General features: G+C 64.5%; 55 protein-coding genes (1 of these 55 running past the window's edge). 25 read left to right on the top strand and 30 right to left on the bottom strand.

Annotation, left to right across the window (positions count from 1 at the left end):
• Positions 1–1,177, top strand: partial view of a nucleotide sugar dehydrogenase gene (locus tag PW789_RS08880; RefSeq protein ID WP_299375734.1) — the 3' portion only. Its footprint begins 191 nt before the window's first position; the window shows 1,177 of its 1,368 coding nt (coding positions 192–1,368); the start codon falls outside the window, past its left edge; its stop codon occupies positions 1,175–1,177.
• 77 nt (positions 1,178–1,254) lie between these two features.
• Here PW789_RS08880 and PW789_RS08875 read toward each other — a convergent pair whose 3' ends face one another.
• The 3 genes from PW789_RS08875 to PW789_RS08865 form a co-directional block, all read right to left on the bottom strand.
• Entirely contained in the window at positions 1,255–3,144 is a 1,890-nt protein-coding gene (locus PW789_RS08875; protein WP_299375731.1) for a choice-of-anchor D domain-containing protein, read from the bottom strand.
• A gap of 595 nt (positions 3,145–3,739) precedes the next feature.
• Positions 3,740–5,668: a sialidase family protein gene (locus PW789_RS08870; protein ID WP_299374579.1), complete on the bottom strand. Its 1,929-nt coding sequence runs from the start codon at positions 5,666–5,668 to the stop codon at positions 3,740–3,742.
• A gap of 191 nt (positions 5,669–5,859) precedes the next feature.
• Positions 5,860–7,068, bottom strand: coding sequence for an aminoacetone oxidase family FAD-binding enzyme (locus tag PW789_RS08865; protein ID WP_299374576.1), 1,209 nt, complete (start codon positions 7,066–7,068; stop codon positions 5,860–5,862).
• A gap of 212 nt (positions 7,069–7,280) precedes the next feature.
• On the opposite strand from PW789_RS08865, the gene PW789_RS08860 reads away from it, so the two are divergent.
• The 3 genes from PW789_RS08860 (at position 7,281) to PW789_RS08850 (ending at position 12,361) form a co-directional block, all read left to right on the top strand.
• Complete coding sequence (locus PW789_RS08860; RefSeq protein WP_299374573.1) at positions 7,281–8,606, top strand: class I SAM-dependent rRNA methyltransferase; 1,326 nt, start codon at positions 7,281–7,283, stop codon at positions 8,604–8,606.
• A 174-nt stretch (positions 8,607–8,780) separates the two neighbouring features.
• A complete protein-coding gene (locus tag PW789_RS08855) occupies positions 8,781–11,786 on the top strand; it encodes a lamin tail domain-containing protein (RefSeq protein ID WP_299374570.1) in 3,006 nt (1,001 codons plus the stop codon).
• 35 nt (positions 11,787–11,821) lie between these two features.
• Complete coding sequence (locus tag PW789_RS08850) at positions 11,822–12,361, top strand: PEP-CTERM sorting domain-containing protein (RefSeq protein WP_299374567.1); 540 nt, start codon at positions 11,822–11,824, stop codon at positions 12,359–12,361.
• Between the two features lie 136 nt (positions 12,362–12,497).
• Here PW789_RS08850 and PW789_RS08845 read toward each other — a convergent pair whose 3' ends face one another.
• From PW789_RS08845 to PW789_RS08835, 3 genes are all read right to left on the bottom strand, one after another.
• Positions 12,498–13,370, bottom strand: a complete 873-nt coding sequence (locus tag PW789_RS08845) for an SDR family NAD(P)-dependent oxidoreductase (RefSeq protein ID WP_299374564.1) — start codon at positions 13,368–13,370, stop codon at positions 12,498–12,500.
• A gap of 225 nt (positions 13,371–13,595) precedes the next feature.
• On the bottom strand, positions 13,596–14,162 hold the full coding sequence (locus tag PW789_RS08840) for a TetR/AcrR family transcriptional regulator (RefSeq protein WP_299374561.1): 567 nt from the start codon (positions 14,160–14,162) through the stop codon (positions 13,596–13,598).
• 14 nt (positions 14,163–14,176) lie between these two features.
• On the bottom strand, positions 14,177–14,902 hold the full coding sequence (locus tag PW789_RS08835; protein WP_299374558.1) for a methyltransferase: 726 nt from the start codon (positions 14,900–14,902) through the stop codon (positions 14,177–14,179).
• 196 nt (positions 14,903–15,098) lie between these two features.
• On the opposite strand from PW789_RS08835, the gene PW789_RS08830 reads away from it, so the two are divergent.
• From PW789_RS08830 to PW789_RS08820, 3 genes are all read left to right on the top strand, one after another.
• A complete protein-coding gene (locus PW789_RS08830; protein ID WP_299374555.1) occupies positions 15,099–16,034 on the top strand; it encodes a LysR family transcriptional regulator in 936 nt (311 codons plus the stop codon).
• 240 nt (positions 16,035–16,274) lie between these two features.
• The gene (locus PW789_RS08825; RefSeq protein WP_299374552.1) at positions 16,275–16,841 is read left to right on the top strand and encodes a R3H domain-containing nucleic acid-binding protein; all 567 of its coding nucleotides are present in this window, start codon (positions 16,275–16,277) and stop codon (positions 16,839–16,841) included.
• A 55-nt stretch (positions 16,842–16,896) separates the two neighbouring features.
• Positions 16,897–18,213 carry a redoxin family protein gene (locus tag PW789_RS08820; RefSeq protein WP_299374549.1) on the top strand — a complete coding sequence of 439 codons (1,317 nt, stop codon included), beginning with the start codon at positions 16,897–16,899 and terminating at the stop codon, positions 18,211–18,213.
• Positions 18,214–18,408: 195 nt separating this feature from the next.
• Here the strand turns inward: PW789_RS08820 and PW789_RS08815 are convergent, their stop codons facing one another.
• The 5 genes from PW789_RS08815 to thrS form a co-directional block, all read right to left on the bottom strand.
• Entirely contained in the window at positions 18,409–19,086 is a 678-nt protein-coding gene (locus PW789_RS08815; protein ID WP_299374546.1) for a PEP-CTERM sorting domain-containing protein, read from the bottom strand.
• 260 nt (positions 19,087–19,346) lie between these two features.
• Positions 19,347–19,493 carry a hypothetical protein gene (locus PW789_RS08810; protein ID WP_299374543.1) on the bottom strand — a complete coding sequence of 49 codons (147 nt, stop codon included), beginning with the start codon at positions 19,491–19,493 and terminating at the stop codon, positions 19,347–19,349.
• Between the two features lie 209 nt (positions 19,494–19,702).
• Positions 19,703–22,876: a TonB-dependent receptor gene (locus tag PW789_RS08805; RefSeq protein WP_299374540.1), complete on the bottom strand. Its 3,174-nt coding sequence runs from the start codon at positions 22,874–22,876 to the stop codon at positions 19,703–19,705.
• A gap of 213 nt (positions 22,877–23,089) precedes the next feature.
• Entirely contained in the window at positions 23,090–23,326 is a 237-nt protein-coding gene (locus tag PW789_RS08800) for a hypothetical protein (protein WP_299374537.1), read from the bottom strand.
• 196 nt (positions 23,327–23,522) lie between these two features.
• Positions 23,523–25,559 (bottom strand): threonine--tRNA ligase, encoded by a 2,037-nt coding sequence (gene thrS, locus PW789_RS08795; protein ID WP_299374534.1) that lies wholly within the window; start codon positions 25,557–25,559, stop codon positions 23,523–23,525.
• Between the two features lie 205 nt (positions 25,560–25,764).
• On the opposite strand from thrS, the gene PW789_RS08790 reads away from it, so the two are divergent.
• Positions 25,765–26,013, top strand: a complete 249-nt coding sequence (locus PW789_RS08790) for a hypothetical protein (protein WP_299374531.1) — start codon at positions 25,765–25,767, stop codon at positions 26,011–26,013.
• Positions 26,014–26,131: 118 nt separating this feature from the next.
• On the opposite strand, the gene bla is transcribed toward PW789_RS08790, so the two are convergent.
• Both bla and PW789_RS08780 read right to left on the bottom strand, forming a co-directional pair.
• Positions 26,132–27,022, bottom strand: coding sequence for a subclass B3 metallo-beta-lactamase (gene bla, locus PW789_RS08785; RefSeq protein ID WP_299374527.1), 891 nt, complete (start codon positions 27,020–27,022; stop codon positions 26,132–26,134).
• A gap of 145 nt (positions 27,023–27,167) precedes the next feature.
• Entirely contained in the window at positions 27,168–28,025 is an 858-nt protein-coding gene (locus PW789_RS08780) for an SDR family oxidoreductase (RefSeq protein WP_299374524.1), read from the bottom strand.
• A 99-nt stretch (positions 28,026–28,124) separates the two neighbouring features.
• Between PW789_RS08780 and PW789_RS08775 the strand changes: the two genes are divergently transcribed.
• Entirely contained in the window at positions 28,125–28,535 is a 411-nt protein-coding gene (locus PW789_RS08775) for a helix-turn-helix domain-containing protein (protein ID WP_299374521.1), read from the top strand.
• Positions 28,536–28,545: 10 nt separating this feature from the next.
• On the opposite strand, the gene PW789_RS08770 is transcribed toward PW789_RS08775, so the two are convergent.
• A complete protein-coding gene (locus tag PW789_RS08770) occupies positions 28,546–29,178 on the bottom strand; it encodes a TetR/AcrR family transcriptional regulator (RefSeq protein ID WP_299374518.1) in 633 nt (210 codons plus the stop codon).
• Between the two features lie 41 nt (positions 29,179–29,219).
• On the opposite strand from PW789_RS08770, the gene PW789_RS08765 reads away from it, so the two are divergent.
• Positions 29,220–30,113 (top strand): aldo/keto reductase family oxidoreductase, encoded by an 894-nt coding sequence (locus tag PW789_RS08765; protein ID WP_299374515.1) that lies wholly within the window; start codon positions 29,220–29,222, stop codon positions 30,111–30,113.
• A 45-nt stretch (positions 30,114–30,158) separates the two neighbouring features.
• On the opposite strand, the gene PW789_RS08760 is transcribed toward PW789_RS08765, so the two are convergent.
• Positions 30,159–31,685 carry a hypothetical protein gene (locus PW789_RS08760; RefSeq protein ID WP_299374512.1) on the bottom strand — a complete coding sequence of 509 codons (1,527 nt, stop codon included), beginning with the start codon at positions 31,683–31,685 and terminating at the stop codon, positions 30,159–30,161.
• A gap of 294 nt (positions 31,686–31,979) precedes the next feature.
• On the opposite strand from PW789_RS08760, the gene PW789_RS08755 reads away from it, so the two are divergent.
• Positions 31,980–32,270: a hypothetical protein gene (locus tag PW789_RS08755; RefSeq protein ID WP_299374507.1), complete on the top strand. Its 291-nt coding sequence runs from the start codon at positions 31,980–31,982 to the stop codon at positions 32,268–32,270.
• 136 nt (positions 32,271–32,406) lie between these two features.
• Here the strand turns inward: PW789_RS08755 and PW789_RS08750 are convergent, their stop codons facing one another.
• From PW789_RS08750 to PW789_RS08740, 3 genes are all read right to left on the bottom strand, one after another.
• Positions 32,407–33,219, bottom strand: a complete 813-nt coding sequence (locus PW789_RS08750; RefSeq protein ID WP_299374504.1) for an AAA family ATPase — start codon at positions 33,217–33,219, stop codon at positions 32,407–32,409.
• Positions 33,195–33,668, bottom strand: a complete 474-nt coding sequence (locus PW789_RS08745) for an AAA family ATPase (protein WP_299374501.1) — start codon at positions 33,666–33,668, stop codon at positions 33,195–33,197. Before PW789_RS08745 ends, PW789_RS08750 begins: the two co-directional genes overlap by 25 nt.
• Before the next feature lie 219 nt (positions 33,669–33,887).
• A complete protein-coding gene (locus tag PW789_RS08740) occupies positions 33,888–34,676 on the bottom strand; it encodes a hypothetical protein (RefSeq protein ID WP_299374498.1) in 789 nt (262 codons plus the stop codon).
• A 303-nt stretch (positions 34,677–34,979) separates the two neighbouring features.
• On the opposite strand from PW789_RS08740, the gene PW789_RS08735 reads away from it, so the two are divergent.
• Positions 34,980–36,002 carry a diacylglycerol kinase family protein gene (locus tag PW789_RS08735; protein ID WP_299374495.1) on the top strand — a complete coding sequence of 341 codons (1,023 nt, stop codon included), beginning with the start codon at positions 34,980–34,982 and terminating at the stop codon, positions 36,000–36,002.
• Positions 36,003–36,119: 117 nt separating this feature from the next.
• Here PW789_RS08735 and PW789_RS08730 read toward each other — a convergent pair whose 3' ends face one another.
• Complete coding sequence (locus PW789_RS08730) at positions 36,120–36,284, bottom strand: hypothetical protein (protein ID WP_299374492.1); 165 nt, start codon at positions 36,282–36,284, stop codon at positions 36,120–36,122.
• Between the two features lie 393 nt (positions 36,285–36,677).
• Between PW789_RS08730 and PW789_RS08725 the strand changes: the two genes are divergently transcribed.
• Positions 36,678–38,159 (top strand): folylpolyglutamate synthase/dihydrofolate synthase family protein, encoded by a 1,482-nt coding sequence (locus tag PW789_RS08725; RefSeq protein WP_299374489.1) that lies wholly within the window; start codon positions 36,678–36,680, stop codon positions 38,157–38,159.
• A complete protein-coding gene (locus tag PW789_RS08720) occupies positions 38,156–38,968 on the top strand; it encodes a 1-acyl-sn-glycerol-3-phosphate acyltransferase (RefSeq protein ID WP_299374486.1) in 813 nt (270 codons plus the stop codon). Before PW789_RS08725 ends, PW789_RS08720 begins: the two co-directional genes overlap by 4 nt.
• 36 nt (positions 38,969–39,004) lie before the next feature.
• Here the strand turns inward: PW789_RS08720 and PW789_RS08715 are convergent, their stop codons facing one another.
• Positions 39,005–39,580 (bottom strand): elongation factor P, encoded by a 576-nt coding sequence (locus PW789_RS08715; protein ID WP_299374483.1) that lies wholly within the window; start codon positions 39,578–39,580, stop codon positions 39,005–39,007.
• A 99-nt stretch (positions 39,581–39,679) separates the two neighbouring features.
• Between PW789_RS08715 and PW789_RS08710 the strand changes: the two genes are divergently transcribed.
• From PW789_RS08710 to PW789_RS08700, 3 genes are all read left to right on the top strand, one after another.
• Positions 39,680–39,982: a carboxymuconolactone decarboxylase family protein gene (locus tag PW789_RS08710; RefSeq protein ID WP_299374480.1), complete on the top strand. Its 303-nt coding sequence runs from the start codon at positions 39,680–39,682 to the stop codon at positions 39,980–39,982.
• A 160-nt stretch (positions 39,983–40,142) separates the two neighbouring features.
• A complete protein-coding gene (locus PW789_RS08705) occupies positions 40,143–40,739 on the top strand; it encodes a nitroreductase family protein (protein ID WP_299374477.1) in 597 nt (198 codons plus the stop codon).
• A 283-nt stretch (positions 40,740–41,022) separates the two neighbouring features.
• Positions 41,023–41,337, top strand: coding sequence for a Rieske (2Fe-2S) protein (locus PW789_RS08700; protein ID WP_299374474.1), 315 nt, complete (start codon positions 41,023–41,025; stop codon positions 41,335–41,337).
• Between the two features lie 7 nt (positions 41,338–41,344).
• Here PW789_RS08700 and PW789_RS08695 read toward each other — a convergent pair whose 3' ends face one another.
• Positions 41,345–42,718, bottom strand: a complete 1,374-nt coding sequence (locus PW789_RS08695; RefSeq protein WP_299374471.1) for a retropepsin-like aspartic protease — start codon at positions 42,716–42,718, stop codon at positions 41,345–41,347.
• Between the two features lie 218 nt (positions 42,719–42,936).
• Here PW789_RS08695 and PW789_RS08690 point away from each other — a divergent pair, with 218 nt between their 5' ends.
• Positions 42,937–44,130, top strand: a complete 1,194-nt coding sequence (locus tag PW789_RS08690) for a diguanylate cyclase (RefSeq protein ID WP_299374468.1) — start codon at positions 42,937–42,939, stop codon at positions 44,128–44,130.
• Between the two features lie 123 nt (positions 44,131–44,253).
• Here PW789_RS08690 and PW789_RS08685 read toward each other — a convergent pair whose 3' ends face one another.
• Complete coding sequence (locus PW789_RS08685; protein WP_299374465.1) at positions 44,254–45,171, bottom strand: AraC family transcriptional regulator; 918 nt, start codon at positions 45,169–45,171, stop codon at positions 44,254–44,256.
• Between the two features lie 249 nt (positions 45,172–45,420).
• On the opposite strand from PW789_RS08685, the gene PW789_RS08680 reads away from it, so the two are divergent.
• The gene (locus tag PW789_RS08680) at positions 45,421–46,314 is read left to right on the top strand and encodes an SDR family oxidoreductase (RefSeq protein WP_299374462.1); all 894 of its coding nucleotides are present in this window, start codon (positions 45,421–45,423) and stop codon (positions 46,312–46,314) included.
• A gap of 51 nt (positions 46,315–46,365) precedes the next feature.
• On the opposite strand, the gene PW789_RS08675 is transcribed toward PW789_RS08680, so the two are convergent.
• The 3 genes from PW789_RS08675 to PW789_RS08665 form a co-directional block, all read right to left on the bottom strand.
• Positions 46,366–46,764, bottom strand: coding sequence for a DUF1801 domain-containing protein (locus PW789_RS08675; protein ID WP_299374459.1), 399 nt, complete (start codon positions 46,762–46,764; stop codon positions 46,366–46,368).
• Between the two features lie 71 nt (positions 46,765–46,835).
• A complete protein-coding gene (locus PW789_RS08670) occupies positions 46,836–47,489 on the bottom strand; it encodes a TetR/AcrR family transcriptional regulator (RefSeq protein WP_299374456.1) in 654 nt (217 codons plus the stop codon).
• A gap of 95 nt (positions 47,490–47,584) precedes the next feature.
• Positions 47,585–48,571 carry a hypothetical protein gene (locus PW789_RS08665; protein WP_299374453.1) on the bottom strand — a complete coding sequence of 329 codons (987 nt, stop codon included), beginning with the start codon at positions 48,569–48,571 and terminating at the stop codon, positions 47,585–47,587.
• 171 nt (positions 48,572–48,742) lie between these two features.
• Here PW789_RS08665 and PW789_RS08660 point away from each other — a divergent pair, with 171 nt between their 5' ends.
• Positions 48,743–49,315, top strand: a complete 573-nt coding sequence (locus PW789_RS08660) for a hypothetical protein (protein ID WP_299374449.1) — start codon at positions 48,743–48,745, stop codon at positions 49,313–49,315.
• 119 nt (positions 49,316–49,434) lie between these two features.
• Here the strand turns inward: PW789_RS08660 and PW789_RS08655 are convergent, their stop codons facing one another.
• From PW789_RS08655 to PW789_RS08635, 5 genes are read right to left on the bottom strand one after another with little or no spacing between them, the layout of a single operon-like run.
• On the bottom strand, positions 49,435–50,187 hold the full coding sequence (locus PW789_RS08655; protein WP_299374446.1) for a dienelactone hydrolase family protein: 753 nt from the start codon (positions 50,185–50,187) through the stop codon (positions 49,435–49,437).
• Between the two features lie 43 nt (positions 50,188–50,230).
• The gene (locus PW789_RS08650) at positions 50,231–50,950 is read right to left on the bottom strand and encodes a hypothetical protein (RefSeq protein WP_299374443.1); all 720 of its coding nucleotides are present in this window, start codon (positions 50,948–50,950) and stop codon (positions 50,231–50,233) included.
• A 33-nt stretch (positions 50,951–50,983) separates the two neighbouring features.
• Entirely contained in the window at positions 50,984–51,499 is a 516-nt protein-coding gene (locus PW789_RS08645; protein WP_299374440.1) for an AAA family ATPase, read from the bottom strand.
• A gap of 40 nt (positions 51,500–51,539) precedes the next feature.
• Complete coding sequence (locus PW789_RS08640) at positions 51,540–51,878, bottom strand: ATP-binding cassette domain-containing protein (RefSeq protein WP_299374437.1); 339 nt, start codon at positions 51,876–51,878, stop codon at positions 51,540–51,542.
• Positions 51,875–52,285, bottom strand: a complete 411-nt coding sequence (locus PW789_RS08635; protein ID WP_299374434.1) for a GntR family transcriptional regulator — start codon at positions 52,283–52,285, stop codon at positions 51,875–51,877. The genes PW789_RS08640 and PW789_RS08635 overlap by 4 nt, the downstream gene beginning before the upstream one ends.
• 205 nt (positions 52,286–52,490) lie before the next feature.
• Here PW789_RS08635 and PW789_RS08630 point away from each other — a divergent pair, with 205 nt between their 5' ends.
• The 5 genes from PW789_RS08630 to PW789_RS08610 all read left to right on the top strand — a co-directional run bounded on the left by PW789_RS08630 (position 52,491) and on the right by PW789_RS08610 (position 56,012).
• Positions 52,491–52,928: a MarR family winged helix-turn-helix transcriptional regulator gene (locus tag PW789_RS08630; protein WP_299374431.1), complete on the top strand. Its 438-nt coding sequence runs from the start codon at positions 52,491–52,493 to the stop codon at positions 52,926–52,928.
• Positions 52,925–54,244, top strand: coding sequence for an MFS transporter (locus tag PW789_RS08625; protein ID WP_367182514.1), 1,320 nt, complete (start codon positions 52,925–52,927; stop codon positions 54,242–54,244). The genes PW789_RS08630 and PW789_RS08625 overlap by 4 nt, the downstream gene beginning before the upstream one ends.
• A gap of 21 nt (positions 54,245–54,265) precedes the next feature.
• Entirely contained in the window at positions 54,266–54,574 is a 309-nt protein-coding gene (locus tag PW789_RS08620; protein ID WP_299374428.1) for a hypothetical protein, read from the top strand.
• A 41-nt stretch (positions 54,575–54,615) separates the two neighbouring features.
• Positions 54,616–55,167, top strand: coding sequence for an isochorismatase family protein (locus PW789_RS08615; protein WP_299374425.1), 552 nt, complete (start codon positions 54,616–54,618; stop codon positions 55,165–55,167).
• Positions 55,168–55,424: 257 nt separating this feature from the next.
• A complete protein-coding gene (locus tag PW789_RS08610) occupies positions 55,425–56,012 on the top strand; it encodes an isochorismatase family protein (RefSeq protein ID WP_299374422.1) in 588 nt (195 codons plus the stop codon).
• Positions 56,013–56,054 lie beyond the last annotated feature (42 nt).

Genomic DNA, 56,054 nt, shown 5'->3' with positions numbered 1-56,054 from the left:
GCACATCCGCGCCGCGAAGAAGTCGGGCTTTCATGCCACCTCCAACTTCGCCGAGATCGCACAGATGGACGCCGTGCTGATCTGCGTGCCCACGCCGCTGAACCACGATCACACGCCGGACATGAGCTACGTCACCTCGACCATCGAGGCGATCGCTCCGCACCTGCGCGAGGGCCAGCTGGTTGTGCTTGAGAGCACCACCTACCCCGGCACTACTGAAGAGATCATCGTCGAGAGCATCAACCGCCACGGCGCCGCGCGCAGCGTGCAGGTGCTCCGCGCCGCCGCCGACGGCGAGACGCCCGGCGAGCGGAATGGCGAAGCGGGCAACTTGTCCGGCATCATGGTCGCCTTCTCACCGGAGCGCGAAGATCCCGGCAACATGATCACGCCGCGCCGCGAGATCCCCAAGGTCATCGGCGGCGTCGAAGCCCGTGCCACCGCAGCAGCCGCCGCGCTTTACGGCAGCATCTTCACCCGCACGGTGCCGGTCTCCACGCCAGCGGCAGCCGAGATGACCAAGCTGCTCGAGAACATCTACCGCTCGGTCAACATTGCGCTGGTCAACGAGATGAAGCAGCTGTGCCTGAAGATGGGCATCGACATCTGGGAGGTCATCGAGGCGGCCAGCACCAAGCCCTTCGGCTTCCAGGCCTTCTACCCCGGCCCCGGCGTCGGAGGCCACTGCATCCCGGTCGACCCGTTCTACCTCAACTGGAAGGCCAGCCAGTTCGGCATCCAGGCAAAGTTCATCGAGCTGGCCGGCGAGATCAACGAGTCCATGCCCGCCTTTGTCGTGCAGACCACCGCACGCGCCCTGCAGCGCCGTGACAAGACACTGCGCGGAGCCAAGGTGCTGGTACTCGGCGTCGCCTACAAGCGCGACGTCGACGACCTGCGCGAGTCGCCCGCGCTCGGCATCATCGAGCTGCTGCGCAACGCCGGAGCCGAGGTCGCCTACAACGATCCCTTCTTCGAGACCGTCGGCAGCGGCCGCCACTACCACCTCGATATGCACTCGACCCCGCTCGAGCGCATCGGCGAGTTCGACTGCGTCGTGGTCCACACCGACCACTCGCTGTACGACTTCACCGAGATCGTCGACCAGGCGCAGCTGGTGATCGACACCCGCAACGCCACCCGCGCCATCGACTCCAACAAGATCGTCCACTGCTAGGCGCAGCGAACAGGAAACAGAAGAGGCGTGGCTCCCGGCCACGCCTTCTTTATGAAGGCAATCGATCGCCAGCCGGGTTACTGCACCACCAGCGTAAGCGCCACCGACCGCGTCAGCCCGCTCCCCACAGCCATCACGGTCACCGTATAACTCCCCTTCGGCGTCGTCACGCCGACCGTACCCGGAGCACCGGAGTCGGGAATCGCCCGCCCCGACCCGCACCCTCCCGCCACCACCAGCGCTGAAAGTACCAGCGCCGCCAGCACCCTCTTGCGCCGCAGCGCGAACACCATCACGGGACACAGCATCGCCAGCACAACCGCATCGCCTCGTCGCAGCAAGGCCGTCGAGCCCCCGGTCGCCACCGTTACCTGGACGATCGCCGCGCCGCCGCTCATTGCCACGCTGGCGGGCGAAAGATTGCAGCTCGCATACTGCGGCAGGCCGCTGCAGCTCAGCGTGGCGTTGATGCCCGGCACCGCAGCGGCAGGCGTCAGCCGCAGCGCGTAGCTTGCGCTCTGCCCCGCCGTCACCGTCGCCGAGGCTGGCCCATCGGCGACCAGCGCGAAGTCCACACCCGTTCCCGTCAGCGGCAGCGTCTGCGGCGAGTTCACCGCGCTCGACGCCACGCTGATCGTCCCCGTACGTCCACCCGTCGCCGTCGGCGTGAATGCAACCTGCATCGCACAGCTCGAACCCACCGCCAGCGTCGCCGTGCAGCTGTTCGAACCCGGCACGATGCTGAAGTCGCCGCTGACCGCGATCGAGGAGATCGTCAGCGGCTGGCCTCCGTTGTTGACCAGCGTCACCACCGATGGAGCCGAGGCCAGTCCCACGCCCGTCGCCGGAAACGCGACCCCGCCCAGCGGCGACAGCGATACACCTGCCGGTGCAATCCCTGTCCCCGCCAACGCCACCGTCTGCGAACGGTACGCATCCGACACCGTCAGCGTGCCTGCCTCCGCGCCCAGCGCCTTCGGCGCGAACGCCACGCTGATGGCGCACGTCGCATGCGCCGCCAGCGAGCTGCCGCAGCCGTTGGTCGCCGCAAAGTCGCCCGTCGTCGCCGTCGCAATCAGCGTCAGCGCCACGTCGCCCACATTGGTCAGGGTTACCTTCTGCGCCGCGCCTGGCACGCCCAGAGGCTGCGCCGCGAAGCTCAGCGAGGTGGGAGCCAGCGTATCCGTCGCAGGCAGCGCACCCGTTCCCGAGAGAGCCGCGCTCAGCGCCACGCTGCCCGCCGTCATCGAGAACGTCCCGCCCAGCGGCCCCGAGGCCTTCGGCGCGAACGCCACGCCGTACGCGCACGACGTATCCGCCGCCAGCGAGCCGCTGCAGGTCGTCGCCGTGATGGTGAAGCCGCCCGACACCGCAGCATTCGCCAGCGCCACCGCTCCGCTTCCCGTATTCGAGACCGTAATGTTCTGCGCCGCCGAGACTGCGTTTACCGCCGTCTCGGCGAAGCTGAGCGAGTTCGGCAGCAGCGTCACTCCCCCCACGGCGGCCGTCGCCGTGCCGGTCAGCTGCGCCGTCGCCTGCCCGCCGCTGACGTTGCCGTAGATCGTCATCGTCGCCGACCGCTCTCCCGCCGCCGCCGGAACAAACCGAATGTTGACCGTGCAGCTCTGCCCCACGGCAACGGCTGCCGACGTGCAGTTGTCGGTCTCCGTAAACTCCGCCTGCGGCCCCAGCGGCAGCTGTGCCTCGGAGATCGCCAGCTGCGCCACCGTCAGCGGAGCGCTGCCCGTATTCGTCACCGTCATCGTCTGCGTGGCGCTCGCCGTCGACACCGCCTGGCTGGCAAAGCTCAGCGACACCGGCGACAGCGCGATCGCAGGCGTCCCCGCCGACACGTTCGCCGCCGTCAGCAGCGGAACCTGCCACACCCCGCGGCCATATGTGCCCACCCGCAGTACTCCAGTGCGGCCATCGCCCGTCGGCAGCGCAGCGCCGGTCACCAGCGCCATCGCCGGAGCATCCGGCAGACCGGTGCCATACCGGCTCCAGCAGTTCTGGGTCTCGCACGTCGTCACGGCAGAGGTCACATACACGCCCGCATCCAGCGCCACGTACACCGTGTTGGCGTCGTTCGGGTCCACCGCCACCGCGTTCGCCGGCAGAGGCGGCAGGTTGCGCGTGATATTCGCCCAGCTCGCGCCCGCCGTGGTCGAGCGATACAGGTTGGTCACATCCATCCCGCGTATCGCCGCATACACCGTGCGCCCCGTCGCGTCGTGCGGATCGACCGTCAGCGCAGCCACGTCATAACCAGCCGCGTTGAATACCGGCGAGCCACCGTTCGTCGTCACCGGCGATGCACCCACATCGCTCCACACCGTCGCCGCGGACGCCGTATCCGCGCCCTGCGTCACGAAGACATGCCCGCCTCCACCCGCGCCTCCCGACAACAGCCCCGCCATCCCCGCATACATCACCTGCGAGCCTGTACTCTGCGCCGCCGCTGCATTCACGACCGGCCCACCCGCCGCCAGCGAGCGCACCATCCCATTCAGCGTGACGCAGGCCGGTTCCTGCGATCCCGAAAGCATGGCGCTGATCGTGTTACTCGCCGACCACAGCGCACCGTCCGTCGCCGGACCGCGCCACACACGGCACGTCCCCAGCAACAGGTTGCCCGTCGCCCCCGGATCGAGCAGCCACGGCGTCTGCGCCTCCGTCAGGTCGTAGGCTACCTGCGCCGCGCCGAGCGTCGGCAGCCCGGCAAAATCCGTCGATGCGCAGGCAGCACCACTGGCGCAGCGATGAATGCTGACGCCAGCTCCGTTCGTGACGTACCAGAGCGAAGGATCGTTCGGATCGATGGCCACGTTGCCGCCCTCGCCCGCCGCAACCTGCGTCCATGCCCCAGCCGCCGAGGCAGAGGCCGTCGCCGCCGTGCCGTTGGCTCCCATGCCTGCCAGCAGCGTCCCCGCGTCTGTCGGATGCGCCGCCAGCGACTGCACCATCGCCAGCGAGCCCAGCGCGCCGTTCAGGTTCTCGAAGTGCGCCGCATCGTCGCTCGAACACAGCGTCCCCTGCTGGTTTACCCCGTCGCTGGAGCGCCACAGACCGCCGTCGTTCCCCACAAAGATCACCGGCGCTCCGGGGCCGTGCCACCGCCGCAATCGCATGCTGCGCCGGGGCCACCTTCGCCGGGGCCGCGCATCCGTTCAGCGCGTTGGTGGTGTTGCGCATCGTCGCGCAGCCCGACGCCAGCGAGCAGCGATACAGATCCTCCGTCCCCGCAAAGACCAGCATGTCGGTGCCGCTGGCCACCGCGGCCAGCGCGAGGTTGTAGCTCGCCTGCGCGATCGCCGTGGCGTTACCGGAGGTGCCCGCGCTGCCCAGATCCAGCGAGCTGCCACCCAGCCGCTGCGCGAAGCTCACCGCTCCCGCACACGCGCCTGAAGCCTCCGCGCACGCATCGCGCCACAACCCCTGGTCGAGATTCGCCGCGTCCACCGTCAGCGCAACCATATCGCCCGAGACCGGCTCCACCGCCAGCGCGCCACGAAAGATCGGGCATCCCAGCGAGCCGACGAGATCGGTATTCGCCGGACACGCCGCCGCCGTCAGCCCGGCCCCCGGCTGCGCCGCCAGCCGCGTCCACGTCGCGCCATCGGCCGACTCGTAGTAGCCGTGATAGCGCACCGCGGCGTAGAACTTTTTGCGCACCGGGTTCCATACCACCGCCGTCGCCGCGTTGCCGCTGTAGCTGCCCGCGATCCGCGGACGCTGCACATACTGGCTGCCGTCCATCACGGTCGCCATCTGCCACGTCACCCCGGCGTCGGTCGAGTAATACAGCCCCATCACGCTGCTCGCGTTGGCCGCGCCCACCAGCGCACCCTCGCCCGAGTTGGTCACCGCCGCTACGACCGTCCCCGGCGACGCCGTGCTCCACGCAAACCCCGCAAACGCCAGACCGGCGAAGCTGTGCGTGCCGTAAGTCCCATCCTGCGAGATGCGCGCCACCGTCCACGTCACGCCATCGTCAGCCGAGCGCAGAACTCCCTCGCCGTAGTACGAGTCCGCAGCATTGTTGGGATCGCCCGTACCCGCCAGCACCACACCGTTCGCCGCCGAGAGTGCACCGATCGCCAGCGAAGGCAACGCCGAGGACCCCGCACTCAGACTGAAGACCGGCAGCGTATCGGTCAGCGGAGCAAAGCTCACCGACGCTGCAGGTGCCAGCGCATTCACCGACCGCCACACCCCGCCGCCCGTCGTTCCCAGATACACCGTGTTGCCCGTAGCGTCCGCCGGATCGACGGCGATCGACGTCACGCGCCCCGTCACCTTGCCATAGGCAGAGGTCGTCACCTGCACCGGCCCCAGCGGCTGCCAGGGAGCGGTCAGCGACTGCTGCGCCATCAACGCAGGAGAGAAGAACGAGGAGAGAAAAAGAAGAGAGGCCGACCCGCAAGCCGTCGCAGCCGCGCACACGCGCATACAGCCGTCGGCGAATTGGCGAAAAGGATCCTGACCCATACGGCGTGCTTACAGCTCTACGCAGACACCTGCGCCGATCCTCATAAGCCGCGGACGCTAAGTCAATGACCTTGTTGGGTTAGTGATGCAATGGTTACCCCACGCCCCATCGACGACACGGCTGAAGCGGTGTCCTAACAAAGCCAACAGCGCCAACAAAGCTGCTTACTCTGGCTGCTGCAATCTGCAACTCAAGCCGACCGCCCGGCAGCCGCCCCCGACGCCCAGGCCCACTGGAAGTTGTACCCGCCCAGCCAGCCGGTCACATCCACCACCTCGCCGATGAAGTACAGCCCTGGAACACGCTTCGCCTCCATGGTTGCCGCATCCAGCTCGCTCGTGTCGACGCCGCCGGCCGTGACCTCCGCCTTGGCGTAGCCCTCCGTGCCTGCGGGGATCACCCGCCACTCGTGCAGCCCGCGCTCCATCTGCTCGATCGCCGCATTCGTCCATCCCTGCGGAGCGTGCACTGCGACCCAGCGCTCCGCCATTCGCGCCGGAAGCACCGGCCGCAGCGCCGCCACCGCCGCCGCGGCATCGCGCCGCGCATTCTTCTCCAGCAGAGGAGCCGTCCACCGCACCCCCGGCGCCAGGTCCAGCGCAATCGTCTTTCCCGGCTGCCAGTAGCTCGAAGCCTGCAGGATCACCGGACCGCTCAGGCCGCGATGCGTCACCAGCAGCTTCTCGCGGAACGGCACAGGACGGCGCGCACCGGTCATCTTTCGCGTCTCCGGCGTCACCTCCGCCTCGGCCACCGCCTCCGCCGAGAGGCCGGACAGATCGCACCAATTCTCGCGGTCCTCTTCGCCGAAGACCAGCGGCACCAGCGCCGGACGGCACGCCGCCACGCCGATACCGAACTGCGTCGCCAGACGGTAGCCGAAGTCCGTCGCGCCCATCTTCGGGATCGAGAGGCCGCCCGTGGCGACGATCACCGACGCCGCGCGAAACGCTCCCGACGAACTCTCCACCACGAAGCCGCCCGCATCCGCCTGCCGCACCGCGCCGATCGTCGTACCGGTCACGATCGTCACCGATGCATCGCGGCACTCGCGCTCCAGCATGGTGACGATCTCCTGTGCCGAGCGGTCGCAGAACAGCTGCCCCAGCGTCTTCTCGTGATACGGGATACCGTGCTTCTCCACCAGCGCGACGATGTCGGCAGGCCGGAACCCCGCCATCGCCGACTTGGCAAAGTGCGGATTGCCGGAGAGCAGGTTCTCCGCCCGCGCATTGACGTTGGTGAAGTTGCAGCGCCCGCCGCCCGAGATGAGGATCTTCTTGCCCACGCGCTCGGCGTGATCGAGCACCACCACCCTGCGCCCGCGCCGCCCCGCCTCGATCGCAGCCATCAGCCCCGCCGCGCCACCACCCAGCACCACTACATCCACGCTCTGCACGCACACGCTCCAGCTAACGATGCTATCAATCGCAAGGGCTGGCCTCTCTGTTCGACATTCCTATGTAATTTCATTGCGCTTCCGGTCTTCCTTGCGCTGTGCCTTTGCATGGTCATTTCGACCGGAGCGCAAAGCGCGGAGTGGAGAAACCCGCTTTTCGACCACCACGACATCCACGCCGCCCCCGCCTCCATTCATGCGACCATAAACAGATGCCCAGAGAGCACCAGCCCCACCGCGCCACCAAGCCCCGCAACGACGCCCGCGAGCGCGAGCCGCGCCTCGAACCCGGCGCCGCGCACGGCCCTGCGGTGACCATCTCCCGCCGCGCCGCCGACCGCCTTCGCGCCGGTCACCTCTGGGTCTACCGCTCCGACCTCGAAGCCATCACGCCCGCGCTCGACGAGGAGTCGATCGCCCCCGGCGCGCTCGTCGCTGTCCTCGACAACCGCGGCATCCCCGTCGGCTCCGGCCTGTGGAGCGCAGCCTCGCAGATCGCCGTCCGCGTGGTCAGCGCCGAACCGAAGCTCACCCGCGAGGCCTATCTCGCCGACCTCGAGTTCCGCCTCGCCTCCGCCCTCACTTTGCGCTCCGCGCTCGCGCCGACAGACACAACCAACGACTCCTGCCGTCTCGTCTTCGCCGAGGCCGACCAGCTCCCCGGCATCGTCGCCGACCGCTACAACGACCTCGTCATCCTCCAGCTGCTCGCCCAGGGCACGGCGCAGGACGACGTCCGCGAGGTCTTCACCTCCGCCGTCCGCGGGCACTTCGGCGACCGGGTCGCCACCATCGTCGAGCGGCCCGACCCGCGCGTCCGCGAGCTGGAAGAGCTCGCCCCTGCGCCCTCCGCGCCGTTGTTCTCCGCCAACGAGAACGACGAGCCGAAGCTCGCCACCGTCTTCACCATCAACGGCCTGCAGCTGCACTACGACGCCTCCGCCGGGCAGAAGACCGGGGCCTTCCTCGACCAGCGCCTCAACTACGCCGCCGCTGCCGCCCACGCGCACGGCCGCGCCCTCGACGTCTGCACCTACCAGGGCGGCTTCGCCCTGCACATGGCGCGCACCTGCGACCACGTCACCGGAGTCGACGCCAGCCGGTCCGCTCTGGAAGTGGCCGACCGCAACCTTGAGCTGAATCGCGGCATCCTTCGCGCCGAGGTCGACTGGATCGAGGCCGACGCCTTCGAGCTGCTCCGCGAGTACGAGGCCACCAGCCAGCGCTTCGACACCATCGTGCTCGACCCGCCCGCCTTCGCCAAGTCCAAACGCGCCGTCGAAGGCGCCCTGCGCGGCTACAAGGAGCTCAATCTCCGCGCCATGAAGATGCTGCCCGCAGGAGGCACCCTGGTCACCTGCTCCTGCTCGCACCACGTCTCGCGCGAGGACTTCCTCTCCGCCATCGTCTCGGCCGCAGCCGACGCCGGACGCCGCGTCCAGGTGCTCGAGACCCGCGCCGCCGCACCCGACCATCCCGAGATCCTCACCCTTCCCGAGACCTTCTATCTGAAGTGCATTCTCTGCCGCATGCTGTAGAAAAGGCACACGTGTTGATGAAGTCACATTCCCGCAACATATTGCACATCAACAACATTCGCTGATTTTTTAAATAGACAACCGGCCGAATCGAGGTACTATCGGTCGCATATGTTCACCTACAACCTTCGTTGTATGCCCTCGGCCTCACTGTCTTTATTTCTGGCCACTGCGATGTTTGCAATCACAGGCGCCGCCCAGACGCCTACCCATGTTGTGATCTCGCAGGTATACGGCGGAGGCGGTAACTCCGGCTCGACCTACACCAACGATTTCGTCGAACTGTTCAATCCCACCACCTCGCCGCAGACGCTGACGGGCTACAGCGTGCAGTACGCCTCCTCTACGGGAACGTCGTACCAGGCCACCCCGCTGCCCGGCACCATCACGCTGCAGCCCGGCCAGTTCTACCTCGTACAGGAGGCGCAGGGCTCCGGCGGAACCACGGCGCTGCCCACGCCTGACGCCTCCGGCACCATCGCGATGAGCGCCACCGCAGGCAAGATCGCCCTGGTCAACTCCGCCACCGCGCTCAACGGCAGCTCCGGTTGCCCCACCGCCGCGCAGGGCGTGGTCGATTACGTCGGCTTCGGCGCCGCCAACTGCTTCCTCGGCACCGGCCCCACCGCGACCCTCGCCAACGCCACCGCCGCCATCCGCACCAACCTCTGCGTCGACAACCAGAACAACGCCGTCGACTTCTCGACCGGCGCGGCCAATCCGCATAACACCGGCTCCACGCTGGCTCCGTGCAATCCCACCGGACCCGGCCAGATCGCCGCCGCCGGCCTCGCCAATCCGGCCTCGGTCAACCAGAACAATCCGACCCTGCTGACCGTCACGGTGATCCCCGGTACCAATCCCGCCAGCGCCGGCATCAGCGTCGCGGCAGACCTCAGCAACATCGGCGGCTCCTCCACGCAGCCCTTCTTCGACGACGGCACCAACGGCGACCTCACCGCGGGCGACAACATCTTCTCCTACAGCTTCACCCCGTCCCTCGCCGGAACCTTCTCGCTGCCCGTCACCGTGGCCGACACCCAGATGCGCTCAGCCAAGACCACCATCGCGCTGACCGTGATCATTCCGCCACCCACCATCAGCATCCAGCAGATCCAGTCGGCCAAGCCCTCGCCCTACGTCACGCAGAAGGTGACGACCTCGGGCATCGTCATCGGCGTCAAGTCCAGCGGCTTCTACCTCGAGGCGAAGAACGCCTCGACCACCGCCACCACGCCGCAGGGCATCCTGGTCTACACCGGCTCCACCTCCAAGCCGTCGTACATCACGGTCGGCGCCGAGGTGCAGGTCTCGGGAACGGTGGCCACCTATCCCGCCACGGGCCTCACGCCCAGCACCGAGATCGACTCGCCCACCTTCACCCTGCTCTCGAGCGGCAATCCGCTTCCCCCAGCCGTCACCATCACGCAGGCGATGGATTCACCCTCCGGCGGCATCTACCAGTTCACCCGGCTTGAGGGCATGCGCGTCGCCATCGACTCGCTGACCACCACCAGCGGCACCGACGCCTCGCTCACCGAATCCACCGAGACCAACACCTCCAACGGCCTCTTCTACGGCGTCGTCACCGGCGTCCCCCGTCCCTTCCGCGAGCCCGGCGTCGGCATCACCGACACCGCCTACGGCCCGCTGCCCGCAGGCGTGCCCGTCTGGGACTCCAACCCCGAGCTGATCTACATCGACTCGAAGAGCTTCCGCGGCACCGGCATCGACCTCACCTCCAACGCCACCGTCACCGGACTCTCCGGCGTCATGGACTTCTCCTACGGCGCTCCCGAGATCCTGCTCGACGCCACCAATAACCCCACCGTCACCGGCCTGATGACCGCGCAGCCCCTGCCCGTCCAGACCTCCGGTGAGTTCACCATCGCCAGCATGAACCTGGAGCGCTTCTACAACGACGTCTCCGACCAGGACAACCCCGGCAGCTCGGCCGTCACCGTCACCACCGAGGCCTACCAGCGCCGCCTCAACAAGGCGTCGCTCGCCATCCGCAACGTCCTCAATACGCCCGACATCATCGGTACGCAGGAGGTCGAGAACCTGGCCGTCCTGACCGACCTCGCCAAAAAGGTCTCCGCCGATGCCGTCGCCGCCGGTCAGCCTGACCCGCTCTACGTCCCCTACCTCTTCCTCGGCAACGACATCAGCGCCATCAACACCGGCCTGCTGGTGAAGTCCACCAAGGTCGACACGGTGCGCGTGGAGCAGTTCGGCCTCGACACCACCTTCACCAACTCCGGCGGATCGCAGGCGACCCTCAACGACCGCACCCCGCTGGTCGCGCATCTCGGCATCAAGCGCGGCTCCGGAACCGACTACCCGCTGACGATGATCGTCGTCCACCAGCGCTCGCTGATCAACGTCGACGATCCCACCAGCACCGGCGCCACCGTCCGCCTGAAGCGTGAGGCGCAGGCCGAGTTCCTTGCCAAGCTCATCCAGGGCTACCAGGCTGCCGGTGAGCACGTCGTCGCCGTCGGCGACTACAACAGCTTCGAGTTCTCCGACGGCTTCGTCGACGTGCTCGGCGTTACCCGTGGCAACCCGGTCCCGGCCTCGCAGGTGGTTACGCCTCCGGTCGCCGGTCTCGCCAACCCGCCGCTGGTCGATCTCGTCACCCTGCTTCCGGCGGAGCAGCGCCAGAGCTACGTCGAGACGGGCAGCGCGCAGGTGCTCGACCACGTCGTCGTCACCAGCGACCTGGTGCCGCAGATGACCCGCCTCGCCTACGCCCACTACGACGCCGACTTCCCGCTGGTCTACCTCAACGACGCCACCCGTCCTGAGCGCGTCAGCGATCACGATGCTCCCGTCGCCTACTTCAGCATCCCCGCTGTTCAGGGCACGGTCCAGGTCACCGCCTCCGCGACCCTCATCAAGGTCTCGAACGGCTACCAGGCCACCGTCACGCTGAAGAACACCGGCGCCGGAACCGCGCAGAACGTCGTCCTCACCGGTGCCGTCCTCGGCGCGGCCAGCGGCTCACCGCTGCCTTATGCCGTCGGCGACATCCAGCCGGGAGCCTCGGCGACCGCCACGATCCTCTTCCCCGCCTCCGCTGGTAATCCCGGCGCCGCCGCGGTGGAGAAGTTCACCGGAACCTACACGGGAGGCGCCTTCACCACCAGCCTCCGCGCCGTCATCCCCGCCAACTAAGCGACTCTCAAAACAATCGACCTAAAGGAAGACTCATGAAGAAGACGGCCATCACCACCCTCGCTCTCGCACTCCTCGCCCTGGTTCCGTTCGCCTCGGCGGACACCCTCAGCCTCTCGCTCTCGCCGAGCTCCTTCACCGGAGCCCCCGGCGACACCATCACGGTCGCCGGAACCATCACCGCCGCCTCCGATGGTCTGGGCGCGGTCAACCTGCTGGGCGACAACATCAACGTCAACGGCCCCTCCGCATTCAGCTTCGTCCTCGACGACTCTGCGTTCCTGCTCGACGCCCCCCTCAGCATGTCGGGCGGCGACTCGTACACCGGCGACCTCTTCACCATCACGCTGCCGAGCGATACCCTCGCCGGCAACTACACCTTCACCTTCGACATCCTCGGCGGAGTCGACTCCGGGGACTACAGCATTCTGACCTCCGCCGGCGGAACCCTGGACGTCGCCAACGCCAGCCCCGTCCCCGAGCCCGGCACCTGGGCCCTGCTCGCCACCGGCTTCGGAGCCTTCGGTCTGGCCGCCTTCGCCCGCCGCCAGTCCGCAGGCAATCACGCGGTATAACCCCTCTCGCAAGACAACAAGTTTGAAGCCCCGCCATCGCTGGCGGGGCTTCTGCTTTTAATCGTTGATCCCGCCGCTGCCTGCTTAGCCACGCGCCACACGGCAAGGCGGGAGAGCACTCCCCCGCCACAGCCACCTAGCGCATCTTCACCGTCAGCAGCTCCGGAATCGATGCCGCATCCGGGTACACCGTCGAGTGGGTCAGCTCGCGGAACTTCTTCGCCTCGGCTGCACGGCCCTCCTCCACCAGTGCGACACGCTGCTCCGCGTCGACACCGAGGATCAGCCGCAGCGGCACCTCGTCCGTATTCGTCAGCTTCACGATCAGCGCCGCAATGCGCTGCGGATCACCCTCCTGCTGGCCTTCGATCTTCCGCAGCAGTTGATAGATCTGCCCCACCGTCTCTTCATACTCCGGCAGCAGCTCCACCTCACCCTGTCCGGCGCGCCGCGACCAGTTGGTGCGGATGCCGCCCGGCTCCAGCGTGCACACCTTCACGCCGAACGGAGCCACCTCCATCGCCAGCGCATCGCTGAAGCCGCCCACCGCCCACTTCGCCGTGTGATATGCCGTGTTGCCGCCAAACGCGATCCTTCCGCCGATCGACGAGACCTGGAAGATGTGCCCGCTCCTCTGCTTCCTCATCACCGGAATCGCCGCACGCGTCGTGTAGATCACGCCCCAGAGGCAGGTATCCACGACGGCCTGAAAATCCTCCGCGCTCGTCTGCTCGAACGGAGCCACCTGACCATAACCGGCATTGTTCACCAGCACATCCAGCCGACCGAACGTATCGATCGCAGCCTTCACCGCTGCCTGAGCCTGCGCCTCGTCGCGCACCTCCAGCTTGACCGGCAGCACTCGCTCGCCGTACTGCGCCACCAGAGCGTCCAGCTCCTCCGGACGCCGCGCACCCGCAACCACGCTGTCGCCCGCAGCCAACGCGGCTTCGGCGATATCGCGTCCCAGACCGTTTCCACTTCCCGTAATCAACCAGACCTTAGACATCGAAATAGATCCTCCTGTTTCTTTAGACAAATAAATGAGCGAGTGGTTGCTCATTTATTTATTCGCTGCAACTGCACCTGACTCCATCCAGCATTCTGTAAAGAAAACATATTCCTTCGATTCGCTGCGGAATGACAAACAGAACGGCAGAAGACAAAGAGGAACGGGAGGGAGAATGACAACAAGGGGGGATAAAGCGCGTGGCTCAAACAGAACCGAACGCCCTTATCGCACAGCGCGCCAGTACAGCCGGAACCCGCGCTCGACCAGCATCTTTCTCTGTCTCGGCGACCTCGCGGCAAAGTCCATCGTCGCCTCCTGCATCGCCGACATGGTCGCCGCGCCAAAGCCCTTCGGCATCCCGCGCAGCGACTCGCGTTCATCCATCTCGGCGAACAGCGTATCGACCGCGCCCCTGGCCTCTACCGTCCGCTCCCGCGTCTCCGCCGTCACCGCGTCCGACAGGTTCAGCTGCACCGAGACCTTCCGGTGCGCAGGATGTTCGATCGACCAGCCCAGTGAGCACGACCACACATGCCACGCCCTCTGCTCCAGGCTCGCCTTGTGCGGAAAGCTGCGGTTGATCAGAGCGTAGAGCTCGTTCTTCAGCTCGGCGTACAGCTCGTTCAGTAGCTCGTCCTTGGTGGAGAAGTAGGTAAACAGCGTGCCTTCGGCCAGCTCCGCGCGCTTGGCGATCTTCGCCGTCGCCGCGCCCAGTCCCACCTCGGCGATCTCTGCGATCGCTGCTTCGAGAATCGCCCTGCGCTTCTCCGGGTCCCGTGGACGCGCCATCTCGCTCCCTTTCCTTACGCCGCTTCCGGCTTCGGCACAAGGGCCCGTGCCACCAGCGACACACCCAGCGACACCAGAACTCCCTGCAGGATCAGCGTGGAGTTATACCGCCAGCCCAGTACGCCAAACGAGACAGCCGCACCCCAGAAGTAGATCTCGCCCACGACACCCAGCCCCCACTTCGGCTGCACCGAAGAAGCCGCCACACGCGGACGCAGCGTCGGGATCAGCCGCGGCACCAGCGTGCAGTACACGCGGTAGGCATCGCCCACCTTCGCGCCCAGAAACGACTCTTCCGCCAGGATCAGCCGCAGCTGAAACAGCCCGATCAGCACAATCGAGAAGACCGCGCCGCTCGGCAGCATCAACAGTGAGAGTGCCAGCGTGTGCAGGAACGTCCCCACATACAAGGGATTGCGCAGATAACGATACGGGCCGGCCGCGACGATCGCGTTGCCATGCATCGCCGCATCCTTGACTACGCCGGAGCCCAGGTACGACGCGCCCCACGTCCGCAGCAGCGCCGCCGCAACCGCCACCACGATGCCCACCACCAGGATCACCTCGGTCCCGGTGCTGAAGCTGGCCCACTTCAGATGCGACATCTGCGCCGCCAGCCACTGCCACGTGCGCACCGTATCGAGGTGCAGCCAGTAGTTCCACGGCGTCGCAAAGGCCAGCACGTAGAGGACGACATGGATCAGGAAGCGAAGACGGAATTCAATGGCAGTAGCTTTCATGCGCGGCGCGGCAGATCCTTTTCGGCTCAGAGGAACAGAGGCTCTCTAACAGTCTAGTAGCTCTCGCGCAGCTCCTGCTCCCATCCACTCTTTTGTCATCCCGCAGAACGCCTTCGTCATTCCACCTTTTGGGTTGTCATTCGGCAGTGCAGCGAAGGAATCTGCTTACCGCCACCATGTACCCTAAGACCCAGCGATGATCGAAAACTTCCGCCTCCACGTCTTCCGCTCCGTCGCCCGTCATCTCTCCTTCAGCCGCGCCGCCGAAGAGCTTCTGCTGACGCAGCCCGCCGTCACCCAGCAGATCAAGGCCCTCGAAGACGAGATCGGCGCCCCGCTCTTCGATCGCGGCGGCGGACACATCAGCCTTACCTCCGGCGGCCTCGCGCTTCTGCCCTTCGCCGAAAAGCTTCGCGAGCTCAGCGACGAGGCCCTCGCCGCCGTCGCCCACACCTCCGGCGATCACGCCGGCACGCTCGCCCTCGGCGCCTCGCAGACCATCGGCCAGTACGTGCTGCCTAATCTCATCGCGCAGTTTCTCTCTGCCCAGCCGCGCCTCCACATCACCGCGCAGTCCGGCAACACCGACCAGATGCTCGAAGCGCTCCTCGAACACCGCATCCACGTCGCGCTGATCGAAGGCCCCGTCCAGCGCAAGGACCTCCGCGTCGAGCCCTTCATGGAGGACCACCTCGTCCTCGTCGTTCCCGCCGGACACGAGTGGGCCAGCCACGAGATCGTCCCCGCCGACCTCACCACCCAGCCCCTGCTCATGCGCGAGTACGGTTCCGGCTCCCGCCGCGTCGTCGAACAGGCGCTCACCGCCGCCAAGGTGAAGCTCAAGTCGCTCCGCATCTCCATGGAGCTGGACTCCACCGAAGGCCTGCTCTCCGCCGTCGAGGCCGGACTTGGCGTCACCTTCGTCTCCCGCTGGGCCGTACGCAACCAGCTCGCCCTCGGCACCCTGGCCATCGCCCAGGTCAGCGGACTCACCCTCTCCCGCCGCTTCTCCATGGTCCATCCCGCCGGACCCGACCCCACCGGAGCCGCCGGGGCCTTCCGCAGCTTCCTGCTCTCCCGCGTCACCGCCACACCTGCCTCAACCCCGGGCAAAGCTCTCCGAAGTCGCTGAAATTGCGGCGTCAGACGAAGGTATTTCCACGTCGCGGAAACGTATACGACAGATGGCGTTTAACCAGATAAGCCGTTTATTTTCTGTATCTTGAATCACGGGTTTTCCTATCTGTGCAAGTCACGTCCTTTATCCGTGGAACCCGATTGCCGCCGACGTGCATCCAATACGCGGCCGAGGCAAACTTACCGGCGATTTATTGCGTATATTGAAAAAAATCCAATGCAAGACCTGGAAGACATGAAGAAGAAGGTAAATGACTTCTTGCAGGGGCTTATCTCCCGGGGTCATCTGAACCTGGAGTTCAACATCCTCGCCTGCAACGGCCAAGTGCAACCCACCATCGGCGACTTCGCCGGTCGTGAGATTCCTGTAGCCGGCGCTGACCTCTGCGTCGACTTCTCCGGACCGGATGTTTCAACCCTGATCGCCCGTAACGGTGAGCTTCTTCTGGCCCTCGAACACGTGGCCGCCAAGATCCTCCGCTTCGAGCACGAAGACCACGACCGCATCTCCTTCGACGCCGAAAACTTCAAGCTGCGCCGCCACCAGGAGCTTCGCCAGTCCGCCGAGTCTGCCATCGAGCGAGTCCGCCAGACCGGCCAGCCGTTCTCCTTCTCCCCCATGAACTCCCGCGAGCGCCGCCTGCTGCACCTGGCTCTGGCCCCCTCCGGCCTGCCCACCGCCTCCTCCGGCGAGGGATCGCGCCGCTTCGTCGTTCTCTACCCCGAGGGCGACGTCCCGCCGCCAGCCCCCTCCAACAACGACCGCGCCAGGGCCATCCGCGAGCGCTTCCGCCGACGGTAGATCCCTTTCTGCAGCCTATCCGCTTCCGCAGTGACGTACTCTTACGTCCCTAAGCATGTCGTCATCCGGCCAGCTGCCTGACTTCCTGCGTGGAGGCACCATCTTCTTTCCTCGAGCAATTGCCGTCGTCTGCGCCGCGCTGGCCGCCGCCACTGCCAGCGCGCAGCAGCCATCCGGCGCGCCCAACCCCGCTTTGCAGCTGCTCGATAAGACCGTCGCCCATTACAACCAGGCAAACACCCTTCACCTCGAAGCCACGACCCTCTCCAGCCGCCGTACGGAGTTGAGCGTCAACACAATGACCATGACGCTCAACGTGACCATCGCCTCCGGTGGCCGCTTCCGCTACGAGGGCAACAGCTTCATGGGATCCGGCCTGCTGGTCTCCGACGGCACGACGGAGTGGCACCTCTCGCGCAACTTCGCCCAGTACACCCGTCAGCCCTCCGGAAGCCTCTTCGACCATGGATTCTCTATGGAAGGCGACGTCTGGGCTCTCTCAGCCGCCCGCTCGCTCGCGCCCCAGGTCAGCAGCCTCGACACCAGCTCCGCCAGCGCCCACTTTCTGCACGACCAGTCGCTCGTCTTCAACGGCCATAAGGTCCGCTGCCGGGTCATCCAATATGAACGCAACGACCTGCGGGCCGACTCGACAAAGACCACCTATACCGTCTGGATTGATCCCACCGCACTGCTGGTCGCCAAGATCGAGTCGCGCAGCACTCTTCCCATCATCATCGGCAATCAGCCTGCCCCCTACGGTCCGCTGACCGAGGTCATCGGCACCAGCACCTTCTCCGTTGCCGCGATTGACGTCAAGCCCGGCCCCGATGCCTTCAGCTTCACCCCTCCAGCAGGCAGTACCCAGGTCGCGCAGCTTCCCACCGGGATGACGTCGCGGCCCGCTTCGACCCTCGCCGAGCGTACGAGTGCGAAGTTCCTCGGCAAGCCCCTGCCCGCCGCCACTCTGGAGGACTCCACCGGCGCAAAGGTGCCGCTCGCATCCTTTACCGGCCACCCGTTGCTCATCGACGTCTGGGCCACCTGGTGCGGTCCCTGCATGCAGGAGCTTCCCGCGCTCGACCGGCTGCACAAATCTCTCGCTGCGACCGATCTCCAGATGATCGGCATCGACCAGGACGAGACCCCCGCCACCGCCGACGCCCTGCTCCAGCGCCGCGGTTATGGCTGGAAGAACTTCCACGCCGGACTCGACGTCGCCCGTCAGCTGGGCGTTGACGGCCTGCCTACCGTGATCCTCACGGATGCCACGGGCAGGATCGTCTACTACGGCCTCGGCGGCGATACCCGCGCCCTGGCTGCGGCCATCGCAAAACTCGGCAAGCCCTACACGGCCGCTGAGGCCGAATAGTGCCAACCCGGCAATTGTGCGGGCCACGCAATTGTGCCGACCGAAAAGCAAAAGGAGGAGCCGATACCCCGGCCCCTCCCTGCTTTATCTACGCACCACCCGAACCCGTGCGTCGATCTCGATGTTTCTATCAGCGTTGACCATGGAGCGTGCAGCCACGTTGAGCATGCCGCTACATTGAACCGCTGGGAACGTCTAGCCCTTGACCACCATGCGCCGGCGCATCATGCCCGCCGCGCCGATCAATCCGGTTGCCATCAGTACCAGGCTGCCGGGCTCAGGCGTCGCCACCACGGGAGGAGGCGGGGGAGGGGGAGGAGGCGTATCGCCGCCACCACCGCCGGGGTTGCCACCGCCACCGGGGTTGCCACCGCCGCCAGGATTGCCGCCGCCACCGGGATTACTTCCACCGCCGCCACCGCCGGGAAATGTCGGGGGGAGCGGAACGCCGCCGCCACCGGGACCACCGACAGCGGGAGGAGTGTTCTCGGCCACCAGGTTCGAAGGCGCACCGGGAGCCTCAGGCTCACCGGCCGCGGGCATAAACGCCGGAATCGGGCTGGCTGCGAGGTTGCTCACCGCGGGGTCCTGCAGACCGATATCGCCGCAGGCAAACTCCATCTTGCGCAGCGCCTCTTCGCGCGTCATCTTCGGACGACTGAAGCGAGCCGGCAGCACGCGCGGACCTGCAACCTTCCGGGCGACCTTGTGGCGGACATAGTGTCCTACACGATGGCGCGCCGCATTAGCGCGCTGCACCGTCGGCGAATGTGCGAGTGCATCCCGATACTCCGAGATCCAACGCTCACACTCCGTGAGAGCATGAAGCCGCACCCCCGTCGCTGCGGAGGCACTTGCGAGAACGAGAACCAAGACAATCCATACACGACGCATATGCGTAACCCAAGGCCGGGACGACTCTTACTCTTAGTTGTGGGAGCAGCCCTTAGAATTGTTGCTGCTTTGACTGTTGCAATTAAGCGTCCAAACGAGAAAACCCCTATGGAGCACTGATTTGTGTGCAACTTGCACATGGAATGGCCATAAATTTTCCCTGCCCCGCCTGGAAAGGGAAACTCTTTTCTCACGACTAACGGCAAATGTTTGCGTATTACCTTTGAAGGCCGGAACTCTCATCCTGCCAGATAGTTCCGCCAGACTTCGCCCTCGGCGACCTGTCGCGGAACCTGCATCTGCTGCCGGGCGGAGGCGGGGAGCGAGAGCCGGAAGCAGCACTCCACGGATGCGTGGACGTGTTCGTCATCGCGAACAATAAGCATGAGATCTCTCCCCTCCGGACAAAGTCCTGCAGGTGACATCTCTCGCTAACCAGTTGGATCGCTCGCAGCACTTAAACGAATCGGTTGCTGCCCACCAGAGGCAGGAAAGAACGGAGGGCGGACCCCTGATGAGGTCCGCCTTCCAAGCTGTGCAATGGTTTGCTTATCTGAAGAAGGGATATTCGGCTTATCCCTGCCCAGGAAACTTCCTAGAATAGATATTTCACTGCCAGCTGCAGTTCGCGGTTATCGATGTTCGTCGACGAGATCTGACCGAACGAGCTCGCTCCATACGACGATCCCGGCGACGAGAACTGCGGCGTGTTCAACGCGTTGAAGGCCTCGAACCGGATCTGCAGGCTGTGCGTGTCCGCATACGGCATCACGAAGTTCTTCATCACCGACAGATTGACCGTCTTGGTTCCAGGGCCAACGAGATAGTTCCTCGGCGTGGTGCCGAAGGCATATCCGCTCAGCGCAAAGGCCGAGGAGTTGTACCAGCCGTTGACCGCCGACTTGTTGGCCACGTATGCATTCGCGCCAGCCACCAGGTTTGGACGCTGCCACGGATTGTCGACATTCTCGGAGTCCGTGCTCTGCGTCACGTTCACCGGGGTGCCGCTCGCCAGGTTGACGATGCCGTTCAGCGTCCAGCCATTCATGCCAAGACCCGCCAGCCTGCTCTTGGTGAAGTCCGGCAGGCGGTACACGTAGGCCAACACGAAGTTATGCCGCTGGTCGTTCGAGCCCGGCGCCCACTCGTGCGGATTGCGCGGATCCTGGCAGGTGCAGCCACCGGCGTTGGTCGAGTTGCCCTGGTTGTCGAACAGGTGCGACCACACATACGAGGCCGTCACGTTCGAGTGCGCATTCACCCTCCACTCCAGGTGTTCCTGCAGCGAGTTGTAGTAGGACGCGCCGGTGAAGTCCAGCGCGCGGATGCGGGCAAACGTGTTGTACGGACGGCGCGACTGAATGTCGCCCGGTCCCGGTGCCGGCGAGTTGAAGTACTGGATCGAGGTATCGAGATCCGAGCCCTTCGTGCCCACGTACGAGGTCGTCAGCACCATGTTCTTGAACTGCTGCTCGATCGTCGCGTTCCACGTCTGCACCATGGCATCGGGACGCTTGCGGTCGGCAGGCATCGTCACCACGTTGAAGAAGGGGTTCGCCGGATACAGCGCAGCCGGTACCGGCGTTTCGATCGAGGCCAGCGGCGGTGCCGTCGGTCCCGCGTTCGGGTTGGTGATCGTCAGCGAGCCCGCCGTCGGAGGATTCAGCTGCAGGATGTTGATGTTGTCGAACTGGCCGCCGTAGTACGTAATGCCGTAGCCGCCGCGAACCACCGTCGTGGGATACATGCTCCACGCAAAGCCCACGCGCGGGGCGATGTCCTTATGCGTGATCGACCAGATGTTATTCAGCCGCTGTCCCGGGGCAGGCGTCAGCACCGGAGGATTCTGGCTGAAGTCCAGCGTGCGCGAGACGTTGTTGGTATCCACCGGAGGAGCGTAGATCTCGTAGCGGATGCCGAGGTTCAGCGTCAGCCGGTCGTTCATGCGGAAGTTGTCCTGGAAGTACTCCGCCGTACGCCACTGCCGCGCCGCCGTGATCGGCACGCCCTCGGGCGTGATCGACGTACGCGGCGTGCCGAGGATGTAGTCCGCTGGAGCGTAGCCGGTCATGTCGCCGGTAAAGCTCTGCTGCCCGAAGGGCGTGTTGTTCGTCGTCGCATTGCCCGCGACCTTGCGGATATCCACGCCGAACAGCAGGGTGTGCTTGCCCTTGGTCAGCGTCACGTTGTCCGCCGCCATGAAGGTGCGGCTGTAGTCCAGGTTCGAGGCTGCCAGCGAGTCGCCCATGCCGAGATAGCCCGAGATCGAAAGCAGGGGGAAGCCCTCTTCGTTCGAAGTCAGCTCGCGGCCATTCGGTCCGCCCACCTTGAAGCCGTTGATTCCCAACGACTCGATCGTGAAGCCTGTGCCCGTGCGAACGCTCAGCTCCTTCACATGCTCCAGGTTCACGCCCGCGCGCACCTCGTTGACCAGCGACGGCGAAAATACGTGGATGTACTGCAGCGCCGCGTTGTGCATCGGATACGTTCCCGTGTAGCGAAAGTTCGGGTTCGTGTCGGTGATGGGGAAGTCGCGCTTGGTGTAAATGTAGTGAATAAACAGCGAGTTGCGATCGTTGAACTTGTGGTCGATACGGCCGATGTACTGGTTGTTGCTCTGGCGGCCAAGCGACGCGCCCGAGTAGTTCTGCCCGCCTGCGAAGCTGCCGTTCGGCAGCGGCATGTAGGTGTTGATGATGCTCTGCGAGACCGCGTTCACCGGGACCTGGTTATTGGCATACGTGCCGCCCGTGTATGGATTCTTCAGCGGCGTGGCGTATGCAGAAAAGTCGCCGTTGCGCTGCGCCGGGGTCAGCACGTTCGAGAGCGACGGTGTCTCCGCGATCGAGCGCAGGCCCTCGTAGCTGGCGAAGAAGAACGTCTTGTCCTTGAAGATCGGCCCGCCGATGGTGCCGCCGAACTGGTTCTGCTTGAGGATGTTCTTGGCCAGCGGCGCCGGACGGAAGTAGTTGCGCGCGTCCACCGCGTCGTTGCGGATGAACTCGAACGCCGAGCCATGGAACTGGTTGGTGCCGCTCTTCAGCTGCACGTTGATGTTGGTGCCCGCCGAGAAGCCATACTCCGCCGAAAAGTTGCCGGTCTGCACGCGGAACTCTTCAATCGCATCCACCGAGGGATAGTTGTTTACATAGGCCGAGCGCGTGTTGGTCATCACCACGCCGTCCACCTGCACCGCGCCCCAGTCGGCACGGCCGCTGTTCGACGCAATGGTCGAGCCCGCCGTCGACGACGAGTGATTGTCGGGGTTCGAGATGCGGACGCCGGGCGTCAGCACCGCCAGGTCGTTGAACTTACGACCGTTCAGCGGAAGATTCACCGTGCGATTCGTGTCCACCGTCGTGCCCAGCGTCGCGTTTTCGCTCTGCAGCAGCTGCGGAGCCGCACTCACGTCCACGCTCTGCGTCGTGCCGCTCAGGCTCATCGCCACGTCGAGATGCACCTGCTGCGATAGCGCCAGCTGAATGCCGGAGCGCGTTGAAGCCGCAAAACCACTGGCTTCCACCTTCACCGTGTACATACCAGGCACAAGATACTGCACGCGATACTGACCATCGCCCGAGGTTGTGACCGTCTTCTCCTGCCCGGTCGCATCGGCGTGAACCACCACGGTTGCGCCCGGCACCACCGAACCCTGCGGGTCGGTCACCGAACCGAGAATCGACGTGTCCACCGTCTGCCCGACAGCGAACGAACTGAAGAACAAAGGAACACACAGCAACGGCATACAACGAATGAGCAACTTGCGCATAACACCCTCCGAGCAGAAAGCAGGTAGGAGCGGCGTCCACCATGCGCACACCCATGCGCACCCCGGGACACAGCGTTGAAGTTGTAACTTCATGACTTGGGGAGTCGTTTTAATAATTTCTTGTGAAGAGAAGTCTGCGGCCTGCGGCCGAAAATCGCCTATGCCATTTGCCTTACGAGTACAGAAAATCTCGAAAACGGCGTTCATTTTTTCTTATGAGCAGGAGAAGCATTTTCTATCCAACCTCTCCGGGTCTTTTTCTTCTGCTGCCTTTTGCTTTAAAAGCCCTGCCTTCATCGACCAAGGGCCATAACCATCAGCTTCCACATGCTCGCGCACGGCAATCGTCACATCCTGATGCCATGGCACCTTCCAGTTGGCACCGTCTTGCTTATCGAACAGAATGCCGCGAACAGGAAAGGCCTCGTCACCAAGGATGGAACAAATCATTTTTTTTTCGATAGCGGAGGCTGTGCGAGCTCTCTCATCTCCGGCATAGCAAGAAGATTACGGCGCCCACCGCGTAAGGCATTCGCATCCGGCACCGCACCCAACAGATCGATATACCGCTGAACAGCTTCATCGCCAAGGACGCCCTCGACATGGAGTATCCCTCAACGTGAAGCTGTTCAGTCCAGCTCATTCTCTACAGACCCACGCCGCGCGAGGCCACCAGTGCCTTCGCCCGTTCCACGAACGCCGTCAGCGCCACTGAGCCTTCGTCGCCCTTGCCGCGCGTCCGCACGCTCACCGCTTCTGAAGCAGCTTCCTTGTCGCCCATGATGAGCACAAACGGAATCTTCTGCACGGCGAAGTCGCGAATCTTCGCCTTCATCGGATCGTTTCTCTCGTCCAGCTCCACGCGTAGTCCTGCGGCCTCCAGCTTTGCCTTCACCGCACGCGCGTAGTCCAGATGCTTGTCCGATGAGATCGGCACAAGGCCCACCTGCACCGGGGCCAGCCACATGGGAAACGCGCCCGCGTAGTGCTCGATCAGCACGCCGAAGAAGCGCTCCACGGAGCCGAACAGAGCGCGATGCACCATTACCGGGCGATGCTTCTCGCCGTCTTCGCCCGTGTACTCCAGCTCAAAGCGCTGCGGCAGGTTGAAGTCGAACTGCACCGTCGAAAGCTGCCACAACCGGCCCAGTACGTCGACCAGCTTGATGTCGATCTTCGGGCCGTAGAACGCGGCCTCGCCCGGAATCTCGCGATACGGTATGCCCTTGGCGTCGAGGACCTTCTTCAGCGAACCGACCGCCGTCTCCCAGTGCTCCGGCGAACCGACATAGCTCTTCTGATCCTTCGGGTCCCAGGTCGAAAGCTCCACCTTGAACTCCGCGAAGCCGAAGGCCTTCAGCACCTCGTCGGCAAACTCCACGCAGGCCGCGATCTCGCTCTCGATCTGCTCCGGCATGCAGAAGATGTGCGCATCGTCCTGCGTAAAGCCGCGCACACGCAGCAGGCCGTGCATCGTTCCGCTGCGCTCGTAGCGATACACGTTGCCCAGCTCCGCATAACGCTGCGGCAGGTCGCGATAGCTCTTCGGCGAATTTTTATAGATAAGGATGTGGCCGGGGCAGTTCATCGGCTTCAGCCGGTACTCCGCGTCATCCAGCTCCATCGGCGGATACATATTCTGCCCGTAGAAGCCCTCGTGGCCCGAGATCTTCCACAGCTCGCGCCGCATGATGTGCGGCGTGTAGACCATCTCGTAACCGCGACGGATACATTCATCGCGCATCCAGTCTTCCATCGTCTTGCGGATCAGGCCGCCCTTGGGATGCCAGAAGATCAGGCCAGCGCCAGCGACCTCCTGGATGGAGAACAGGTCCAGCTGCTTGCCCAGCACGCGATGATCGCGCGCCTTGATCTCCTCCAGCCGCTTGAAGTGCGCGTCGAGGTCCTTCGCATTGAAGAAGGCCGTGCCGTACACACGCTGCAGCTGCTGATTCTTCTCATCGCCCAGCCAGTACGCGCCAGCAACCGAGGTCACCTTGAAGGCCTTCACCCGGCCCGTCGAAGGCACATGCGGCCCGCGGCAGAAGTCGGTAAAGCCCCCGTTCTTGTACAGCGAGATCTCATCGCCCGGCTTGGTGAAGCGCTCGATGAAGTGAACCTTCATGAACTCGCCCTGCGCCGAGTAGTCGCTCAGACCCTTCTCTCGCGACTCCTCCTCGCGGACAAACTTCTCGTCCCGCGCCACCACCTCGGCCATCTTCGCTTCGATGGCGGCAAGGTCGGTCTCGGAGAACGGCGTCTCGCGGTAGACATCGTAAAAGAAGCCCTGGTCCGTCGCCGGGCCGTGGCCCAGCTTGGTCTCCGGAAACAGCTCCAGGATCGCCGTCGCCATCACGTGCGCCGCAGAGTGACGCACCACCTTCAGCGCCGCCTCGTCCGACTCCTTCAGCAGCTCCAGCGCGACATCCTCGGTCAGAGGGGCTGAGAGATCCACCACCCGCTCACCTGTCTCCTGCCCGCCGTACATCGCCGCCTCGGAGTTCTCCTCCTCCCCGGCGTCCGTCGTTGCCGTCACCGGCGTCAGGGGCTTGATACGGGCCACTACCACGGCCGCGGCCAGGCGCGGCGAGATGCTCATTGCAATGTCGTACGGGGTCGTTCCGGGAGCGACCTCGCGAATCGAACCATCAGGAAGCTGAATTTTGATCTGCTGTTCACTCATAAGGCGTATCTATCCAGCATATTTGCTTTGCGTGCCTCATACCAACTCAACCGTTATACTTAGCATCAGACTAAAAGCCGTGATCTTCCCACGGTAGAACACGACGCCGGGAGCCATGGTGCTCCAGAGGTGTCAACCTCCCCAATCGTCCCGATCCAGATTCCCCCCGCACCAGCCAAGCTGCTGCACTTTCAAGGAGATCCCCATGCAGGCTTTATGCGCTCCAACTGAGAACTCTGCCGACGTCAAATGCCCCATCTGCTCCAAGGGCTTCCGCCTCTTCTGGGAGCGCACGAGCAAGCCCGACCAGCTCGCCGCCCTCCCCGAGATTCTCAAGCACCTCCGCGCCCATCACGACGAGGGCACTGAGCATCCCGAGACCGCCTTCAATGTTCCCAGCTGGTCCGGCAATCCTGAGTTCTCCGGTGCGGCCCTGCTCGGCGGCGCCTACTAGGCCACGTTTTTCCGACATCGCGTGCAGGGTCCGGGTGGTACTGGAGTTCTGCCGCGTCAAGAAGCCACGCGCCTCGCGCGTGGCTTCTGCACTTAACGCCCTACACCTTGAGCAGTGCTCACTCAGCAGCAGCTTTCTGTTTGGCTAAGGCCTTCGCGAACGTCTCCTGAGCCTGAGCGACAAACGCCTGGTAGCCAGCCGGGTCGATAAAAACTCCAGGGCCTGCCTGCGGATAGCGCTTCAGCTTGGCCAGCATGTCGAAGTACACGCCATGCGCCCCCAGAAAGATGTCACAGGGCAAAGCCTGCAGCTCCGAGAAGGTATGCTGAAAATCCTGCACGATGCCCGGATAGCTTACGGGATGGCCGGGCGTGGCGACGAAGTGGTACTCCGACCAGAAGCCCACCCCACCGACGATGACGATGTTCCGCATCGTTCCCGCCGGCTCCCCCGGAAGATGAGATCGCATCGTCCATGTGGTGCATCCGCGCGTATGGCCGGCAGTTTTGTGGGCGATCAGCGTCACATTCCCCAGGCTTACCGCCTCCCCATCATGCAGAATGCGATCCACCGGCACAGGAGCGTATCGGTCGATATTGGGGGAGGGCGACAGGAAGTCCGTGCGTGCGCCGGTCTCCATCACACTCGCATCGCCGTCCATCACCATGTTCCCGGCATGGGTCTCGCGCACGATCTCCGCGGCCCCGGCGACGTGATCGAAGTGCGCCTGGCTGTTGAGCAGGATTTTGGTGTCGCTCCAACGAAAGCCCAGCTTCTCCACACTCGCCCGAATCAGCTTCGGTGAGCTGGCGAGATTCGCATTGATGAGGATGTTTCCTTTGGGCGTTACGACGAGGTAGCTGGCCAGATCCTCGCTGCCCACGTAGTACAGGTTGTCCGCTATGCGGAACGGTGCAATCGGCGTCGTCCACGCAGGGTTGGCTTCGGCAACGAGGGCCTTGGGGCAGCAGCACAACAGCAGGAGCAGGGAAGAGAGGATCGCGCGCATCCTGTTTTTGTAGCAGAGAGAAAGACCCGCATCGGGCCAATGTGACGAAGCGCCATTGCGCTTCAAGATGCCCCCGGACCAGGTCCAAAATGCTCGCCGGGAACCCACCTCTCGCCCCTGAGACGTGGGCACCCAGCGACAACACCTACCCCTTCAGCGCCTCCTGCACCGCCGTCGCCAACGACTCCGTCGGTCTGCCCAGCAGACGGCTCAGCTCGTGACCGCTGTCGTCCAGCTCGCCCCTGGCCACGCCCGCGTCGCTGTCGGCCAGCAGCTTTGCCAGCGGCACCGGCAGACCGAACTGCTGCAACGCCTTCTCATACTCCGCCACAGGCATGTCGTTGTAGACAACAGGCTTGCCGCTCTGTCGCGAGACCTCCGCCGCAATGTCAGCAACCGTGTACGGAGCATCGCCCGCCAGCTCGTAGACCGGCTTGACCGCCGACGCCTCCGTCAGCACCTTCACCGCAGCAGCGGCATAGTCGCGGCGCATCGCCCCGGCGATCCGGCCATCCTTCGACGCGCCCAGGATCGCTCCATGCTCGAGCGCCGGTCCCAGCGCCTCCGTGTGGTTCTCCATGTACCAGCCGTTGCGCAGAAACACATACGGCAGCCCCGACGCCTTGATGTATTCCTCGGTCGCGCGATGCGCCGCCGCCAGCCCCAGACCCGACGTATCCGCCCGCAGCACACTGGTGTAGACCAGCAGCTTCACCCCTGCGGCCTTCGCCGCGTCCACCGCCGCCTTGTGCTGCACCACGCGATCGCTGAACAGCTCATTCGACGAGACCAGCAGCACCTTCTCCGCCCCGGCGAATGCCGTCAGCAGCGTCTCCGGCTTCGCATAGTCGCCCTCGCGCACCGTCACACCCTTCGCCGCCAGATCGGCAGCCTTCGACGGCGTACGTACCGCCGCCACAATCTCCTTCGCTGGAACCGCCTTCAGCAGCTGCTCCACCACCAACCGTCCCAGCTGCCCTGTCGCTCCTGTCACTACGATCATCGTCTCGTCTCCTTCGGCGGGAATGTCTCCCGCTACCAGCAACAGACTAGACCTATAACTTACTTTTAGTAAGTACGTACTTTAGGGTAAGCTTGTAACATGGCGCGGCGCACCCCCATCTCCAGCATCACCTCCAACGTCCACCCCATCACCGGGGACGTCTACCAGGGCACCTGCCCCACCCGCACCGTGCTCGACCACATCACCGCGCGCTGGAGCATGCTGATCCTGCGACTGCTGCTGGACCGCAAGCGCCGCTTCAGCGAGTTGCGCCGTCTCATCGGCGGCGTCAGCGAAAAGATGCTCGCCCAGTCCCTGCGCGCACTCGAGGAGGACGGCTTCGTCGAACGCACCGTCTTCCCCACCAAGCCGCCCAGCGTCGAGTACAGCCTCACTCCGCTCGGCAGCGAGATGGCTCCGCACGTCTATGCGCTTACCGCCTGGGTCGAGAACAACCTCGCCACCGTCCTCGCCCACCGCGAAGGCCGCAAAGCCCAGCGCGCCTCCTGAGACGCGGCCCCTACCCCACGCAGGCCCCGACATACGCCCGCGCCAGCACATCCAGCTCCGTTCGCATCGCCTGCATCATCTTCGGCGAGACGCGCCCCGACTCCAGCATCCTGCGGCTCACCCCGGCCAGCGCCGCCATCACGGTCGACGCCATCACCTCCGCGTCGATCCGCAGCGGATCGCTGGAGCTGGCAAACATCGCCGCCACAGCCTTCACCCCGCGCGTCATATTGCTACGCGCAATCTCCATGCCGCCCACATCGTCGTTCACAAAGTACAAGGCGCGCGACGTGGCCGCATGCTCCATCTTGACCCGTAGAAACTCCGTCACCAGGGCATCGGCCATCTCCGCCAGGGGTCTGCCTTTTGCCTGCTCGCAGACCTGCTCCACCGCGCCATACACGCGGTCCAGGTGCGCCTTCAGCACGTCCTGCAGCAACGAGCTTTTATTGGGGAAGTACTGATACAGCGTTCCCACCGAGACACCCGCCCGCGCCGCCACCCGCGTCGTCGTCAGCTGCTCCTTGCCCACGGCCAGCAAAACCTGAATCGCCGCCTCGCGGATCGCCTGCACGCTGGCCGTCGAACGTTCCTGAACCGGCGTCTTTCTTGGCTTTAGCTCCACCACTGTGGCCTTCGGCAAATGCGAACTCCTAACCTGAAGCTTTCTTCATCTAATCACGTATGAGCACACCAGCCAATCTCGCCGGAACCTTCACCTTCCCCGGAACCGATCTCACCGTCCATCGCATGGGCTACGGAGCCATGCAGCTGGCCGGGCCGCACGTCTTCGGCCCTCCCCGCGACCGCGACGAGGCCGTCGCCGTCCTGCGCGAGGCCATCGAAACCGGCATCGACCACATCGACACCAGCGACTTCTACGGCCCCCACGTCACCAACCAGATCATCAAGGAAGCGCTGCACCCCTATCGCGATAACCTCGTGATCGTCACCAAGCTCGGCGCACGCCGCGACGAGAAGGGCGCATGGCTGCCCGCGCAGTCGCGTCAGGAGCTGATCGACGGAGCCCACAGCAATCTGCGCAACCTCGGCCTCGACGCACTCGACATCGTCAACCTGCGCGCCTTCAACCCCGACGACATCTCGCGCCCCGGCGACTTCTCCATCGCCGAGCAGGTCTCCACGCTGGCTGAGCTCAAGCAGCAGGGCCTCATCCGCCACATCGGTCTGAGCAATGTATCGGCAAAGCAGTTGAAGGAGGCGCAGGCTATCGCCCCCATCGTCTGCATCCAGAACCTCTACAACGTCGCCCTGCGCGAAGACGACGCCTTCCTCGACCAGCTCACCGCTGAAGGCATCGCCTTCGTGCCCTTCTTCCCGCTGGGAGGCTTCACGCCGCTGCAATCGTCCACGCTGGACGACGTCGCGAAGAGCCTCAACGCAACGCCAATGCAGACCGCACTCGCGTGGCTGCTGCACCGCGCGCCCAACATGCTGCTGATCCCCGGCACCTCCTCGCGCGGCCACCTGCGCGAGAACATCGCCGCCGCCAGCATCAACCTGCCGGCCGAAAGCCTGAAGACCCTCGACGGCATCGCCGCCGAAGCCAGGGCCTAACGACAGACGGGCCTCGCCGAAGATCAAACCCGGCGGGGCCCCAACTCACCGCCCCAGCAGCAGCACCGGAAACACCGCTCGCAGATCTTCCGACTCCCGGCAGCGGTCGTACTGGTGCAGGGAGACCGCGTCCACCGCAACCCCTTTCGGCACACCTCTGCGCTGCAACGCATCTTTCACCACCAGCGCCCTCTGCTCCGCCAACTGCTTGTTCGTCAGCTCACGCCCCTTGCGGATCGCCGTGCAATCGGCCGAGCCCAGCAGCAGCAGACGCGCACTCTGCGGCGAACCCAGCTCTGCCGCCAGCTTCTCCACCGCATCCTCCTTCGCCGCCGGAATCTCCGAATGGAATGGCGCAAATCCGGGGATCGGCGTGAGCAGCTTGTACTCCACCTTGCCTTCAAGCGGGTGGTCCACCGGAGGCTGCGGCTGCACCGGACCGTCGGTCGGCTTGTTCTCCGGCCTCGGCATCCGCTGGTGATAGCACAGCACCAGACCCGTCCACAGCAGGATCGCCATCGACAGCACCACGTTCAGCGGCGACTCCACCAGCTTGCTCTTCCGCTTCGACCTTCCTTCATCCGCCTCGCCGTCATGCGGCATCAGCCGCTTCCAGCGATAGAGCGCAAACCAGACCAGCACCCCCGCGACCAGGACAAACGCGCCTAAGAACACCCAGCTCGCCACGCGATCGAAGTGCGACACGTGATCGGACTTCATCGCCGCCAGCGCCAGCCCCGCCGCCGCCAGCGGAGCCGTCGTCGCCGGATGCTCCTTCACCGCAAACGCCAGGAACACCACGCCCGCCGCAATCGCCAGCAGCAGCCATATATTCCATCCCGAAGAAGACGGCGCCTGCTCCCGGCCATCGAGATATCGCAGCACCGCAGCCTCCAGCTCCGGGCTCAGCCGCATCACGCTGCTGCTGTCGCCGTGCGACCCATCGAAGTCTCCGCCCCCTGAGTTATCGTTGCCGTGATCGCCGCCCTGCTTCGGCGCGGTCGTGCAGACACAGCAGCATCCGCCGTCGCCCTTGCCCCCGTCAACCGCCTTCGGCGCAAGCCTGCCCGAGACCACCAGCGTCCCCACCATCAGCAAAATCGGCAGACCGAGCTCCAGCGCCAGCCGCGCCGCGTGGTTCAGTTCCCGCTTCGGCTCATCCTTCTCCTTGCTCGAAGTCTTCCGCAGGTCTCCGAACAAGGACTGCGATGCCGCCCCCTCGCTCCGAGCCTCCACTGGTGCCGGTGCCAGCGCCTGCACCTCGACCGGCAATGTGGCGCCTGCATCCTCTGGCGGCGCAGAGGCAGGAACGGCCGCAGGCACTGACGGCTTCTCGATCGTGATCTTCTTCGCCGCCCTCCGCTCTCTCGCCAGCAAGGCCTCGCCCAGCAAGGCCAGCAGCTCGCGCTCCACCACTGCCACCACCGCAGCGGCAAGCAGAAGCCACGCCAGCACCAGCCCCGGCGTGACGCCGAGCACCGACAGCACCGCAGCCCCGGCCACCGTTACCAGTGCAAACGCCACCAGCCGCGACGACACATTCGCATCCACGCGTGCCTCGCCCTGTGCCATCTCTCACCTCCGCAGATCGAGATCAGACTCGAGATCAGATTGTCAGTTTGTGCAGGGGCCCGGACGATACGGTAGATCCAGCGACGGCGGCACGGCAACAGCGCCCGATTCGGGATGCGAACGGCAAAACCCTACGATAGAAAGATCCACACAATTTCGTTCGTCCGCGTGCGTGCATCGTTTCCCGTGCAAACGAGTATAACGACTCACCCCTCCGTGGTATTTCCATCCCCCGAAAAGGGCTCTACATTAGAAAAACCTTATCCAGACCCAAGATCAAGAGGGACCCACCCTATGCAAGTTCTCCTCAAGCACAGCGAAGAGAAGAAAGACATCGAGTGCGCCGTCTGTAAGCAGGGCTTCCTGGTTTACTGGGAGCGCTCCTGCCCCAACGAGCGCGAGACCATGCGCACTATCGTCCTCGGCGAGCTCGCACGGCACCATCACGACACCGACACCACCACCGCGCATCCGGCCATGCCCTTCAACATGCCCGACTGGTCCGGCGACCATCGATTCTCCGGCGCCGCCCTGCTCGGCGGTCTCTCCGGCCTTCGCCGCGAGATTCCCATACCCCGCGCATAAAGCTTCACTGGCGGCGTTCCAAGTCCCTCCCCTGCATCCGCAGCAAACAACCGCTTCGACCTCCTCCCCAAAGCAATGCCGCTTCATCACCCCGGCGCCTCGCAGCCACCACGGACGAGACGCCGGGCGTTCCTTCCTACCGCTCGGGCCACGCCCACTTCGGCGTGTTGAACAGCGTCGCCCCCTCCAGCTTCGTCTCGCCAAACTCCTTCACCAAATGAAGGTGCTCGCAGGCAGTCTCGGCCAGCATGGTATCGATCAGCGTCTGCGCATGCGAGACCACGATCACCTGCGTCTCCCGCGACGCTCTCGCAATCAGCCGACCCAGCGGAGCCAGCAACTCCGGATGCAGGCTCGTCTCCGGCTCGTTGAGCACCATCAGCGCCGGAAGCCTCGTCGTCAGCAGCGCCGCCATCCACAGCAGGTAGCGCAACGTGCCGTCCGAGAGCTCAGCGACGGACAGCGGACGCAGCAGGCCATGCTGCTCCAGCTGCACCTCGAACCGGCCTTCGCTGTCGCGCACCCACAGGCGACTTCCGGGGAAGGCGTCCTCCAGCACTGCGGCCAGCGCGCCATCCTGCCGCTGCTCGATGATCGTCTCCAGCGCCGCCGCCATGTTGCTGCCATCCGCATTCAACACTGGGCTGAAGGTACCGATCTGCGCCAGCCGCGCTGGAGACTCGGCGTCGCTGCGGAAGTGGTCGTAGAACCGCCAGCCGCGCATCCTCTCACGCACCGCGATCATCTCCGGCGCTCGCATCGGGTCCGCGACGCTCGCCAGCATACTGTCAGTATCGGCCAGGTGCTGCGTCAGCATCACCGGCTCCTCGTCTTTCAGCGTCGAGAGCCACACAAAGTTATTCCGCCGGTCCACCATCGCCGAGGCCTTGCGATACAGCGGCCCATGCCACACGCACTCACGCTTCACCCGCGGGTCCATGCCAAACATCGTCGTCGCGGGTGAGGATAACCGAGATCGATGCTGTACCCATAGTCGTCGCCGCCAAAGCCCAGCTTCAGACTGGCCGTGCTGCGCTTCGCCAGCCCCTCCACCGGGTGCACACCCTGCTTCACGCTGCGCGCAATCGTCTCCGGCCCGGCCCAGAAGGTCGAGCTTAGCCCACCCTCGCGCGCCAGCGATGCCACCACCGCGTTCTGCGCCACATCCGCCAGCAACCGCAGCGAACGATACACACTCGACTTGCCGCTGCCGTTGGCTCCGGTAATGATATTCAGCTGCCCCAGAGGCAGCACCAGCTCCCGCAGCGAGCGGTATCCGTGGATAGCGACGGTACGAATCATGGCTCCAGCATAACGGCGCATCCCATGCGAACGAACGACCGCCTGAAGCTTCACTGGCGGCGTTCCAAGTCCCTCCCCTGCATCCGCAGCAAACAACCCGCCTCGACCTTCTCCCCAAAGCGATGCCGCTCCTTCCCCGCCCCCCTCCCACCACCGACGGGAGGCGCCGGGCGTTCCTCTCGCTGTCCAGGTTGAGTCCGCTCCATCGTTTGTTAAACAGCATCGCGGCTCCATTTTTACTGGAGCCGCGACTCTCTGCTGATGCAACATCAGCCCCGCAGGCACTACGGATGCAGCGCCGAAGCGAGGACAGCCTTACTGCACATCGCTGACTTTGCCGTCGGTGAAGATCACCTTCATATCGGGATAGGTATAGATCTTCTTCGAGCCGAGATCGACGATCCGTTTGGGCGCGCCCATGTTCGCCGTCACCTGATCCGGTGTTTGTCCCAGCGCGACGGTCGGCGTACTGGCCTGCGGAGGGGCAGGCTCACCGGCCTGAGGAACAACCGCACCGCCGACGACCGTGCCCGTCGTCGTGGAGACGGCGCAATGCGGCTCGCACGAGCGGGCGACCACGCCGTTATCGCGTGCACGCACCTGATCGGCGGCATTCACCGACAGAACGGCCTCGATCATCTTGGAGGCATCATCCACGGACATCTGCGCCAGGGTGCCCTTCGGTTCCTTGAACGCAAGGGTCGTCGAATACCTCTTTGCGGTTTGATACTGGCTGCCATAATTGCCGGTAAAGGTCGCGAGAACCGCATCGGACGTCAGAATCGTCACCTTCAGAGAATCTTCTTTTCCCTGCGTGTCGTCGTTGATCTTGGTGATGTAGACCTTCTGGCCGGGCTGCAGGATCTGCAGGTTCGTGCTCTTGAGAAAGCCAAGGCCCTTGGAGCGCTGCTTCACCTGCCCGTCGACCACCGGATTTTCGAAGGTGATCATCGTGGGGTAGGGCTCTGCGTTGATCCCATCGGCCTCGATCGTCAACACCGTTCCGGGGTTGGCCGCTACGCCTTGCGAATTGATCTCCGTGAGACGGTACTTATGCTTGAGTCCTGTCACCAGGTTGTCCTGAGCAGAGGCGACAGCTGCCACGCTCACGCCAAAAATTAAGACAGAAAAAATTCCAACCGTGATTCTACGAACATAGGACTGGTGGACCATTATTTGACCGCTCCTAAAAGGGGATGACGAAGCCTACAGTTGCTTTCGCCTCACAAAAGATTGCAGTTTCAAGCTATGCTTCGTGATTTTCGCGCAGGAGCGCACTCATCCGAACGTCTGCATATACCAAACCTGTCTGTCTCTGTGCTCGAAAAGGGTAGCATCATCCCATCAATTCCAGCCTGACAATGCATCGATTCCAGTCCGGCAGCATCCGGCAGGTAGCATGAAGCAGTGCGCCGCGTCCTGATGCTCGTCAATCCGGTCTTCTCCGCTCGCCGGCGTCGCAGCATCCCCGCTATCCGCGCTCTGCTCGAGGCCTCCGGCATCCAGGTGCAGCTCGAAGACACCGGCATCGACGGGGCCACCGCGCGACTCGCTCGCCGCGCCGCCGAGGCCTACGACGCCGCAGAAACATCCAGCATCGCCAGCCAATCGAACGACCCAGGCCAATCCAGCGCCGTAGCCCAGGCCACTGGCCGCATCGACGCCATCTTCGTCTGCGGCGGCGACGGCACCGTCTTCGACGTCCTGCAGGGAGCCGCCGGCTCCTCCATCCCCATCGGCATCCTCCCCTTCGGCACCGGCAATGTCCTGGTGCAGAACCTCAACCTGCCGCGCTCGCCGCTCGCCGCTGCACGCGCCCTGCTTGACGCAACCCCCATCCCCGTTCCGCTCGGCAGCATTCAACACGGCAGCCAGAGCTGGTACTTCGCCATGTCCGCAGGCACCGGCGGACACGCTGCCATGATGCGCGCCGCCTATCGTTATCACAAGCACCGCACCGGGCGGCTCGCCTACTTCGCCGCGGGCTTCGAGATCCTCGCCACGCATCCGCTGCAGACCTTCGGCCTCTCGCTCACCACCGTTACCGGCGAGACCCGCACGCGCCAGGCCTCCGAGCTGATCGCCCTCCGCGTACCGCAGCTCAACCTCTGGCGCACCGGCGGATCGCTCACCCGGCCCGTGCTGCGCGTCGCCTCCGTCGCCGGAGCCTCGCGCCTGCGCCTCGCCCGCGCCGCCTTCGACTCGCTCGCACTGGCCTCCGGTGAGCGCGGCCACAGCGACCCCGCCACCGCTGCCGCCATCTACGAGGACGCCGTCAGCCTCACCATCACACCCGCCCCAGGCTCTCCGCCCCTGCCCCTGCAGGCCGACGGCGAGATCATCACCACCATCACCGCAGCCCAGCCCGTCACCATCGCCATCACCGACACGCATGTCACCCTGCTGGCCAACCGCACGCGTCTGCCCTGACCCGCAGCCGGGAAGACCCCGCAATCGCCCACAAAAAATCAGGACCGCTGCCTTCTGGCCCGGGCGGCGGTCCTTCGATATGCGCTCATTTCAGTGAGGTGGTGCAGTACAACGTCTTTAGGCAGATTCGGTCAGCGCGATACCCTGGTTCCGCCCGCGCTCCGTCTGCTCAATCTCTTCTTCCTGCTGCTGGCTGCGCAGCCAGGCATTGGCCCGCCACCGGCCTATGTATGGAATCGATACGGCCACAACCGCGGGAACCACCAACCTGAGATTCTCCATCGCTGCTCCTCCATGCCATATTGCGAGAGCGTGACTCCGCCCCTCGGGCTGTTCTGCCAATCGGTGAAATCTGTTGTCTGAAGTCTCTAACCAGAAAAATCCGACTGAGAAAAGAAGGAGGCCTTGGGATGTTTTGCCCGCAGCCTCCGCGTCTAGTGTTTTGTCTATCGGCACTATCTCGCGTTCCATGAGCCGGAAGATATCCCCCCTTCGGGTCAGCTCACTCCCACCATCCGGTAACTCCCGACATACGTCGATTAAGCCGGATAAGCCGACGCGTAAGGCCGCTGGGTAAACGGCCGAGGGAACCGGCCCCGCACGGCTCCGGCCTTCGTCACAGCTAAACGTCATGTCATCAACATCGCGCCTCCCCAAATCGCCTAAAATAGCCCCATGTCCTACACCGCGGCGTTAGACCATCTCTACGCGAAGGGCCTCGAGCTCGCGCCCTCCTCGTCCAATGCGCCGCGCCGCAAGTTCGACCTCGAACACATGCGCCTCCTCTCCCGCGCCCTGGGCGACCCGCAGGCCAGCTTTCCCGCCGTGCTGATCGCCGGAACCAACGGCAAGGGTTCTACCGCGGCCACGCTCTCCAGCATCCTCACCGCAGCTGGCTACCGCACCGGCCTTTACACCTCGCCACATCTCTCGCGCGTCAACGAGCGCATCCGCATCGACGGCACACCCATCTCCGACGACGACTTCGCGCGCCTCTACTTCGCCGTCGACACCGTCGCCGAGAAGCTCGTCGCCGATGGCACGCTGCCCCACCACCCCAGCTTCTTCGAGAGCCTCACCGCCATCGCCTTTGCCTACTACGCCGAGCAGAAGATCGAGATCGCCGTCCTCGAAGTCGGCCTCGGCGGACGACTCGACGCCACCAACATCGTCGATCCGCTCATCTCCATCCTCACTGACATCTCGCTCGACCATCAGGACTACCTCGGCAACACCATCACCGAGATCACCCGCGAAAAAGCCGGCATCCTGCGCCCCCACGGCACCCTCATCACGCTGCCCCAGCACCCCGAGGCCAACCAGGCCATCGGCGAGGCCGCCGCCACGCTCGAGCTGCACGCCATCAGCGCCGCCAACTTCACGCCTACCGCAGAGAAGCTCCTCTCGCAGGCCACCGGCGTGCAATACCATCCCAGCGCCGACGGGCAGGCCATCGCACTGCCGCGCAACCGCTACACGCTGACCCTCAACCATCAGCCGCTGCACGTCGATTCGCCGCTGATCGGCCAGCACCAGCAGCGCAACATCGCGCTCGCCATCGCCGCCGCCGAAGAGCTGCGTAACCCGCAGGGTTACACCATGCTGAAAAGTAACCCAAAGAGTTACAAAATTTCGACGACCGCGATCGAGCAGGGCATCCGCAACACCCGCTGGCCCGGCCGCCTCGAACTGCTGACACCGGCCACGGCTGAAGCACCCGTCGAAGCCCCAGCCACCATCGCCCCGCTCCTGCTCGACGTAGCCCACAACCCTGCCGGGGCCTGGACGCTGCGCTCCGTCATCGCGCACCTGCCCGAGTCGCAGCCGCGTACGCTCATCTTCTCCTGCCTGCGCGACAAGGACCTCCGCGAGATGGCGCAGATCCTTCTGCCCCTCTTCGACTCCAGCGCCGACCGGCCGCACGACCACATCCTCTTCACTCCCATCAACTCGCCGCGCGCCGCTTCGCTCGCAGACCTCGCCGCCGTCGCAGCTGAGTTGGAGATCCCCGCCACCACCGCGTCCTCGCTGGCCGAGGCTCTCGCCGAGGCGCGGCGCATCACACCGTCCAACGGCATCATTCTCGCCACCGGCTCCGTCTACCTCATCGGCGAGCTGCGCACGCTCGCGCTCCAGGAGGGCTACTCCACCGCATGACAGAGCTCCTCACGCCGCAGCTTCAACCCATCGAGGCTCCACGCGCCCCGGCCTTCTTCCGCTGGCTCACCTACATCGTCCTCATCCCGCTGATGATCGCCTCCACGGCCTTCTTCGGCACCATCTCACTGATCTGCGGCCTGTGGGACAAATCCGGCAACCAGCAACACGCCATCGCGCACATCTGGGCGCGCAGCCTGCTCTGGCTCTCGCTCTCACCCGTCACCCTCGTCGGCGCCGACAAGCTCCACCTGCACGAGACCGCCGTCTACACCTCCAACCACCTCAGCTACTACGACACGCCGGTCCTCTTCTCGAAGCTCCCCTTCCAGTTCCGCATCCTCGCCAAGCAGGGCCTGTGGAAGGTGCCCTTCATCGGCTGGTATCTCAACCGCTCCGGCCAGGTGCCGGTCGATCAGTCCAGCGCGCGCAACGCCGTCGCCAGCCTCAACCGCGGCGTACAGACCCTCAAGGCGGGTCTACCCCTCGTCATCTTTCCCGAGGGTGGACGCTCCGCCAGCGGCCAGCCGCAGGACTTCGTCGCCGGAGCCGCATGGATGGCCATCAAGGCCCAGGTGCCCATCGTGCCCATCACCCTCATCGGCACCTACGAGCTCCTGCCCATCCACACCTACCACCTCTACCCGCGTCCGCTGGCCATCCACATCGGCGACCCCATCTCCACCGAAGGCCTCACCACCCGCGACGCCGACGCCCTCACCCGGCAGGTGCGGCAGGCCATCACCGCCACCTACCTCAGGCACCACCCATCGAACCCGATGAGCCCCGCCGCCACGCAGTCCAGCTAGAACGCTTGAACACGGCTCGCGCGTGGTTGTTGACCACTAAGCTCGCCCGGCGAACTCCCGGCTCTCCGTCGAAACCTTCACCGTCTCGCCCTCTTTGATGAAGAGGGGCACGCGAATCTCCAGCCCCGTCTCCAGCGTCGCCACCTTGGTCACGCTGCCCGACTGCGACGCTCCACTCAGCCCCGGCTCCGTCTCCTTCACCGTCAGGTCGACGAAGATCGGCAGCTGCAGGCCGATCGGGTTGCCGTTGAACTTCGTCAGCTGTACCTCGAGGTTCTCGATCAGAAACTCCGTCGCATCGCCCACCATCGCCTCCGTCAGCGGAAACGTCTCGAAGCTCTGCTGGTCGAGAAAGTTGAACCCATCGCCATCGGCGTAGAGAAACGTCGCCGGCACCATCTCGATGTCCGGCTCCTTGAACTTCTCGCCCGCCTTGAAGGTCTTCTCGAACACGGCGTTCGTCAGCATGTTCCGCATCTTCAGACGCACCAGAGTCTGCCCGCCCCGCGCCGTCGGCGAACTCACGTCCGCGTCCATGCAGTAAAAGGGAACACCCTCATGCTCAAACAACATCTTGCGCTTTACATCAATCGCTTCAATCAGTGCGGCCATATCTCTTCAAGTATAAGTGCCCGGACACCCCGCCCCCATGTACCCTTTCTCCAAACGAACGCAGACCCCTCACCGCACCTGCACAAAGGAGAACTCCCCATGTACGACATGAAGAACCTCTCCCAGCTCAAGAAGCTGGACGAAAACGCGCCCGACGCCATGAAGGCCTTCTGGGCCTTCGACAAGGCCGCCTTCCAGCCCGGCTCCATCGACGTCCTGCATAAGCAGCTGATGGCCCTCGCCGTCGCGCTTACCACGCAGTGCCCCTACTGCCTCGAGCTGCATCGCAAAGCCGCCGTCGAAGCCGGAGCCACCGAGGCCATGCTTGCCGAGACCGCCCTCGTCGCCGCCGTCATGCGCGCCGGTGCCGCCATCACCCACGCCACCCACCTCTACAAATAACGCTAAGCCTCACAAAACGAATGCCCACGTCTCGCCCCTGAGACGTGGGTTCCCACCCCCGATACAAACCAATCCGGCTCACCCACAAGCGTCCCCGTCACCATCCCTGCATCCAACCACCAGCAGCAATGCACAACACCCGCAGGAGGAAGCACCGCACATGAGCACCACCGCCAACGGCCGCACCGCCGACTACTCTATCGACACCATCTTCCTCGAGCGCTGGTCGCCGCGCGCCTTCACCGGAGAGACCATCGCCCGCGAAGAGCTCTTCTCCATGCTCGAAGCCGCACGCTGGGCGCCCTCCTCCTCCAACGCGCAGCCCTGGCGCTTCCTCTACGCCCTCCACGGAACCCCCGCCTTCGAGCACTTCGTCAGCCTGCTCGTCCCCGGCAACCAGGTGTGGGCCAAAAACGCCTCCGCGCTGCTCTTCTTCGTCTCCAAGAAGACCTCCACCTCCCCCAGCGGCAAGGTTGTGCCCCTCGGCACCCACTCCTTCGATACCGGCACCGCCTCCGGCTTCTTTGCCCTCGAGGTTCGCAAGCGCGGCTGGTACGCCCACGGCATGGCCGGCATCGAACGCGACCGCGCCGTCCAGGAGCTGAACATCACCGACGACTACCACCTGGAGTGCGCCTACGCCGTCGGCCGCCACGGCGATCCCGCCACCCTGCCGCCCGAGCTGGCCGAGCGCGAAAAGCCCAACACCCGCCGCCCCCTCGCCGAATCCGTCTTCGAGGGCAAGCTGCAACCGTAGCCCCGCTCTTTTCTCTTTGCTGCTGTTCCCCCGCCGGGCCACCAACCTGTGTGCCCACGTCTCGCCTCTGAGACGTGGGCACACACTTGCCACGACTCGGAGTGTCGTCATCCCGACCGAAGGCGCGAAGCGCACAGTGGAATGACCGGCCTCCCCGGCGAGCCTGCTCGCTTGAGCGGCAGAGACCTCTGTTCGACTCACGCCCTCTGGCCACCGCAAAGCAAATCACCCCCCGCAGTGCTATATCCACTACCCTTAACAACAGAAGACCCACATCCCACAGATGATCGTTAAACTCTGCAACGCGAGCGAACTCCCCGCCCCCGGCGCCATGCGCACCTTCCGCGGCCATAACCTGCAGCTCTGCGTCGCCCGACCGGAGGACGCCCCCGAGCGCATCTGCGTCTTCGACAACCGCTGTCCCCACCAGGGCGCACCGCTCAACACCGGGCACCTCGAAGGCTCCACCGTCGTCTGCCCGTACCACGCCTGGCGCTTCGACATCGCCACCGGCCAGCCCCAGATGCCCTGCGACCCGCCCCTGATCACCTACGAGGCCCGGCAGTACGACGACGAGATCTTCATCCGCATCCCCTGAATCCCGCTCAGCGCGCAACCGCAGCATCGGCCGCACGCGGCGCGCCGACTCCGAACGTCATCTGCCTGAAATCGAAGGTCACACTCTCGAAGTCGCGGAAGAGGTCCTGCCCCACGTTGCCGTACAGCTCATCCAGCCCGGCATTCGTCTTCTTCGGCGTGATCGAGACATTCTTCAGCACCGCCGTCCTGTCGCCGACCTTCAGCTCCACGCGCGGCTGCCGGAAGATAGTACGCTTCACCGATCCGCCCGCGCCTCCCGCCTCGTCGTGGCCTTCCTTCCAGCCCAGCCCTGCATCCTTGAACCGCTCGTAGTAGCGCACCGAAAGATCCGTGCTCGACGCCCCCGTATCCAGCGTGAACGGCACGCTGGCATCCTTCACCCCGAACAGCGCCACCGGGTCCAGACGCTGCATGTACAGCGGCACCGTCGTCACGCCTCGCCGCGCCGTCGGCCCCGCCTCGAACGTGCCGTCCTGCGCGAACGTCACCACGCCCAGCGCCTGCAGCACCGGGTAGCCAAGAATCGCGTTGATCTGGAAGTTCAGGTCGCCCGCGCTGATCTTCAGATTCGCGTCGTCAAGAATGAGGAAGGCCACGTTGCGCACCGTCGCACCCCCGATCCGCAGCGACGGCAGCACGCCTACCTGCAGCTTGTTCTCGATCCCCGTCACCCCCGCGCCCGTCGCCGCAAACCCCGGCAGCACGCGGATGCCCGCCGCCTTCGCAAAGCTCCTCGTCGCCACCGAGTAGTTCGCTCCCGTATCCAGCAGCCAATGCTCCTTCACGCCGTTGGTCTCCAGCTCCGCCGTGTTCGATCCGATCGCGTTTTGCGTCATCGGCAGGCGCACCGCGCCGTGCCACGTCACCTTCATCGGCTTCACCTGCGAGAGCAGCGCCACGATCTTGGCATCGTCCTTAACGTCGCCCTTGCTGTCAGCCTTCACATCGGCCTTTGAGTCGTCGCCCTGCTTCTCCGCCTTTACCGCAAAGTACTCGTCGAACGCCCGCGACGCCCTGCCATAGCGATACAGCTTCGTCTCGTCGTCCGCGATCGTCTCCAGCGCATCCGCCGCGCGGGCATCACGGCTCGCGCGCAGCCCCTCCAGCGCCCGCCGCAGCAGCTTCTCCGATGCCTTCAGCTCTCCCCGGAGATTCGCAGCCTGCCCGGCGTAGTAGTCCCGCTCAACCCCTTTGGGCATCGCCGCCAGCCGGCGATCCAGCTCGTCCAGACGGTAGTCCGCCAGCTCCGCATCCATAGCCGCCGCTGAAGACTTCGCCGCTGCCGAAGCAGCCCCATCCGTTACACCTGGCGTCTGCGCCCGCAGCCCCAGGGAACTCAGCAATACCACGCACGCCAGCAGATAAGCTCGTTCTCTCACCGCATCAGCCTATGCTCCGCCCAACGTCGTCGGCCAGCCATCGCGTCAACTTCGGTACCCCTGCAGTCAGCACGATAGCGGCATCGCTCTCCGGTCGCACTCTCAGCCCCGACCCTTCATTGCGCGCCTATCCCCTTCTGGTAACCACCCGTCTGCTCCCTAAGTGCCATTGCGACGCCAGCCGCTGGGGGTAAAATTTATCCTTACAGGATTGGTTGATGGATCGTCTTACTCTGTTCAGCATGCAGGGCGGCCTGTTGATTTTCATGGGCATCGTCATCTTCTCGGTATGGCGTGCGCAGAGGCGTGACTACTCCGACAATGGCCCTGTCTGGTTCTCTCTGGGCTTCATCCTGGGCGGGATCGGCCTCTCCCTGCAGGCCTACCGCGGTGTCATTGCACCCTTCTACGCCATCATCCTGGGTAACTTCCTGTTTTTCATGACCTACGTCTTCATGGAACGGGCGATTGCCATCACCACCCGGCGTACCAGCCACATGTTCTGGCTCCTTGGCCTCAATGTCGCCACCATCCTCAGCTACGCGTACTTCACCTACGTCCGGCCCGACGTCGTCATCCGCACCCTCGAAGCCGTCCTCATCATGCCGGTCATGCAGCTGCCCATCTGGATTCACCTGGCGCGCTGCAAGGAGAAGACCATCCGGCCCGCCCTGCGCGCCATGGCCATCGTGCTTTACCTGCACATCCTGCTTGGCTTCGTCCGCATCCTCGGTGTCGCCATGTTTCACCATGCCGACGCCTGGTTCACCTGGTCCGGCCTGGTCGCCATCGCCGGCCTCTCTCTCTCCTTCCTCTGGATCGACTCCCTCCGCGTCCGCGACGAGCTCGAGCGCCGCGCCATGACCGACCCACTCACCGGCCTGCTCAACCGCCGCGCCCTCGACGACTTCGGCCGCCGCGAGCTCAGCCGCACCATCCGCCTCAACCTTCCCTGCTCCGCCCTCGCGCTCGACCTCAACCGCTTCAAGCACATCAATGACACCTGGGGACACGCCGCCGGCGATCGCGCCCTCTGCGCCGTCGCCGAGGCTCTCCTCTCCTCGCTCCGCATCACCGACCTCGCCACCCGCATCGGCGGCGACGAGTTCTTCGTCCTGCTCCCCGAGGCCAGCGAGCTCGACGCCGACCTCATCTGCACCCGCATCCGCTCCGCCATCCAGAAGATCAGCATCCCGGCCTCCCCCGGCCAGAGCTTCTCCATCGCCGTCAGCATCGGCTGCGTCACCGCCCGCGGCAAGGACATGACCGTCGCCAGCCTCTACCACGACAGCGATATTCGCCTCTACCACGAGAAAAACACCACACGGCGCAACGACTCCCTCGAGCTCCTCCCCCGCGACATCGCCCGCACTTCCTTCGACGATCTCAAGCCCCTGGCCCTCCGCTCCTAGCCACCCCACGTCATGCCGACCGAAGCGCAGTGGAGAGTCAGAGTCCCCTGCAAGCTTGCTCGCTTTGGGTGAAAGAGACCTGCTTCTCTACAACGGACTCCACCCGGCCACGCGAAGAAAAAACTAAGGCACCGCCTCCGCTTCCGCCCCTCGGAACTGCCGCGGCGAGCTCCCCATCACCCGTCGAAACGCCTTGCTGAACGCGCTCTCCGACGCATACCCCAGCGACTGCGCGATCGACGCCACCGCATCGTCCGACTGCCGCAGCCGGTCCCCCGCCAGCAGCATCCGCCACCGCGTCAGGTACTCCATCGGCGAGACTCCCACCGTCGTCTTGAACTTCGCCGCGAAGATCGACCGCGACATCCCGCACCGCTGCGCCAGCTGTGCCAGCGTCCAGCCCTTCGCCGGAGCATCGTGTATCGACGTGATCGCCGCCTGCATCTGCCGGTTCGTCAGCGCTGAAAGCCATCCCGCGCGTCCGCTCAACCCGTCCTTCAGATGCAGACGCAGCGCCTGCACCAGCATCATCGTCGCCAGCTGCTGCGCCACCAGCGACCCTCCCGGACGCGGCTCCAGCACCTCCACCCGCATCCGTTCCAGCAGCCACCGCAGCTCCGTCCGTTCGCTCTCCCCCTTGATGTGCACCACCGGGGGCAGCTCACTCAGCAGCAATCGTGCGTATTGCCCCTCCAGCGCAAAGAAGCCGCCCAGCCCGAAGCACTCGCCGCCGCCGTTCCACGTCGCAATTCTTCCTCGCATAGGCATATGGAAGACGGCACGCGCATCCGTCGGCGGCAGCGACAGGTCCGTCGCCATCCGGAAGGGAAGCCCTCTCGGCAGCAGAAAGCAGTCTCCCGCCTCCAGCCGCACCGGCTCGACCCCCTCCACTGCCAGCCAGCACCAGCCCGTCACCATCGCGTAGCACTTGATCCCCTCATGCGGCCCGAACTCCAGCGACCACGCCCCCGCCAGGTCGAACCCTCCCGCCATAAAGCCTCGCAGCTTCAGCAGCGACAGCACCTCCGACAACGGATCCATCCCCTCGAATCCAAACAAGATTCCCCCTCACCCGGACCAACTCGGACGATCGAGCCAGTATTACGGACTTACAACATAGATCGTACCGCCAAAACACTCATCTCAATACAAGCAGGACATGAAGGCCCGAACCGCTCCTGATGGAATCAACGCTCGACCTCCATGTTCGCCCGTGCAGCCTAACCTTCAAGCTCGACCCGAAAACCGCAGCCCCCAATCTTCCGTTCAAGGAACTCAAGGAGAAGTGCAATGCGTATCTTTCTCACCGGCGCCACCGGTTTCATCGGCACCGCCCTCGTCCCCGAGCTCATCAGCGCCGGCCACCAGGTCCTCGGCATGACGCGCAGCGATGAAGGTGCCCGCGCCCTCACCGCCGCAGGCGCCGAGCCCCACCACGCCGATCTCTACGACCTCGACAGCATCCGCCGCGGAGCCGAAGACGTGGACGCCGTCATCCACCTCGCCTTCAACCACGACTTCTCCAAGTTCGCCGAAAACTGCGAGACCGACCGCGGCGTCATCGAGGCCATCGGCTCCGTCCTCGCCGGCTCCAATCGCCCCCTCATCGTCACCTCAGGTACCGGCATGGGCGCGGCCAAACCCGGCCAGCCCGTCACCGAAGAGGACAAGCCTTCCGCCAACGCTCACGTCCCCCGCGTCGCCACTGAGTTCGCCGCTGACGCCCTCGTCGAAAAGGGCCTCAACGTCTCCGTCATGCGCCTTCCGCAGGTCCACGACACTGCCAGGCAGGGTCTCGTCAGCTACGTCATCCCCATCACCCGACAGAAGGGCGTCTCCGCCTACGTCGGTGAAGGCACTAGCCGCTGGCCCGCCTGCCACATCTCCGACACCGCCCGCCTCTACCGCCTCGCCATCGAAGGCGCCCAGCCCGGCCTCCGCTACAACGCCGTCGGCGAAGAGGGCGTCTCCATGCGCGACATCGCCGAGGCCATCGGCCGCGGCCTCAATCTTCCCACCGCCTCTCTTACCCCCGAGGAAGCGCCCGCGCACTTCGGCTGGCTGGCCGCCTTCGCCTCCTTCGACCTGCCGGCCTCCAGCGTCATCACCCGCAAGCGCTTTGACTGGAACCCCACCGGCCCCAGCCTGCTTACCGACCTCGCCAACATGAACTACAGCGCGTAAACCGCAGGCACCACCCACAAGTAACGACCGCCGCCTATTCGCGGCGGTCGCTCACTTTGACTTCTTCTTGCCCGCAAGATTCAACGCCACCGCCTCGCGGATCAGCTTCTTCAGCGCTGTCTTGTTCAGCTTCTCGCCCTCGCGAATGTCGATCGCACGCCGCACATTACCCTCAAGGCTGGAGTTGAACAGGCCCGCAGGATCGGCCAGCGAAGCACCCTTCGCGAACGTCAGCTTCACCACGCTCTTGTAGGTCTCGCCCGTGCACACGATGCCGCCATGCGAGAAGACCGGCGTGCCTCGCCACTTCATCTCTTCGACGATCTCAGGATCGGCCTCGTGGATCATCTCGCGCACTGCGGCAAGCATCGCACCGCGCCAGTCTCCCAGCTCCTCAATCTTTGCGTCGATCGACGCGGACGCCGATTCCATCGCCACAGACTTTTTCATAAGCAGCTCCAGGTCCGCACCTACTGTAGCCGTCCCGGAGCAGGCCTGCAAACTCCGCGCAGGCCTTCAGCTCATCGATCAAACAGCGCCTCGAACAGGCGCGCGGCGATCTTCTCCATCGTCTGCGCATCCAGCTTTCCGCCAAACCGCGCCTCTACCGTCAGCCCTGTGAGCATCGCGAAGCCGGCATGCACCGCCGGCGCTCGCCCCAGCGCAGCCTTGCCTCTACCCGGCGATCCCAGCAACGACGCATACACCGCCTCTTCATTGCTCGGAATAATCGTCTCGTACACCCGCTTCAGACGATCCTGCGCATCCGGGTGGCGAAGCGAATACAGCTTGAACTCCAGCAGCAGAAGTCCCCATGTCTCATCGTTGACGGACGCGAGGAAGTCTTTCCGGAACGTAGCAAGATTCTCCCGCGTCGAAGCCGAAGCATTCAAATGCTTCTGAACCTTGCCCCTGCGTCGCAGCGCATGCATCTCCACCAGCGCCAGAAAGATCGCCTCCTTGCTCTCGAACTGCGCGTAGATCGCGCCTTTTGTTCGACCAGCCAGCTTCGCGATCTCGCCAAGCTCGGCACGCTCATACCCATCGCGGAGAAACACCTGCTCCGCCGCCTTCAGCAGACGCTCGCGGGTCTCCGCCGTGCGGAGTTCATGTTTGTTTGGCGTACCCGGTTTCCTGGGAGTGCCGGGCCTGTCTGGAGTGCGTGGCGCCATCATGTTCTGTCCCATCCTAGATGATGAGAACACTCTCCGGCTCTGCCCACTGAAGATCGCAGGACACTCCTGCGTCACCTCCGCAAGACTCTCCGGCATCACGACTTCGCCTTTGCCGTATCGCCAGCGTCCGCGGTGCGCACAATCGCCACGTAGTGCTTCGTCAGTGTCTTCGCCAGCTTGTCCGCTACGCCCGTACTCTCCGACTCCGTGCGCACCGTCGCTTTGATCTGCTGATGGACGTCCAGCTTTCCGGCATGGTCCTGAAAGCGCACATTCAACGTGATCTCCGTCGCCGACGTAAACATGCCGATCGGTCCCGTCGCCGCCCGCACCACCTGGTTGCCTTTCTTGAACGTCTGGACCGCAACATGAATGGTGTACTGCGGGCACGCCGACCCGGCATTGATCTCGCCATAGCGGTACACATGCCTCACGCCCCTGGCCGTTCGCAGGCGTTCGAGCAGATGCTCATACGCCAGTGCGCGGTACGCCGCCGGAACCTCGACCGCTCCCCAGTCCGGCGCCTCCACCAGCACGCTCCCCGGCTCCACCGGATTTGTTCCGCATCCCTTCAGATTCATTGCGGCCGCCGCAAACGGAACCTGCGAGAAAGCCGTCAGCGCGCTCGTCGCCTCGTTCGCAGGCAGATAGAACACCGCCGAATGCATGCCTCCGCGAGGATCGAGGAACTCCACCGTCAGCATGTCCACGCGATGATGCATCATCGCTCCGGCCGCCAGGCCGCCGCCCTCGGGAATCGCCATGCGAAGGATGCGTCCCCCCGTGCCCCACAACTCCACGCGATCGTTGCCCGCGCTCACCGCCGTAATCGCGCTGCGGGGGATGGCCGCCTTCGTCGCCGCGCTCGTAAACGTCAGACTGCCTGCATCCAGGCTCAGCACGCCCTTCTTGTTCTCCCTGGCATCGGGAAATCCAACCGCATGCACCGCATCCTTCGAGCTCCACACCGAGGCGTGGACCGCCGCCGTCTCCGGCTCCTCTGCAACCGCACGGTACTGCGTCTGGAAGTGCAGACAGAAGGGAAGAACCGCGGACAGTAACAACCTCGAAAGCCTGGGCATGGGTGAGTCTCCTTTGTTCAATCAAAATATATACCAACTGGTACGTATTTTATTAAAAGAAAACGAAATTCTCCCTCGAGTAGCGCTTTGCGTCCCGATGCCACGTGGTGACTCCCCGCGGCAGTGTGCGATGATGCGGGCGTAGACACCGTGTGTAGACGAAAGGAACCTATGTCGCCATTGATCGAGATCGCCTTGACGCAACCGGGCCCGGAGTCTCTCTGGGTCACCTTCTTCAAATCCATCCTGCCCGGGATCGTCGCCGCCCTGGGCATCATCGCTGCCTTCACCACTTACCGGCAGAACTCCCGCGTCCAGGCGAGCAACCTCCTCCTCAAGCTCGAGGAGCACTTCAATCAGCTTGGCAGCAAACTGTTCTTCCTCGAGTACCCGGAGACCTGCTACGCCCCCATCGCGCCCATCCTCAGTCAGTGCATGACCAATCCCGATTCTCTCCACGATGACCAGCGCAAACTCATCATGGACGTCGATGAGTGCATCCGGTTTCTCTACATCTGCGCACTGAACGCACCCGACACACTCCACTTCCTCAAGCACTGGCCCTGGAAATGGCTCGGAAGCACCTCCCGGCTACCCCACGCCTACATGTACTACCTGCGTCAGCTGAACGACAGAACAGACAAGCCGGTCCTTTATTCCTACGTGCGCAAGTACTTCCCAACCATGAGCGATTGGCTGGATCGCAATCGGGCTGCCCTCGAAGCTCAAAGTATGCCGCGATAGATCTCTCAGGCCGCACCCGGCGAGTCAAAAGATCCACCAAGGAGAAAAGGGGCGATGCCGAAGCATCACCCCTTCACCCGCACGCAGCCTTGCCGCGTGCCGTCACCTTACGTAGTGGCCTAAAGCCCCAGCGCCAGCTTGCGATGAAATACGCTCAGCATCATGCCCTTCAGCTGATACTCCAGCTCCGGGTCGTAGCGATAGCCCTCGTCGCGCATGAATGCGTGCGCACCGTTGACCTCCAGCCACTGGTAGTTCGCCTTCACCTCGTCGAGCCGCGTCAGGATCGCGCGCCGTCCCTCCAGCGGAACATGCGGGTCCTGCCGGCCCCATATGTGCAGCAGCTCGCCCTTGATCTCTCCCGCACGCGCCATCGAGTCGTCCTTCTTACCCGCGCCCAGCGTGCCGCAGTGGATGTCCGTCGCATAGAAGCAGACCGCGGCACGCACCTCCGGGTTCATCGCCGCGCGAAACGCGATATGGCCGCCCAGGCAGATGCCCACCACGCCCAGCCGCCCATTGCACTCCGGCATCGCGGCCATGTGCTTCAGCAGCGAACGCGCATCGTCGTCATACGCCGAAAGCTCCTTCGCATACTTGTCATAGTTGCCCTTGTCCGATCCCGCCTGGTCATAGGCCAGCACCGTGCCCGCAGGCTCCAGCTCGTGATACACCTCGGGCACCGCAACCAAATATCCATGCCCCGCAAGAAACGTAGCGAAGCGCCGGATCGGCCCCGTCATCTGAAAGATCTCCGAATACAGAATGATGCCGGGGAACTGCGCGCCCTCCACCGCCGGGTGAAAGAAGTACGTCCGCATCGGCCCGTTGGCCGTGGGGACATCGTGAACCAGATCGTCTTTGAGAATCATGCGCCTACTCTACGGCATTCGCCCTGCCGCACGCATCCGGCCGTCAATACTCGCGTGCCTGCACAATCCTCGTCGCCGCAAGCAACAGTGCAGCGCCCAGCGCCACCGAAAATCCCATCGCCGCCCACGGCATCGTATGCGCCAGCACCGGCGAGCCCTCGCGCATCGCGCGAAAGATATTGACCGTCTCCGGCACCGGTACATGGAGCGACATCCACCAAAGCCCTGCCGAAACCATCATCGTGCCCCACGTCCGCCAGACATCGTCGAGAAACGTCGCCAGCAACACCGAGATGCCATACAGCGTTGAGCCGCACGCAATCAGCGTCACCGCGTACTCCGCCATCTCTCTCGGCGTAGCCGCCTCTCTTAGCGCGGGAGTCAGCGCCCACAGCGTCGTACACAGAACCGCGGCCACCCCAACAATCTCCAGCCAACCCACACCCGCCCTGACCAGCAGCAGCCTCACCCTGCTCACCGGCAGTGAAAGCGTATACAGCGTCGAGCCATGCAGTCCCTTCGACGCCTGCAGGGAAGGCTGCGTCACGATGCCCGAGCCACCGATCATCGCGCACGCCACCAGCAGCAGCGTCGGACAGGCCAGCGCCACCAGCCCATAGACTGCTCCATGGCCCGACGCCGTCGCACCCGGCGCAGGCGCAGCCATCCGCCACGGGCGCATCAGCCCCAGGAACACCGTCGCCCACCCCATGCAGAACAGCAGCCTGTATCTCGTCTCCAGCCATCCCTTGTACCAAAGCATCGCAGCGCCTCCTCTGTTCCTCTTCACCTGGCTTCAGTGGCTCTTCACGTGTTCGAGAAAGATCTCCTTCAGCGTGACCGGATAGCGCTCCACGACGGCGCCGGGAATCGCCTGCGCCGCAGCGGCCACCGCTTCCGCGTTGTGGCTCACCAGCAGAGACACCACACGGCCCTCCTGCTTCACCTGCTTCACACCATCGCCCCACCGTGATGGAGCCTGCCGCTCGTCCCGCAGGACCACTCTTAATTGCTGATAACTGGCCTTGATATCGTCCAGCGAACCGGACATCACCATCCGGCCCTGGTCGATGATGCCGATGTGATCGGCGACCAGATCCACCTCGGGCAGCTGGTGCGATGAAAAGAACATCGTCGTCCCCGTCTCGGCCGCGATCGACACCAGCTCGCGCAGCACATCCTCAATGGCCGCCGGGTCAAGTCCATCCGTCGGCTCGTCGAGAATCAGCAGATCCGCGCCCCGGCAGATCGCCAGCAGCAGCATCAGCTTCGATCGCATGCCCTTCGACAGATCCGGAATCCTACGCTTCAACGGCAGATCGAACATCTCCACATAACGCCGCTCCAGGTCATCACGCCACCCTGGGAAAGAACCCGCGTGTAAAGCGGATGATCTCCTCCACCGCCATGTACGGATACAGTTCCTTGTCCTCCGTCACAAAGCCGATGCGCCTGCGAATGGCGACCGCGCCGTCGGCATCGCTGACCGGAATCCCGAAGACACGTGCGCTTCCGCTGTCGGCGTGCAGCAACCCCATCAGTGTCTTGATCGTCGTGGTCTTCCCCGCGCCGTTACGCCCCAGGAACCCGAAGATGCTCCCCGCCGGCACCCGCAGATCCAGCCCGCGCAACGCTGCCTTGTCCTTATACGACTTGTTCAGCTGCTCCGTCTCGATTACGAAATCGCTCATCTCGTCCTCTCCGTCCCTGCAGCAACGACACGTTTCTCCTCTGCCTTCGCCAGCTCGTTCGCAAAGACCCTCCGCAGTTCGTCTTCCGTCAGGCCCTGATGCAGCAGCCGCTCAATCATCGATTCCATCGCCATCTGCGCCTTGCGGATCACGCGCGCCCTACTCTCCGATGACGCCTTGAGGAACGCGCCCGAGCCATGCCGCAGCTCGATCACGCCCTCGCGCTCAAGCTCCCGGTACGCCCGCACCACGGTGTTGGGATTCATCACCAGCTCTTCCGCCATACTGCGGATCGTCGGCAGTTGATCGCCCTCGCCAAGCGCACCCGTCTCCACCGCGTGCTTCACCTGCTCCATCAGCTGGAGGTAGAGAGGGATGCCCGACGATGGATTCAGACGAAAGATCATTGCGAGAAATAAAGTGTACTAGTTTACCGACACACTACACACTCCGCTCCCTGCGGTCAACAAAAGAAAGCAGTGGCAGTCTCCTTGAGTCCCGCACAGCCGGAATGCGGATTTCCTCGCCCCTCGCGCCCGCCGCATTCGTCTTCATCGTCTATTCATCAGCCAAACTTGCAAGTTTGACTTCTAATATCCTACAATTGCTTTCATGACGGATCGCTCCCAGGAGGTCGCCGACCTCGCCGAATCCATCGTCCTCATCGTGCGCCGCGTTCGCGCCGCCGCCGACGACGAGCACGATCTCTCCCTCTCCGAACGCAGCCTGCTCGGCCGCCTGCATCGCAACGGCCCCGCCACCACCGCCGACCTCGCACGCGCCGAGCACATGAAGCCGCAGTCCATGGGCGCCATCGTCTCCTCGCTCGAGAGCCTCGGCCTCGTCCGCCGCAAGCCCCACCCCACCGACGGCCGCCAGCAGCTCATCGAGCTCACCCCCAAAGGCACCGCCCTCCGCCGCAGCATCCGCGCCGCCAAGGAGAGCTGGATCACCCAGGCCGTCGCAGAACTTCCCGCACACGAGCAGAAGACCCTCTTCGCCGCCGGCGCCATCATGCGCCGCATGGCCTCCAACGGAGTGCAGCAGTGAGCGCACCGGCACAATCCGGACAGCGCCCCAGCGAACACACACCTGCACCTGTTGCCGCGGCACGGCCCTCGCGCCTCGCCTCCATCTCCCACGCCTGGCGCGCTCTGCGTCATCGCAACTTCCGCCTCTTCTTCGTCGGGCAGGGCATCTCCGTCATCGGTACATGGATGACGCGCCTCGCCACCAGCTGGCTCGTCTACCGGCTCACGCACTCCGCGCTGATGCTCGGCATCGTCAGCTTCGCCGGCCAGATCATCACCTTCTTCCTCGCACCCTTCGCCGGCGTCTGGGTCGAGCGCATGGAGCGACGCCGCCTCATCGTCTGGACACAGGTCTTCGCCGCCATCCAATCCCTCGCCATGGCCGCGCTCACCCTCGCCCACCGCATCACCTTGTGGGAGATCATCGCGCTCGCCGCCTTCCAGGGACTCATCAACGCCTTCGACATGCCCGGCCGCCAGTCCTTCCTCGTCCAGATGGTCGACGATCGCGAAGACCTGCCCAATGCCATCGCCCTCAACTCGTCGATGGTCAACTGCGCGCGCCTCGTCGGCCCCGCGCTCGCCGGAATCGTCGTCGCCGCCATCGGCGAAGGCTGGTGCTTTCTCATCGACGGCCTCAGCTACATCGCCGTCATCGCCTCGCTGCTCATGATGCGTATCCGTCCCATCGAGATCCGCCGCCACACCACCACCATGCTCGAGCAGATGCGCGAAGGCTGGGACTACGTCCGCAGCTACATCCCCATCCGCACCATCCTCAGCCTCTTCGCGCTCATCAGCCTCATGGGCTACGGCAACGTCGTGCTGCTGCCCATCTTTGCGGGCGACGTCCTTCACGGCGGGCCGCACACCCTCGGCATGCTCACCGGTGCGATGGGCGTCGGCGCGCTGACCTCCGCGCTCTCGCTCGCCCTGCGCAAGACCACCGCAGGGCTCACCCGCATGATCCAGATCGCCTCCACCCTGTGCGGCGTCACCCTCATCCTCTTCGGTTTCTCGCACACGCTCTGGCTCTCCATGCTCGTCATGGCCTTCGTCGGCTTCGGCATGATGCAGACCGCCGCCGCCTCCAACACCGTCATCCAGACCCTTGTGCCCGAAGACAAGCGCGCCCGCGTCATGAGCTACTACACCGTCGCCTTCGTCGGAGCCTCTCCCTTCGGCAGCCTCTTCGCAGGCGCACTCGCGCACCGCATCGGAGCGCCCCACACCGTCGTCATCACCGGCGCCTTCTGCATCGCCGGAGCCTTCTGGTACAGCCTTCGCCTGCCCCGTGTGCAGGCCATTATGCACGCCGAATCCGTTTCCTCGTAGCGCCCCAAAGGAGATTCAACGATGATCGCCCTCCACTACATCGCCTGCTTCTTCGCCGGAGCCTTCTTCGCCAACGTCGTCCCGCACTTCGTGCACGGCATCTCCGGCGACCCCTTCCCGTCGCCCTTCGCCACGCCGCGCGGCATCGGACTCTCCTCGCCCACCGTCAACGTCGTCTGGGCGCTCGTGAATCTCGTCGCCGGTTATCTCCTCTTTCGCCACGCACATCTCGCGGCACTCCAGCCCGCCGACCTGCTCGTCTTCTTCGCAGGCATCGCCGTCCTCAGCATTCAGATGAGCATGCACTTCCGCTCCAAGCACACCAGCTAACGTCCACGCTCGAACCGGGCCCAACCTCGAAAGGACAAGCAATGCCCATCACGCAGATCGATCCCGTCTCCGCCCTCATCGTCATCGACCTCCAGAACGGCATCGTCGCCATGAACCCCGAACAGGCGCCCGCCGTCGTCGCCAACAGCGCGAAGCTCATCGAGGCCTACCGCAAGCGCAACCTCCCCGTCGTCCTCGTGAACGTTGCGGGCCTCGCCCCCGGCCGTACCAGCACACCGCGCTACACCGGCGCCTTCCCGCCCGACTGGGCCAACCTCGTCAGCGAGCTTAACCAGCAGCCCACAGACATCCTCATCACCAAGAAGAGCTTCGGCGCCTTTCTCGGCACGGCGCTCGACGAAGAGCTGAAGAAGCGCAACGTCACACAGGTCGTGTTCTGCGGCATCGCCACCAGCATCGGCATCGAGTCCAGCGCCCGCAGCGCCTACGACCTCGGCTACAACGTGGCCTTCGTCGAAGACGCCATGGCCGACCTCAAGCCCGAAAACCACAAGCACAGCATCGAGGTCTTCTTCCTCCGCATCGGCGAGATCGACACCACCGAAAACACGCTGAAGCTCCTCCAGAGCTAACAGCGCAACGGAGGAATCTGCCTTCCTCAACCCAGCCACCAATGAAGTGCCCCACGTCTCGACTCTGAGACGTGGGTTCACCGAAACTCTCCGCTCTCATCGCCCACCCAAAAATGTCATCTCGACCGAAGGCGAAGCCGCAGTGGAGAGACCGGGGTCCCCAGCGAGCTTTGCTCGTTGGGGTGGAAGAGACCCGCTTTGCGACCACCAAAGCGTCTCCACGAAAGCCGTCCTAAATCAAACCTACGGAGACCGCCATGCCCATCACCCAAATCGATCCCGTCGCCGCCCTCATCGTCATCGACCTGCAAAAGGGTCTGGCCTCCATCCCCACAAACCCTCCTCTCTCTGAGGTCGTCGCCAACAGCGCGAAGCTCGCCGCCGCCTTCCGCAGCCGCAACCTTCCCGTCGTCCTCGTCAACGTCGCGGGCCGCGCCCCGGGCCGCACCGACACGCCGCGCTCCACGCAGGCCTTCCCGCCGGACTTCGCCGACCTGCTCCCCGAGCTCGACGTCCAGCCCAGCGACATCCTCATCACCAAGCACTGCCCCGGCGCCTTCCTCGGCACAGCGCTCGACGAAGAGTTGAAGAAGCGCAACGTCACCCAGGTCATCCTCACCGGCGTCGCCACCGGCAACGGCGTCGAAGCCTCCGCGCGCAGCGCCCACGACCTCGGCTACAACCTCGCCTTCATCGCCGATGCCATGACCGACCCCAGCGCCGAAGCCCACGCGTTCAACATCCACAAGGTCTTCCCACGCATCGGCGAAGTCGATACCACCGCCAACACGCTGAAGCTCCTCGAAAGCGAACGCACCACAAAAATCATGCATCCCCCTTCATGACGAGAAGCAGAATGAAGGGGAACGCATAACTTCTGCTATCGG

Origin of the sequence: Edaphobacter sp. (assembly GCF_028283685.1) — a bacterium.
In the GTDB taxonomy this organism is placed as follows: Bacteria; Acidobacteriota; Terriglobia; order Terriglobales; family Acidobacteriaceae; genus Edaphobacter.
Note: the sequence above shows the minus strand (reverse complement) of the source record. Positions and strands in the feature narration are given on the sequence as shown.

Excerpts from the sequence above, each read along its gene's own strand:
- PW789_RS08875 (WP_299375731.1), bottom strand. The coding sequence starts at position 3,144 with ATGGCGCTGGTGACCGGCGCTGCGCTGCCGACGGGCGATGGCCGCACT.
- PW789_RS08870 (WP_299374579.1), bottom strand. The coding sequence starts at position 5,668 with ATGGGTCAGGATCCTTTTCGCCAATTCGCCGACGGCTGTATGCGCGTG.
- PW789_RS08860 (WP_299374573.1), top strand. The coding sequence starts at position 7,281 with ATGCCCAGAGAGCACCAGCCCCACCGCGCCACCAAGCCCCGCAACGAC.
- PW789_RS08855 (WP_299374570.1), top strand. The coding sequence starts at position 8,781 with ATGTTTGCAATCACAGGCGCCGCCCAGACGCCTACCCATGTTGTGATC.
- PW789_RS08850 (WP_299374567.1), top strand. The coding sequence starts at position 11,822 with ATGAAGAAGACGGCCATCACCACCCTCGCTCTCGCACTCCTCGCCCTG.
- PW789_RS08845 (WP_299374564.1), bottom strand. The coding sequence starts at position 13,370 with ATGTCTAAGGTCTGGTTGATTACGGGAAGTGGAAACGGTCTGGGACGC.
- PW789_RS08840 (WP_299374561.1), bottom strand. The coding sequence starts at position 14,162 with ATGGCGCGTCCACGGGACCCGGAGAAGCGCAGGGCGATTCTCGAAGCA.
- PW789_RS08835 (WP_299374558.1), bottom strand. The coding sequence starts at position 14,902 with ATGAAAGCTACTGCCATTGAATTCCGTCTTCGCTTCCTGATCCATGTC.
- PW789_RS08830 (WP_299374555.1), top strand. The coding sequence starts at position 15,099 with ATGATCGAAAACTTCCGCCTCCACGTCTTCCGCTCCGTCGCCCGTCAT.
- PW789_RS08825 (WP_299374552.1), top strand. The coding sequence starts at position 16,275 with ATGAAGAAGAAGGTAAATGACTTCTTGCAGGGGCTTATCTCCCGGGGT.
- PW789_RS08820 (WP_299374549.1), top strand. The coding sequence starts at position 16,897 with ATGTCGTCATCCGGCCAGCTGCCTGACTTCCTGCGTGGAGGCACCATC.
- PW789_RS08810 (WP_299374543.1), bottom strand. The coding sequence starts at position 19,493 with ATGCTTATTGTTCGCGATGACGAACACGTCCACGCATCCGTGGAGTGC.
- PW789_RS08805 (WP_299374540.1), bottom strand. The coding sequence starts at position 22,876 with ATGCGCAAGTTGCTCATTCGTTGTATGCCGTTGCTGTGTGTTCCTTTG.
- PW789_RS08800 (WP_299374537.1), bottom strand. The coding sequence starts at position 23,326 with ATGATTTGTTCCATCCTTGGTGACGAGGCCTTTCCTGTTCGCGGCATT.
- thrS (WP_299374534.1), bottom strand. The coding sequence starts at position 25,559 with ATGAGTGAACAGCAGATCAAAATTCAGCTTCCTGATGGTTCGATTCGC.
- PW789_RS08790 (WP_299374531.1), top strand. The coding sequence starts at position 25,765 with ATGCAGGCTTTATGCGCTCCAACTGAGAACTCTGCCGACGTCAAATGC.
- bla (WP_299374527.1), bottom strand. The coding sequence starts at position 27,022 with ATGCGCGCGATCCTCTCTTCCCTGCTCCTGCTGTTGTGCTGCTGCCCC.
- PW789_RS08780 (WP_299374524.1), bottom strand. The coding sequence starts at position 28,025 with ATGATCGTAGTGACAGGAGCGACAGGGCAGCTGGGACGGTTGGTGGTG.
- PW789_RS08775 (WP_299374521.1), top strand. The coding sequence starts at position 28,125 with ATGGCGCGGCGCACCCCCATCTCCAGCATCACCTCCAACGTCCACCCC.
- PW789_RS08765 (WP_299374515.1), top strand. The coding sequence starts at position 29,220 with ATGAGCACACCAGCCAATCTCGCCGGAACCTTCACCTTCCCCGGAACC.
- PW789_RS08760 (WP_299374512.1), bottom strand. The coding sequence starts at position 31,685 with ATGGCACAGGGCGAGGCACGCGTGGATGCGAATGTGTCGTCGCGGCTG.
- PW789_RS08755 (WP_299374507.1), top strand. The coding sequence starts at position 31,980 with ATGCAAGTTCTCCTCAAGCACAGCGAAGAGAAGAAAGACATCGAGTGC.
- PW789_RS08750 (WP_299374504.1), bottom strand. The coding sequence starts at position 33,219 with ATGTTTGGCATGGACCCGCGGGTGAAGCGTGAGTGCGTGTGGCATGGG.
- PW789_RS08730 (WP_299374492.1), bottom strand. The coding sequence starts at position 36,284 with ATGGAGAATCTCAGGTTGGTGGTTCCCGCGGTTGTGGCCGTATCGATT.
- PW789_RS08725 (WP_299374489.1), top strand. The coding sequence starts at position 36,678 with ATGTCCTACACCGCGGCGTTAGACCATCTCTACGCGAAGGGCCTCGAG.
- PW789_RS08720 (WP_299374486.1), top strand. The coding sequence starts at position 38,156 with ATGACAGAGCTCCTCACGCCGCAGCTTCAACCCATCGAGGCTCCACGC.
- PW789_RS08715 (WP_299374483.1), bottom strand. The coding sequence starts at position 39,580 with ATGGCCGCACTGATTGAAGCGATTGATGTAAAGCGCAAGATGTTGTTT.
- PW789_RS08710 (WP_299374480.1), top strand. The coding sequence starts at position 39,680 with ATGTACGACATGAAGAACCTCTCCCAGCTCAAGAAGCTGGACGAAAAC.
- PW789_RS08705 (WP_299374477.1), top strand. The coding sequence starts at position 40,143 with ATGAGCACCACCGCCAACGGCCGCACCGCCGACTACTCTATCGACACC.
- PW789_RS08700 (WP_299374474.1), top strand. The coding sequence starts at position 41,023 with ATGATCGTTAAACTCTGCAACGCGAGCGAACTCCCCGCCCCCGGCGCC.
- PW789_RS08690 (WP_299374468.1), top strand. The coding sequence starts at position 42,937 with ATGGATCGTCTTACTCTGTTCAGCATGCAGGGCGGCCTGTTGATTTTC.
- PW789_RS08685 (WP_299374465.1), bottom strand. The coding sequence starts at position 45,171 with ATGGATCCGTTGTCGGAGGTGCTGTCGCTGCTGAAGCTGCGAGGCTTT.
- PW789_RS08680 (WP_299374462.1), top strand. The coding sequence starts at position 45,421 with ATGCGTATCTTTCTCACCGGCGCCACCGGTTTCATCGGCACCGCCCTC.
- PW789_RS08675 (WP_299374459.1), bottom strand. The coding sequence starts at position 46,764 with ATGAAAAAGTCTGTGGCGATGGAATCGGCGTCCGCGTCGATCGACGCA.
- PW789_RS08670 (WP_299374456.1), bottom strand. The coding sequence starts at position 47,489 with ATGATGGCGCCACGCACTCCAGACAGGCCCGGCACTCCCAGGAAACCG.
- PW789_RS08665 (WP_299374453.1), bottom strand. The coding sequence starts at position 48,571 with ATGCCCAGGCTTTCGAGGTTGTTACTGTCCGCGGTTCTTCCCTTCTGT.
- PW789_RS08660 (WP_299374449.1), top strand. The coding sequence starts at position 48,743 with ATGTCGCCATTGATCGAGATCGCCTTGACGCAACCGGGCCCGGAGTCT.
- PW789_RS08655 (WP_299374446.1), bottom strand. The coding sequence starts at position 50,187 with ATGATTCTCAAAGACGATCTGGTTCACGATGTCCCCACGGCCAACGGG.
- PW789_RS08650 (WP_299374443.1), bottom strand. The coding sequence starts at position 50,950 with ATGCTTTGGTACAAGGGATGGCTGGAGACGAGATACAGGCTGCTGTTC.
- PW789_RS08640 (WP_299374437.1), bottom strand. The coding sequence starts at position 51,878 with ATGAGCGATTTCGTAATCGAGACGGAGCAGCTGAACAAGTCGTATAAG.
- PW789_RS08635 (WP_299374434.1), bottom strand. The coding sequence starts at position 52,285 with ATGATCTTTCGTCTGAATCCATCGTCGGGCATCCCTCTCTACCTCCAG.
- PW789_RS08630 (WP_299374431.1), top strand. The coding sequence starts at position 52,491 with ATGACGGATCGCTCCCAGGAGGTCGCCGACCTCGCCGAATCCATCGTC.
- PW789_RS08620 (WP_299374428.1), top strand. The coding sequence starts at position 54,266 with ATGATCGCCCTCCACTACATCGCCTGCTTCTTCGCCGGAGCCTTCTTC.
- PW789_RS08615 (WP_299374425.1), top strand. The coding sequence starts at position 54,616 with ATGCCCATCACGCAGATCGATCCCGTCTCCGCCCTCATCGTCATCGAC.
- PW789_RS08610 (WP_299374422.1), top strand. The coding sequence starts at position 55,425 with ATGCCCATCACCCAAATCGATCCCGTCGCCGCCCTCATCGTCATCGAC.